The organism is Vibrio sp. 16, assembly GCF_963681195.1.
Taxonomy (GTDB): Bacteria; Pseudomonadota; Gammaproteobacteria; order Enterobacterales; family Vibrionaceae; genus Vibrio; species Vibrio sinaloensis_D.
Genome location: NZ_OY808997.1, coordinates 173,015 through 230,685, shown reverse-complemented (window position 1 = coordinate 230,685; position 57,671 = coordinate 173,015). Strand labels below are relative to the sequence as shown.

Below are 57,671 nucleotides of genomic sequence, written 5' to 3'. Positions count from 1 at the left end.
AGAAAGCTCGATTTTCGCTTTTTCTGCTGCTTCTTTAACACGCTGCATTGCTAGTGGATCGTTCTTAAGATCGATGCCTTGCTCTTTCTTGAACTCTTCAACTAGGTAGTTGATCATGCGGTTGTCGAAGTCTTCACCACCTAGGTGCGTGTCACCGTTAGTTGCTAGTACTTCGAACGTTTTCTCGCCTTCAACTTCATCGATTTCGATGATAGAGATATCGAATGTACCACCACCAAGGTCGTATACCGCGATAGTGCGGTCGCCGCCTGACTTGTCTAGACCGTAAGCTAGAGCAGCCGCAGTTGGTTCGTTGATGATACGTTTAACTTCTAGACCTGCAATACGACCAGCATCTTTAGTCGCTTGACGCTGAGCATCGTTAAAGTAAGCAGGAACTGTGATAACTGCACCCGTTACTTCCTCACCTAGGAAGTCTTCAGCAGTTTTCTTCATTTTCTTCAGTACTTCAGCAGAAACCTGAGGAGCTGCCATTTTTTGGCCTTTCGCTTCTACCCAAGCATCACCGTTGTCAGCCTTAACGATTTTGTAAGGCATGATTTCGATGTCACGTTGTACTTCTTCGTCTTCAAAGCGACGACCGATAAGACGCTTAATTGCAAATAGCGTGTTAGTTGGGTTTGTAACTGCTTGACGTTTCGCAGGTTGACCTACTAGCGTCTCACCATCTGTGTATGCAATTACCGATGCAGTTGTACGCTCACCCTCTGCGTTTTCAATAACGCGTGGTTTGTCGCCGTCTAGTACAGCAACACATGAGTTAGTAGTACCTAAGTCAATACCAATGATTTTACCCATCAGGCTATCTCCGAATAATTTTCTATTTTCGTTTTGCTATATCCCCTATGTGGGGATGTAGAATCGGGTTTCAACCCTTGCTCACAAACAAAAATAAGGTTGTTTGCTTCTTCTATGCCACATAGATAAGGGCGGCAAATGGCTTTTCAAGGGAAAGAGTAAAAAAAAGTGAAAAAAGATTTCCTCTGACAAAACAAAAGCGAGCCATGTGGCTCGCTTTTAGAATCAGGAAGTTTACAAATTAAGCATTTGCTTGAACTGGTTTCGCTTCCACTTCCTCTTCTTTGCCGATTTCACCTTCCGTTTTTGCAACGATAGTGTTTACTGCGGTATCGCCCACTACGTTCGATGAAGTACAGAACATATCGTTGATACGGTCTACAGCGGCGATGATTGCAAGACCTTCTGGTGGAAGACCTAGTTGGTGAAGAAGAACACCTACCATTACAACGCCACCGCCAGGAACACCACCAGCACCGATAGACAGTAGAAGGATAGTTAGACCTAGAGTGAATACGTCAGCAGTGTTGATTGGCTGACCAAAAGCGTTCGCCACGAAAATAGTTGCTAGTGCGATGTAGATAGATACACCAGACATGTTCATGGTTGCACCGAGTGGAACACCAAAACCTGCGACTGATTTAGAAACGTGTAGCTTCTCAGTCAAAGTGCGCATCGTTACAGGAATCGTTGCATTTGAGCTCGCCGTAGATAGAGAGAACAGAATCTGCTCACGTGTTGCTCGTAGGAACGTCTTCGGCGAAGTGCCTGTCGCGATGCCAACCGCCATCGGGTAGAAGAAGAAAATCCAAAATACTAGCATTGCTACAACAAGTGCTACGTAGCCTGCTACCGACATTAACGTGTTTGCGTCTAGTGTTGCACCTAGTTGAATCATCAGCGCAAATACACCGTATGGCGCTAGGCTCATGACAAGACCCACTAGCTTCATCATGATTTCATTCGCCATCTTGAACGTACGGATTGCTGGACCACCGCGTGAGTCAAGAGCTTGGATAGCAAGACCTGTCAGGATTGCCATAAAGATGATTTGTAACATGTCACCGTTAGCAAACGCCTGAACTGGGTTGCTAGGAACAATGTTAACGACAAGTGAGAAGATGTCCGGCGTTTCAGTTGTGGTGAGTTTAACGGTCTCTGAAATCGTGCCAGCTAGATTCGCGTCAGCGCCTGGCTGGAAAATCATACCTACCGTTAGAGCGGCTGTGATCGCGATAATGGTGTTGATAATGTAAAGAGCAAAAGTTTTACCACCAAGGCGACCAAATGCAGTGATGTCTTTCAGATCAACAATACCACATACAATAGAAACATAGACCAATGGGACAACAAGCAGTTTGATCAATGATACGAACATACCACCAGCGCCCTCTGCGGCACCAAGGAGGTAGGTATCAAAGATTGCAATTCCACTGAATAGGTACTGAATCGCAGTACCAATGAGCAGACCAGCAAACAAGCCTACAAATATCTTGCTTGAAAGCGATTTATCCATCTTTCATCTCCAGAATGTTGTGTTCTTAAATTATGATTTTATAGTTTATTCCGCCATTATTTCCGACGGAGTTCGCACATAATACACATCAAGGTTACAAAATAAAGACTTTGTTTAAGATAATGTTACAAGTTTCAAGCCGGAAATTAATTTTTGGTTAAATTTCATTCTGAGAATAATTCACTAAATCAATCAGTTATTAGAGGCAGGTAAGACTGGTCTTAGGGGATAAAAAAAGAGAGGCGAATGCCTCTCTTGTGTTTAAAACGTAGGGGATAGCTGAATTATTTCGCCACCATGACCATCGCTGGGCGAACCACACGACCATTCAGCTCGTAGCCTTTTTGCATTACAAACATCACGGTGTTTGACTCATGATCAGGGCTTTCTTGAATAGACATTGCCTGATGCAATTCAGGATTAAAGGCTTCACCTTCTGGGTTAATCTCTTTAAGACCGAACTTAGCCACCGTGTCAACAAACGTCTTGTGAGTCAGCTCTACACCTTCAAGCAGTGGCTTAACAACTTCTGCATCTGTATCAGCGGCTTGAATCGCACGTTCAAGGTTATCGATGACCGGCAATAGCTCTTCAGCAAATTTGTTTAGCGCGTATTTACGAGCTTTATCGATTTCCTGCTCAGTACGACGGCGCATGTTTTCTACTTCTGCTTTCGCACGTAGCACGCTGTCTTGCTGCTCTTGAACTTTTGCTTCGCTAGTCAGCAAAGCCGCTTCTAGTTGAGCAATCTTCGCGTCTTTCTCATCACCGATCTCTTCAAGCTCTGCTTCCGCTTCTTGCGCTGCTGCTTCTACTTTTTCCGCTTCTTCGATGATTTGATCTAGCTCTTCTTCTGTAACTTTGTTTTCTTCGTTGCTCATGTTATCTCCGAAATACATATCCATTGGTACCTAACGCTTCACGTTTATCGCGTTTAGATACACAAAAACTCGCATAAATAGCTAACTTGCCATTATTATGGGGATGAAGATTACCGAATCAAGCCTATTTAGTGCGGAAAACCTATGAAAAAACCTTTTCAAGTGATCGCCATCATCGGAAAACCCCGAAATCAGCAAGCCATTCAGACTCATCGCGAGCTCTATACCTGGCTTAAATCTGAAGGCTATCAAGTTTTTATCGACGATCGCTTAATTGAAATTCTTGACGACGTACCTAAAGAGGACTTTGCTAGCTTGATTCAACTGGGCAAAGCGGCGGATCTCGCGATCGTAGTTGGCGGTGATGGGAATATGCTTGGCGCGGCACGCGTTTTGTCTCGGTTTGATATTTCAGTGATTGGCGTCAACCGAGGGAATTTGGGGTTCCTGACCGACCTAAACCCTGAAGACTTCCAAACAGCCCTAAAAGCCGTCTTAGATGGCGAATTTATCCAAGAAGAACGTTTCTTACTTGAAGCGGAAGTACACCGTCACGGCCAAGTAAAAAGTCACAACGCCGCGTTGAACGAAGCGGTGCTTCACCCTGGTCAAGTGGCACATATGATTGAATTCGAAGTTTATATCGATGATAGCTTTGCGTTCTCTTTACGTGCGGATGGATTAATCGTATCCACCCCAACAGGATCGACAGCTTATTCCTTATCTGGCGGTGGCCCTATTCTCTCTCCAAGCCTCAATGCGATTTCACTTGTTCCTATGTTCCCACACACACTATCAAGCCGCCCTCTGGTGGTCGATGGTAACCGTCGAATCAAACTCGTGGTCTCGCCAGACAACCGAGGAACTCAAGAGGTCGGCTGTGATGGTCAAGTTTCTCTCCCCGTCTCGCCGGGGGATGAAGTGCACGTATACCAAAGCCCCAACGTACTCAAACTCATTCATCCTAAAAACTACAGTTATTACCACGTGTTAAGAAACAAGCTCGGTTGGTCAAGCCGGTTGTTTTAACCCAGTAAGGGCTAGTGGCAGTACTAGCCCTTTTCAAACAGACAAATTCTCTATATTCATAACCATTTCCTACATAAGAGCCTGCTAAATTACAAATTTTAAAACTTGATCCTGTGGGCAAATTCTACTTTTCATCTGTCGAGCGGATTGAATGAAAAGCACCCAGTGTTATTCTCGTGATGAATAGAACAATAACTCTATTTTCAATTCATCTATAAAGGACACACTATGAAAAAAACGATTATATTGTCCGCTCTCTCTACATTAGCGCTTGCTGGCTGCCAATCAGATGAGGCAAAGGTTACCGATACATCAAACGCTCGAGCGAATGACATAACTCAAACCAAGCGAGAGTTGGCGTTACAGCTTAGTAAAAACTATGTCGATATCGAGTCTACTTTACGAAAGGAAATTACCGCGCAGGACACGAGCATTGCGGTATCAGAATTTGTTGAGCAACAACCGCTTTCTAAGTTCAGTCAACGACTTGAAATCGCCGATGAACAAATTCGGAGCTGGAAAGGGATTACACAATACGCTGACCAAATACTGGAAGTTCGCCTAGCAAATGAACAAATGCTCGCAGCTTGGCAGCAAGGAAAAGTCGATCCTCTGTTTGCTTTCGAGCCAAGTGGTAACGATGAACAGTGGCAATACATCGAAGCGTATGATGTTTACGGCCAAATACACCAACTAGACGTTTATCAATTACCGGAAGTACCAGTACTTGTTGTTGACAGCAACAGCTCGGCAGAACTCAAAGCGGGCCTACAAGCAATGCGTTCCGAAATGCGTAAGCTTGGTCAAACCACTCAGGTGCAGCCATATGTACAAGATCGCAACGCACAAGAGGCGTTTTCAACTCGTGCATCCAATGTCACGACGTCACCTATCCATACCACCCAACTGAAGAAAATTCGCCTTGCTGATGATCAAGAACCTTGGATTTCCGGAAAAGCAGAAATTTATGCTTTGGTCACCGGAGTGAATCCAAGCCGAGATGAGCCCGCGCTTGATCTGGTTGAAATGCCGTACTTGGACTACGACAACCAAGATTACTACCCGAACCAAATCATTATCCATTGGTCCCGCTATCGTTGGGGAGCGGCTGACATCGTGCTAATGGAACAAGATGACGGCACTGACTATAAAAAGCTGGCGAAGCTGCTAGTTCAAGTCGCAGAAGAGGTATTGAAAGCCATCCCAGATCCTGAAGTGCAGGCTTACGCTATCATTCCTCAAATTACCAACAAAATCATCGACGCAATCCCAGATGGCGCTCTGACCAATGATGACGACTTTGTTGATGTCTATTACACCCTTATGCAAGACACATCCTACGTTGATCATCCAGGCGCGGGCGTCAATGCCGTCGTTACTCTTGAGCCTTTAACGATAAACCCAACCAGACCTTAACATCCACCCTTGCAACTAAACCGCAGCCTCGACTGCGGTTTTTTCATGCCTATCACAAAATTAGATTCTCAATAAAAAAATCCACACCACCCACTTTACTGTATAAAGAAACAGTATATACTGCACTTATATACAGTATTGTTCATTTAAACAGGTACAACTACATGCTGGCTCATCTAAGTGTTAATAATTTTGCGATTGTTAAGTCTCTACAGCTAGAGCTATCCAAAGGAATGACGACCATCACAGGCGAAACTGGCGCAGGTAAATCTATCGCGATTGATGCATTAGGTTTATGTTTAGGCGGACGCGCAGAAGCCAGCATGGTCCGACAAGGGGAAGAGAAAACCGAAGTCAGTGCCGCGTTTTCTCTTGAGAACAATATTCACGCAACTCGTTGGCTAGAGGATAACGATCTACTCGATGGTTCTGACTGCATTTTGCGTCGTATCATCAATAAAGAAGGTCGTTCTCGTGCGTTTATTAATGGCAGCCCCGTTCCCCTTTCTCAACTCAAGTCTCTGGGTCAATTATTGATTAATATTCACGGTCAACACGCGCACCATCAATTGATGAAGAGCGACTACCAGATGGCCATGCTTGACCAATATGCGGGGCATACTAATCTTTTAAAAAGCACCCGAAACGCGTACCAGACGTGGCGCCAGGCAGACAACAATTTAAAACAGCTAAAAGAAAACAGTGCAGCCAATTTGGCGCAGAAGCAACTGCTCGAATACCAAATCAAAGAACTTAACGAGCTGTCAATTGGTGAGGACGAATATGAAGAGCTTGAACAAGAGCACAAAAGACTGTCCAACAGCGGTGAACTTGCCTCTACCTGTCAGCAAGCCATCGAACTTATTTACGAAGGTGAAGAAGTTAATGCGCTTGGTATTCTCCAATCAGCCAATCACTCCCTGATTCAGCTCGCAGAGCTCGATGACAAGTTAGCTGAACTGCCAAATATGGTTGCGGAAGCGATCATCCAATTAGAAGAAGCAAACAGCGAACTGCGCAACTACCTCGATAATATTGACGTTGACCCTGGTCGAATGGCGTACGTCGAAGAGCGCTTTTCTAAAGTCATGTCGATTGCGCGTAAACACCACGTGATGCCAGAAGAGTTGTTCCAGCACCATCAAGATCTGCTTGCACAAATTGAAGCCCTTGACTGCTCAGATGAGAAGCTCGACGCCCTCGAACAAGAAGTAGAAGCTAAATACCAAGCCTTCTTAGTCGCCGCTGAAAAGTTACACAAATCCCGCGGTCGTTACGCAAAAGAGCTAAATAAACTCATTACAGCGAGCATGCATGAGTTGAGCATGGAAAAAGCCCAGTTCAGTATCGAAGTAAACAACGAAGGTACGCACCCTTCGCCATTAGGCATGGATAGTGTTTGCTTTGTGGTTTCAACCAACCCAGGGCAACCAATGCAGCCAATCGCAAAAGTGGCATCTGGTGGTGAGCTTTCTCGTATTTCGTTGGCTATCCAGGTCATTACCGCTCAGAAAGTTGATACCCCAAGTCTCATCTTTGATGAAGTCGATGTCGGCATTAGCGGACCAACTGCCGCAGTTGTTGGAAGAATGCTCAGAAAACTGGGGGAATCAACACAGGTTCTTTGTGTCACTCACTTGCCTCAAGTCGCAGGGTGTGGTCATCAACAACTGTTTGTGGCCAAACAAACCAAAGCTGGCAAAACAGAAACCCAAATGAACTCGCTCAATGATGACCAAAGAATCTCTGAGCTTGCTCGCCTGCTTGGTGGCAGCCAGATTACTGAATCCACCCTAGCCAATGCTCGCGAGTTATTGATCGCAGCCTAGATCCGCTTAGAAAGTCGAGTCAAAGTTCCCTAAAGCCACTTTTTTGGCTCGACTTTGCAACAAAACTCAAAAATCGCAGTCTGAAACAATTCAAAACCGCATGAGTTTTTTACATTAAGGCTCAGCTTGTTTATTATCGGCAAAGTTTAACCAATATCAGTAGCAAGAATTTAAGTATGCAATTCACAAAGTGGCTTATCGCTGTACCGCTCGCTGTGTCTACCCTGACAGGCTGCTCTTTATTAGAAAAATTGGTTTATCGTATTGATATCAACCAAGGTAACTACATTGAACAAGGCTCAGTAGAAAAACTGAAATTTGGCATGACAAAAGAGCAAGTTCGTTTTGTTATGGGCTCACCAATGCTAGTGGAAAATGGCTACCCTGATACTTGGTACTACATTTACCACCACACTGACGGCCACAATGACTCAATTCAAAAAGACTTAATTGTCAATTTCAATGGTCAAGGTCAGCTCGTTGAGATTCAGGGAGACTTCCCTGCAAGTAAAGATTTTTTCGAGAGTATTAACTGATCGAAGAGTAAGAATGATTTTAAAAGGTTGGCTGATGCCAACCTTTTTTATTTGCCCCTAACCCTCTTTGCGAAGTGGGTTCTTTTTTCCGCCAGTCACAGGGTCAGCAGCACCAGAGGCTTTCGCTTGTTCCGCTCGTTTACGGCGAATCTCCTTAGGGTCAGCGAGTAATGGGCGGTAAATCTCAATACGGTCCTTATCACGTACCGTTGAATCTAACTTCACATTGCGACTAAACACGCCGACTTTATTCTTACTCAAATCCACTTCTGGGTATTGCTCCAATACACCAGATTGTTTGATGATTTCTTCAACCGTCATCGCTTTGTTGACCACCAAGGTGTAAACACGCTGCTCTTGCGGTAAAGCGTACACCACCTCAACGTGGATCATATCAGACTCAATACTCATAAGCTGGGTATACCTGTTTTGCGCGCTGTGTAAAAGCGTTAACCATATTATTGGTTAACTCATTGAATACTTTACCAAAGGCCATTTCGATCATCTTACTAGAAAACTCGAATTCTAGTTTCAGTTCTACTTTGCACGCCTGCTCATCAAGAGGAGTAAAGAACCACCCTCCTTTGAGCGTCTTAAATGGTCCATCCACCAAATTCATCATGATCGCTTCGCCAGAAACTAGCGAGTTGGATGTGGTAAATGTTTTGCTAATCCCTGCCTTAGAAACATCAACTGAAGCCACCATTGCCTCTGAGCTCGATTCAATCACACGCGAACCCGAGCACCCTGGTAAAAACTCCGGATAACTGGCAACATCGTTCACTAGATTGAACATCTGTTCTGCACTAAACGAAACCAAAGCAGAACGGCTGACTTGCTTCATATTGACTCCTCGTATCAATTGCTTGAACTTCAAGCTTGTAAGTAATTTTACTTTTATTTGCACTCAGCGCAAATAAAGGGATTTCCTAACTTAAATCCTAACCGTATAATGCAGCCATTATGGCAAAGAAAAAATCTAAACAAAAAGCGGGTAGCAATACCATCGCGGTCAATAAGAAAGCTCGCCACGAATACTTCATTGATGATGAAATTGAAGCTGGCTTAGAGCTACAAGGCTGGGAAGTTAAGGCACTGCGTCAAGGCAAAGCAAACATCGCCGAAAGTTACGTATTTATGCGTGACGGAGAAGCTTTTGTCAGCGGTATGACCATCACTCCTCTTAATCAAGCATCAACTCACGTGGTGGCAAACCCAACGCGTGTACGTAAGCTCTTAATGAGCCGTCGTGAACTCGACAACCTACTCGGTCGCATCAACCGTGAAGGTATGACACTAGCAGCGCTTTCGCTCTACTGGTCTCGCTCATGGGTGAAGATGAAAATTGGTGTAGCAAAAGGTAAAAAGCTGCACGACAAACGTACTGATCTAAAAGAAAAAGATTGGGCTCGTGAAAAAGCGCGCGTGATGAAGAGCTCACTGCGCTAATATTGAGCACTTAAACGCACAAGGCTAGACAGGTTAGACTTTTCTGGTACTATGCGAAGAACACTTTGGGGCTGATTTAGGATTCGACAGGAATTTTGCAGTCTGAGGTGCATGCCGTGGGGCGGTTGGCCACGTAAAAAGCCGCAAAAAAATAGTCGCAAACGACGAAAACTACGCACTAGCAGCTTAATAACCTGCTCAGAGCTCTCTCGCCCTAGCTTCCGCACGTAAGACGGGGACCAACGAGAGATCAAACCCAAACGCGCTAGCCCGGATTCTCCCGCCTGAGAGATGAACGGCGAATTTTAATTCAGGATAGCCTTTGGCTGGCGTGTCGGTTCGCAGGTCACTGGTGAAATTAAAGATCGACTAAGCATGTAGTACCAATGATGAATGGTTTTTGGACGCGGGTTCAACTCCCGCCAGCTCCACCAAACGTTTGGGAAAGGCGCTAACTCTTTGAGTTAGCGCCTTTTTTGTATTTAACAACTTAACCTTATAGCGGTTGGTACTAAAAATAGGTACTAAACCTGCGTCTTCTCAAGCCGATGAAACTAAATCCAAGGCATCAATTATTCCAACACAAAAATGCCGAATGATTTGTTCCTTGATGTATGTGATTCTCTACTAGAATGCTTTCACCGTTTTGTAAGCACACATCGCTCTCGCTTTCTCTACCCCTTGCGCTTTGTTTTGCAGGTAGCACATTCGGTACGACTCGACATAACGGTTAAACAGTTTCGTCGCTTCAGGCTTAGGTTTGGAAACTAATTGGTTTACGAACTGCCTAGAGCCAACTTCAAAGTGCTGAGTATCGATGGGTGTGTTCCAATCCCCGCCCCAAATTAGAAAACCATGATGAGCAAAGAGATCCACCACCGCTTCCGCCATACCTGAGCGTTCTATTTCATCTCTTGCTCTAAACTGAGTTCGGTTGATGTACTTGGCCGCTGACTGAATCGGCTTAACCTTAATAGTGCCGTTATCACTAAACTCTAAGAATGGGTTTTGCACTGGGTTGATATCAATCGCGACACCATAGGCATGTTTTGACCAGCTAGAACCACCAGTTATTGGCCTCGCGTTGAAAGCACTGCTGTTATTAGCGTTCATTGAGGCATTATCATCGCCTTTGAACTCTCGCATTAAGCGAGCAGAGTGTAGAGGGAAATTTCGCTGCTTGAGATCAGAAAATATTTTCTCAACTGAAGGCGCAACGACATCAAGAACAATCACACTCCCCTGCTTTGACTGCCCTTGAAAATCGATAAACTCAAAGTCTACTTTAGATAATCGATCGCAGCTCACCGGCGCTCCCTGAGCTAACACGCTGGTCTTGAGCATCATGTCACATTGCCATTGTGAGATAGGAGCGACTTTAGCAAGGCTTGAAGCACTAAATATCGAAGCTGCGAGCACCATAGAAGCTCGCTTGAGGTTAAACATGGCATTCCCAAAAAAGATAGACTTATATCGAGGTAGTGTGCCTTGAATATCGATTTTTGCAACGCTCTCAATCCAAGTCGCGGACTACCCATCGTTATTTAATACGACGATGACATGCACACTAAATTGAGGTATTCATCGAATGAGTATTTCGCTGAATACAAAAAAAGAGCCCGCTTACATAGCAGGCTCTTTGGTTGAAATAGAAGCTATTTTTTACGCACTTCAGAAGTATTACTGTACCCTGAGACTTCACCAGATTTATACGCTTGAACACGATATGCATAGTTGCCGTTTGGCAATGAGCCAAATTCACTGTCCGTAAAGCTGGTTTCATTCGCACCGGCTTGACCTATTGGTGCAAAATCAATTTGACCTTTGCGTTTCAAGCCTCGCTCAATATAGAAACCTAACTCGTCGCCAGAATTATCTGACCAACTCAGGTTAACATTGCCACCGCTTGAAGACGCAACAAGATTGGTCGGCGCAGCTAAGCCACCAGGCTCAGGCTCTGGATCAGTATTGGAATCCACCGTTACTTTAATGGTATCCGAGGTTGCTTCATCGTTTGTGTTTCTCGCAGTGATACGATAGCTGAACTCCCCTGTATTTGGCACGGTATCAACATAACTGGTTGAATCCATGGGTAGCATGGCAACTTGTTCAAACCGGACTCGGCCACGATATTTAGCCCCGCGCTCGACCACATATTCATCTTCATTAGCGTTATTGTCTTGCCAGGAAAGTGTCACTGATAAGCCATCAACACTCGCGGTCAATCCTGTTGGAGCATTTACCACAAATGGATCGACTATCGTCACCATCACATCGGTACTATTTGCTGAGCCCGCATTATCTGTAACCGTTAAAGTCACGGTGTAAGTCCCTGCGGACGCGTAGGCATATTCGGGGTCCATGGATGAGCTGGTAGCACCATTGCCAAACTCCCATTGGTAGCTAACAATGTTGCCGTCAGGGTCGGTTGAGTTAGATCCAATGAAGAAAATACTCTCACCGATGTCATAGCTACTTGAAGCATTACTGATCTCAAGCACCGGCGTTGGCAGCATGTTCGTGACTTGAATATTAGTTAACGCAGAGTCACTAAGCCCATCATCATCAGTTACCGTTAAGCTCACTTGGAAGCTGCCTGCTTGATCATAGGTGTGCGTAGCCATCATACTCGCGGATGTGTTGCCATCACCAAAGTCCCATAGATACGACACAATAGTACCGTCTCCATCTGTTGAACCCGAGCCATCAAAATCTACCGAACTGCCAAATGGCACAGAGTTACTGCTCACCACAATATCAGCCACAGGTGCCTCTAAGTTATTGAGGTTCATTGCGTACATCACAGCAGCGTATGCATCAACAAGACCATGACCAAACACATTATCATCACCCGCTGAGCCAATATCGACCGCGGTAGAGAAAAGCCCTGTTTCAATTTCCGCTGGAGTAATCGCAGGGTTAGCGGCAACCATCAACGCAGCAATACCAGCCGTCAGCGGAGAAGAAAATGAGGTACCACTATAGTAGACGTACTGGTTATCTGGGTAGGTCGTTGCGATATCGACGCCAGGTGCAGTAATGTCAACGTAATTACCCCAGCTTGAAAAACTGGCTCTGCTGTCATCTCTGTCTGTTGCGCCAACGCCAATAAAACTGGTGAAATCAGGATAAACGTGCTCTTGGCCGCTATTACCAGCCGACATAAACAGTAAGCCATTTTTCGAACGCAGATACTGGGCTGCGGCATCTATGGTGTCATATTGAATACCGCCATAGCTCAGGTTAACCACGCGCGCGCCATTATCAGCGGCATACTCAATGCAAGTCGCCATAGTAGAAATATAAGCCGAACTGTTCTGATCGCTAATCGCTATACGAACGGGAATAATATCTACCTCCCAGTTCGCACCTGCAACGCCAATACCATTATTACCAACCGCACCTAGCGTACCCGCGCTCCCTGTACCATGGCCATTGGCATCAAAAATATTGGTCGAGCCATCATGGGCGTTAAAGGCAAGATCGGTACGTAGATTAGGACCTAAATCAGGGTGATTCACATCAAAGCCAGTATCACATACACCGACTAAAACGGTGTGGCTCCCAGTAGTAATATCCCACGCTTGCTGACTGTTAACGTTGTTGTGGTGCCACTGATTAGCAAAGAAAGTGTCATTTGGCTGTAGCGTAGGTTCGACCACATAATCCGGTTCAGCAAACTCAACATAACCACTCTTATCAATGATGTTGGCAATCGCTGTTTCTCGACCATGATGCCCAAAAGTCGCAATCACTATCTGGCTGCCTTCCAGTGTACGTTCTGAAACCAGCCCCTGACTTTTCAATAAGGCGTTAAGCCCTTTGAGATCACTGGGGGATGCGTTTGCGTCGATTTTGTATATTACCGTGCCCGGTCGAAGTTCTACTGACTCATCCTTTTGTGCTAGGACGTTTATCGAAATAGGAAGAAGCAGAAGGCACAACCACTGCTTCCAATTGAACATCCCATAGTCCACTTCAAGCATATCCCACTCCCCTCTAAGCATTTAGTACTATAGATAGTTTGGTCAATAGCCAGCGATATGTACAACGGCAATCGCAATAAAATGAAGGCCTTTTACTGTACATTTTCGCCTCTCTGAAGCCCCGTTCAAACAAACCTTAAAGAAGTCATCAACCTAGAGAGAAACTTCATTTATGCGGCGTTTTGGCTTCGCCATCTATTTACGAAAATAGTTTGAGAGAAACTTTAGGGTAAGTGACTATTTGGAGTAGCATTTCGATGCATAATGTCAAAGTCTGATCCTAGATAATCACGTCGCGCGTATATACTGATTTGTACTACGACTCGGAGTATTTTAATGACTGCTCATTCACCCATTTCGGTTCTTGCACTCGATCATGTCGTGCTACGCACCACTCAACTTGACGCCATGCTCCACTTCTATCAAAAAATTTTGGGGTGTCAGCTTGAGCGAGAACTGCCTGATCTAGGCTTAACGCAGCTGCGGGCAGGCAGTGCCTTGATTGATATTGTGACAGTAGAAAGTGAACTCGGAAAACTTGGCGGTGAGCCACCACGCCAAAACGGACGCAACATGGATCACTTTTGCCTTCAGGTCGCACCTTTTGACGAGCAACAATTGCGAGAATATCTCAATCGCCACAACATTGCCGTGGAAGACTTTGCAGAGCGCTACGGGGCTCAAGGGTTTGGTCGTTCAGTCTACCTCACCGATCCTGAGGGCAACATCGTTGAGATAAAGCCGTCCAAGCCCATAGATGAATGCTAGCAGAAGGCTAAGTCCCACTCTTCCAACTGGGCAGCTTCAATAATCAGAGCCTCATCAATGTCTGAGGTTTTGGCTCGGCGTATAGTCAAAACCTTATTGCTCTGATCCAGAACTAGGAACCGCCCATGCTAACCCATGCTCAACTGACTGACTTACGAAAGGAGCTTCATCAACACCCTGAGTTATCGTGTTGTGAGGCAAATACAGCTGCGCGCGTTGAATCACTATTCGAGCAATTTTCGCCGGATGAAACCTATCGAAACTTGGGCGGTCATGGTTTAGCCTTTGTGTTTAATGGTGCGCAGGCGGGCCCTACTACATTGATTCGTAGTGAACTCGATGCGTTGCCCATTCAAGAAATCAATCAGTTTGATCACCGCTCAGTCGTGGATGGGGTTTCCCATAAATGCGGCCACGATGGTCATATGGCGATTGTTTCCTCGCTAGGAGCAGCGTTAAGTGATCAAAGACCAAAAAAAGGGCGTGTTGTGCTTTGCTTTCAACCCGCAGAAGAAACCGGAACGGGTGCCATTGATGTAGTAAAAGATGCGCAATTTGCCAAGATTCAGCCAGACTACGCCTTTGCATTGCACAATTATCCGGGGCTAGAGCTCGGCAAGGTAGCAGTAAGAAGCGGCACCTTCAATTGCGCCTCTCGCGGGCTGATCATCAAATTGAGTGGAAAAACCTCACACGCGGCCCATCCAGAAGATGGCATTAGCCCAGCGATTGCCATGTGCCAAATTATTCAACAGCTCAACCAACTGCCAACACTACTTACACAGCAAGGGCTCAAGGGTAAAAGTTGGGTGACGGTTATCCACGCCAAACTTGGGGAAGTGGCGTTCGGCACCTCCCCAGGTGAAGCGGTGGTTATGGCAACGTTACGCAGTGAAACAAACTTGTGCATGCAAACCTTGGTTGAGCAAGCAGAAACTTGGGCTCGCTTGTATGCTAAGGAGTCTGGGCTTGAGGTGAGCTTTTCTTACGATGATGTCTTCCAAGCGAGTGTGAATAGCGATGAAGGATGCGAAAGAGTCTTGGCTGCATGTCGCCACACCAATACCGACTATGTATTGATGGACGAGCCAATGCGCTGGTCAGAAGATTTCGGCCAGTTTACCGCGGTCGCGAAACAAGGTGCCATGTTTGCCCTAGGCGCAGGAGAAACTAGCCCACAGCTTCACAACCCAGACTACGACTTCGATGACCAACTGATTCCGATTGGCAAAGCGCTGTTTTTAGATCTAATTAAGCAAATCAATGGATTAGACTGAATCTCCAAATAGAGCCCAAGTTTCGGCTCAGGCTCTATTGTTCAGCTTTTAACGAACGACAAACACAGAACATGGCGCATGACGCACCACTTTGGCGGCATTCGAACCCAACAAATAGGAACGTAACCTAGGTTTGGCAGACGCCATCACGATGGCATCCGCGTTTGAACGCTTGGCTTGAGCCACGACTTCATCAAACACAACGCCATTTCTGACGATACTTTTGCCCCGATGTGGCCGAGGAACAAGCTGTTCAAGCATGGTTTGCACGCGGTCAAAGGCACTAAGGTGGTGTTCAGAAAACGCGTTTCCTGTCGCCGTCGGAACCATACTGTGGTGCACTCTGGCATCATCCACATACAGCATGTCGATCACCCCATCTTCAGCAATCAATTTGAGTGCCATTTCAACCTCTAGCTTAACGACATCTGGGTAAGCCAAATCTACAGGCATTAAGATTCGTTGCAGGCTCATATCAATTTACTCCCATCACTTTATTAGGCAGCCACATCACCACCTCAGGGAACAGCATACAAAGCACCAATACACAGAGCTTAAGCAAGATAAATGGCAATATCGAACGGTAGATATCCATCATACTCACCCCCGGCGGCGCAATACCTTTGAGATAGAAAAGGGCAAACCCATATGGCGGTGTTTGGACCGCGATTTCGATGTTCAAAATCATCAAAATGCCAAACCATATCGGGTCATAGCCCAGTGATACCACAATCGGTGTGAAGAGTGGTGCACACATTAAAACAATGATCAGCTCATCAATGATGAAGCCCAGAAGCAGCATGATAACCTGCAGTAATATAATGACGCCAAGCGGAGGCAAGCCGAGATCTTGGGTAATTTGCGCCACCATGTTTTGCACGCCACTGAGCATGTGGAAATTACTAAACAAAGATGCGCCGAGAATGATCCACATCGACACGCTGACCAACATGGCCGTTTCAAACCCAGAAGACTTAAACATCTCAAAACGGAAGCGTTTAAAGATCACCGCAAGCAAAATGGCGCCAACCACACCAATTGCTCCTGACTCTGTGGGCGTCGCAATCCCTGTAATAATGCTGCCAAGTACAGCAACAATCAGCAGTAGTGAGAACAAACCATCACGAGCCGTTCGCACCTTCTCTTTGCCTGTCATGCTGCTTTCCACACCTGTGCCTAACGGCGCTTTTTTTGGGTTGAGCTTGCAACTAATAATGACATAAGCAATTAGCAAGCTGATCGAGATAAGCGCGGGGATGATGGCGGCAAGAAACATACGCCCAACCGAGTTTTGCGTCGTCGCGGCATACATTATCATTGGAATGCTCGGCGGGATCAGAATCCCCAAACCACCGCCCGCCATAATTACGCCCAGAGCCAGTCGCTTGTCATACCCTCTTTCAAGCATTGGCTTGAGCGCGATACTGCCTGAAGTCATGATGCCCGCACCGATGATGCCAACCATCGCCCCAATCATTGAGCAAACGCCGATCACGCTGATCGCCAGCGATCCTCGCAAACGGCCTATCACCATTTGGCTCGCGTTGAACATCGCATCCCCAATCCCAGAGCGAGTCAGCAATTGCCCCATGTAGATGTAAAGCGGAATAGCGAGCAAGATAAAACTGAAAAAGTTACTTTCTATCGTAGTAGGCACAAGGTTAAAAATTCCCTCTCCCCACGTCATGTACCCCATGCCCATAGCAATGCCGCCCAGAGCAAGGCCAACCGGCGCACCGAGTGCGAAACTAAATAAAATACAGCCGATTAACAGCAGGGTTAATACTTCAATACTCATACATCCCCCGCCTGTTCAAGTAAGCTTTCGCTTGGTTGTTGCTCTTCAACCTGCTGTTCAATCAGCGATTTTCCCGTCACCACGTAGTAAAGGTCTTGGATCATGTCACTGGTAAATTGAACAATAAATGCGCCGCATGCCACCATCATCATCACCCAGAAATGAGCCATAGACGGAGCCCACTCGGATTGGCGTCGATAGTTAAACTCAATAGCTTCTTCAAACTTGCCCAGTGCCATCATCAGCACAACCGACAAGAAGAAGATCGCCAGTGAATAAGAAACGAGATTAAACAGCGAGCGAACGCGCATAGAAACGGAAAGGTAGAACACATCCACATTGATGTGCGCTTTATTCTGCTGGGCTAACGCGCCACCCAAGGCAGCAATATAGCCAAACAGAAACAATGACACGTCATATGCCCAAATAGTGGGTTTACCAAGCACGTAACGAGAGAACACTTCAAAGGCAACGGTGAGTGCTAATATCGGCATCAATACCGATGCGGACACACCAATCCAATAAACCAAGCGATTAATACCAAGGCAATACGCTGCCAAAACCTTACTTAACATAGACGCTATCCCTGCCAGCAAATGAGAAAAGGGGGCAAGCCCCCTAGATTGACCACTTCGCCTGTAATTCGATATCTACCCCAAGATTTGAACAAAGCGAAGTGGGCAAATTATTAGGGTGTGTTAACCTTTAGCGGTTAAATTTTGTTCGAGATAAAAGCGTTTATTTGCTGAGAGAAGCGAACGACTAGTTGTTTTCCGCCTAGTTACACCAAGCAAAATACCTCTCAACAAAAAGTAAAACGCTTTTAGCCGAACCCTTCGGGCAGCATTTGTGGGCGCTTTCTACTGCGTTATCGGCTTATCAGGTAGAGTAACTACAGTTCAAAGCCTCTGCCTTGTATAAAACACCCACAAACAGCTGCAAAAGTCAGCTCAAAAGGTCAGCACACCCTAGTTATTTTGTACAATCTTAATTAGACGTTGGCTGTACTTGTCTGAATCGGCGTATTCGCTCCACAGTGAGCCTGCCGCTTCGTTCCATTTCGCCACATCTTCAGCACTTGGCTCTGGGCTCCACTTCATGCCTTTCACTTCCATATCTGCGATAGCTTGAGATTCCCACAGTCTCGACTTCGTCATCTGCTCACGAGCATGTACTGCGCTAGCCGCTCGAACGATCGCTTGTAGATCTTCAGGAAGTTTGTTCCACGCGCTTTTGTTCACCACGATTGGCAACGCTTGAGCGCCAGCAATCGGTAAGCGGTACATGTATTTCGCAACTTCGACGTGATTACCGTCTCGGTGGTCGATGAGGTTACTGCCAATTGAGCCATCAATAACCCCAGTGGCTAGGCTGGTGTAGATTTCACTCCAAGAAAGTGACGCAGGTGAAGCGCCTAGATTGCGAAGGAACTTACCGTATGCACCCGGCGCGCGGATCTTCAGCCCTTTAAACTCTTCAACGGAGTTAATCGGCTTTTTGGTTAATACGTAAACAGGCAACTGAATGTAAGGTTCTAGCCAAACAAGGTTTTGTTTGTCATAAGCCTCTTCTAAAACGTCACCCCAACCTTTTTCGTGGAATAGCGCGCTAAGTTCACCGACATCGTCCGTCATTCCCGGTAGACCGACTTCCACCACGCCGGCAGGAAACTCACCCGCATGCATTGGCTGAAAAGGCGCTCCCATGGTCATTAAGCCAGATTTCACCGAGCCAAGAACGCCAGTTTGTCCAACGCCTTCTCCGGCATACATAACTTGTACTGAGATTCGCCCGTTCGACATCGCTTCAATATTTTCCGCAAAGCTTTTATACACCTCACCATAAGCAGTACCACGTGAATAAAGGTTTACAAAACGCCAGTTATGCTCAGCGGCAAAGGCTTGCGACGCAGTAAAAAAGGTACTGGAAATGGCCAGTGCGTACCCTGCGACCATCTTGGTAATGCTTTTTGAGTGCAGCTTGCGTAAGGTTTTAAACATGAAGGTTCTCCTTGAATTATTCCTGTTTACTCTGACTGAGTCAGGCACAGTATTGACGTGACATTTCTCTTCCTCGTTGTCACCTTGTTAGAAATAATTACAATTCATTTACATTTATTAAATTCATATTTATCCACCTAAAGTTTTACCATCATCAAACCTTTTCATTTTTGGTGCTTAACTATGCACCTGTTACAAACTACAAAAACAAAAAAAGCAGCACCGAAGTGCTGCTAAAAGCATGAACCCCAGGGGGCCTGAACAAACTAACAATTATAGGGAAACTGTTTTAAACGAGCCGATTACAACCCGTGACAGAGGTATTTGATCTCTAAATAATCATCAATACCGTACTTAGAGCCTTCACGCCCGCAACCAGACTCTTTCACGCCACCAAACGGCGCAACTTCGGTTGAGATGATGCCTTCATTGATGCCGATAATGCCGTATTCCAGCGCCTCACTCACTCGCCACACACGGCTATGGTTTTGGGTATAAAAATAGGCAGCCAAACCAAATGGGGTGTCATTGGCTCGGCGGATCACATCTTCTTCATCATCGAAGCGGAATATCGTAGAGACCGGGCCAAACAACTCTTGGTGTGCAATATCCATCGCTTCGGTCACATTCGTTAAAATCGTCGGTTGGTAATAGTGCTCACCGACCGATGAGACCGCGCCGCCTAGCACTAACTGGGCACCTTGTTGCTGCGCCGTTGCCACCAGCTCGCCCACTTTGTCGATGGCTTTTTGATTAATCAGAGGCCCGATGTCCGTTCCCTCAGCGAGACCTTGGCCAACTTTCAGCTCACTCACGGCTTGGGTATAGCGCTGTACAAATTCATCGTAAATCGCATCATGGATGTACAAACGGTTGGTACAAACGCAGGTTTGACCGGCATTACGATACTTGGAAATCAACGCGCCCTGCACTGCTTTGTCTAGATCTGCGTCCTCAAAAACAATAAATGGCGCGTTACCACCTAGCTCAAGGGAGACCTTTTTCACCGTATCAGCCGCTTGACGCAAAATCAGTTTGCCAACGGGAGTGGACCCCGTAAATGACACCTTACGAACTAAAGGATGGCAGCACAGTACCTCGCCAACTTCGGCTGGGCGAGACGTAGTCACCAAGTTAATCACCCCTTTAGGAATGCCTGCTTGCTCGGCAAGAGAAGCCATCGCCAATGCACACAACGGCGTATCTTCGCCAGGTTTAACCACCACAGTACAGCCTGCCGCGAGCGCAGGGCCGACTTTGCGGGTGATCATCGCAACCGGAAAGTTCCACGGCGTAATGGCACTCACAACACCGACGGGTTGTTTTATGGTCATGTAGCGATTATTAGGGTTGGCAGCAGGAATCACATCGCCGTACATTCGCTTCGCTTCTTCAGCGAACCATTCGATAAACGACGCGCCATACATCACTTCTCCGTAGGCTTCCTTATAAGGTTTGCCTTGCTCACTGGTCAGCAACTTAGCGAGCCCATCCGCGTTTTCAACAATCAAGTCAAACCAACGTTTGAGTAATCCCGCGCGATGCTTCGCTGTGGTTTTACGCCACTCTTGGAATGCGGTATGTGCTGCGTTAACCGCGGCTTCCGACTCCACTTTTCCCATATCTGGCACAGTGGTAATGACATCTCCGGTTGCGGGATTGAGTACCTCGACTCGCTTACCATCGTTAGCATCGACCCATTCTCCGTTTATCCAACCTTGGGATAGAACCAAATCTCTCATCACTTAGATTCCTACTGTTATAAATATTATCAACGTCAAAGATTAATCAATCTAAATCGCGCATAATCACCAAAACACATAACAAAATAATAACAAACAGCCGAGGGATATAAATGCCCTTGGCTAAACATGAAGTTTTATGAGCCTAAAACTATGACTAAAAACCCTTCGCCTGTCGGTCAAATTGGTGACTACGAAATCAAACAACTCAAAATCTTTAAAGTTGTCGCAGATTGCGGTGGCTTTTCTGCGGCGGAAACCGAGCTGAATATCAGCCGCTCCACCATCAGTATCCACATTTCAAACTTGGAGTCTCGACTTAACCTCATCCTCTGCCGCCGCGGCCGTTCTGGCTTTGCGCTAACCGAAGAAGGTGTGGTTGTCTATGAAGCGACAGTCAAACTACTCGGCGAACTGGAGGATTTTCGAAACACGATCAATCACCTAGACATACAGCTGTCAGGCAGCCTGACAGTTCTGTTTAGTGACACCATCAGTTTAGATCAACGAGCCTGCATTCCTGAGGTGGTTGGTAAGTTTTCAAAATTGGCACAAGAGGTCTATCTCACCGCCGAAGTCGCTCGGATGACAGAAATTGAGCGCATGGTGATGCAAGAAGAGGCTGATATTGGCTTTATTCCTTTTCACCGTGAGTTGGATGGATTGGAATACGAACATATCTATACCGACATTTGCTACCTTTATGCGAGTAAAGAGAATCCGTTGGCGGCGCTGTCTGATGACGAACTGACTGATGAGATCATTGATGGCTTCCCTGTCGCCTATGCCGGAATGAAAACCCAAGAGCGCATTAACGGTCATCTTGCCAATATGAACCTCAAAGCCACTGCGTACAACTATGAGTCTCGCATGGCGCTGTTGCTCTCTTCGCGCTTTATTGGTTACTTGCCAGAACACTACGCCAAACCTTACGTTGACTCTGGTGAGCTGGTAACAATCGCACCAGAGCGTCGCTACTATCACCTTGAGATCATGGCCATTACCAAAAAGACCAATGCGCTAAACAAGGTGCGCTCACTGTTTATTAAGACCATGCGCGATTATTACCGCAAGCATAATAAATAGCGGTGCGCTGTGTGCGCCGAAAAGCAAAAAGCCTGAAGTGATATTCAGGCTTTTGACTCAATGGGTATTTAATGGTTATGCGACCTCTGAGATAGGCTCATTTGAATCTTGCTGAGGATTGCCTATCCCCTGTTTGGTGGCAATTTTGTCACAAATATAACCCCCGATAGGAATGGCGGAGGTGGCCGCAGGCGATGGCGCATTGCACACATGTAAGCTGCGCTCACTTTCCGCAAACAAAAAGTCATGCACTAAGGTGCCATCTTTTAGCACGGCTTGTGCGCGAATACCCGCTGGGTAGGGCTGCAGGTCCTCGACGGTTATCTGCGGGCAATATTTATTAACCAGCTTTAAATAGCCCGGTTTCCACCACGAGTTTTTTGTTTCAATTAAGCCTGTTTTAAGGTGTTTGGCGCTCACTTTCCAAAATCCGCTGAAACTCACCATGTCGAGCACATCACGCACGTTGAAATTGATTTTGCCGTAACCTTCGCGCTTCCAGCCTTGAACCGCGTTGGGGCCAACCGTCACAGAACCATCGATCATCCGTGTTAAGTGAACACCCAAAAACGGCAAATCAGGATCAGGGATCGGGTAGATCAGGTGATTAACAATATTGTTGTATTTCTCAGGCAAGCGGTAGTACTCGCCGCGATAAGGCACAATTTGGAAGTCGGTTTCGAGGCCCAGCATACGGGTTAATCTGTCGGCCATCAGCCCAGAGCAAACAACCAAGAACTGGCCATGAAAATCGACGCTGTGCTGCTGGTACTCACCTTGAACCGTGATCTGCTTGGGCGTTTCCATCAATCCCGTCACTTGAGTGTTGAGCTGCACTTCGCCACCCGCGGCAACGAACTCCTGTGCCATTTTTTCCGTCACTTGGCGATAGTTGACAATACTGGTGGTCGATACTGCAATCGCACCTAAGCCCACGATGTTCGGTTCGCGCCTTTTCAGCTCAGCTTGATCGATCAGTTCTACGTCTAAGCCATTTTGATGGCAACGTTCGTACAGCGCTTGCATCCGCTCGACTTCTTGCTCTGAGGTAGCCACCAGTAACTTGCCACAGTTCTCCACTGGAATATCGTGTTTGGCGCAGAACTCCGTTGTCGCTGCCACGCCTGCTTTACAAAACTCTGCCTTTAAACTGCCCGGAGCATAGTAAACGCCCGCATGAATCACGCCGCTATTGTGACCAGTTTGATGGTGCGAAAAGCCCGATTCTTTTTCGATCAGCAATATCGTTTTCTCTGGATAGCGACTTTGCAACTGCCACGCTGTCGAGACACCCACAATGCCACCACCAATTACGATGTAGTCATACATTTTTTCCACGCTTACCTACTCCTTCACTGCCGTTGTTATTGTTGTTTATAGCGAAACGGCTTCACCACTCCCCAGCAAAGCCGTTTGACTATACGCCCCATTTCTGAGGCTAGCCGCTAACGCGTAAAGTGACCGCGTTGGCGCAACAGTTCACGCTTCAACCCTTCGTGTGCGACGAACTTATCGCGACCGTGCAGCCAACAGTGGTTTTGTACCACCAGCATGCTGCCAACGTTGACGCGAACATTGAAACAGTTGCTGTCACTCTCTAGTGACTCGCTCATCTGATGCAAATACAAACCTTGCTGCATGTTCTGTGGTTGAGCAAACTGGTCAATGAACAACATGTGCGGTTTACCGTTTTTGTCCTCTTCAAAGAACACTGGATGCTCGATGGTGTAGCCAACGTTTTTACTCGGTGGCGCACCCCAAACAATGTTTTGCTTCGCCATTGGGTGATGATAAAAATGCTCAAGGTCTTGCCAATCATCCACATGAAGCAGCAGCGAGTCTCCCATCTGCATGTTCTTCTCATCCATTTTCATCATCAGGACAAAATCGGTACGCTCATTCACGTAAGTGCCATCATTGTGCAGCTCCATACGACGATGCGCTTGTCGCAAGTAACTATCACTGTTGTCGTCATTTTTTACTGTGAAGCGCGCGTAATATTTGCCATACATGGCATCGAAGTTAGGGATACCGATCAGGTGAGAGATGGCAGTGGATAAGATGACAAAGAAGTCGCGCTGCTCATCGCTGTCGTCAAATGCCGCTTTCGCCTCTTCAGACGGCTCGAGTAAAAACGCGCCGGTTTCACGATCTTCCATCGTTTCAACTAAGAACTTACCAAGTTGATAATCACACGCTTTATCCAATGCATCAGCCACTGCAAAGCGAAGGAATGGCTTGTATTCCAACGATTGCAAATTGTAGTTTTGGATTAAATCGCCAAAGGCATCCAAGGTTTCTTTGGCTAACGTCACCACTTGTAAACGTGGGCTTTCTGGGTGCAAAGAGATGGTAAACCCGCTACGTTCTTCGACGTTTTGATTAAAAACCTTCGCAATGTTCATTGTTTCACTTCCTTATTTGGCTGAGCAGCAAATCTGCCGTTGTCGTCATTGGTTGTTTTGGCTAAGCGTCGACACTTGAGTTAACAAAACTATAACGATTGCGAGATCATATTAACAATATATGGTATGTATAGTTTTCATATACAAAATAGATAGTGAGTTACTAATGGATCTCAAACGCTTGCACTATTTCAATCAACTGGCCAAGACCGGTAACTTCACCAAGGCGGCGGATCAGCTAGGGATTGCCCAGTCCGCTTTAAGTACTAGTATCAAAAAACTTGAGCAGCAGCTCGGTCTAAAACTGGTGAACCGCACCGAACGACAAATGAGCCTGACCGCAGAAGGCCAAGTACTACTGCGCCACGCCAAAATCATTTTGGAAGATGTAGAACAAGCAGAAAAAGAACTCCAAGAGCTCAAAGGTCTGACAAGCGGAGTGATCAAGTTTGGTGCCCCAGCGATGCTCGCCTCTTACTTTCTGCCCGATGCGTTAGAGCAGTTCAAAAAAGCCTACCCTGGTATTCAAATCAACATTCACGAGGCAGGGACCGCAACATTGGCACAAATGCTGGTTAACGGTGAGCTTGACTTAGCCCTTATTCGTGGCGATCGCGAGCACGAACAAATCCGCCAAAGTTTGCTCGCTCAAGATCAAATCGCCGCTTGTGTACCTATCTCTCACCCTTTCGCAAAGCGCAGCGCCATCACCCTTGATGAGTTTTGCCAACAACCTTTAGTGCTGTTTAAAAACGGCTACTTTTTGCGTGAAACGGTGAACAGCTACTGCCAGCAAAACAAACTCACCCCACAAGTGCATTTTGAGACCAACCTCCCTGAACTGCTCAAATCCATGGTTAGGCGACAAGTCGGAATTGGCACCTGCCTGCCCATTTTGGTCGCCGATGATCCCGAGCTAAAAGCGATCCCATTTGACCCGCCGATCCCTTTGCAACTGGGCATTGGTTGGAAGTCGAGCCACTATCTATCGACCGCCGCAAAAGCCTTTGTCGATTTTCTCCAAGGCACGCTAAAGCAAAGCGACACAGAGAAAGTTTGATGCCTCTAAACCTTTATATTTATCGCGCGTGATTTTACCGCCCCACTGGCATCGATAACATCTCTGCAACATTAACAACCGCAGAGCTTGTCGAACATGGAAAGAAAAGTCAGTTACGATGCCTTCTGGATGCCATTTACCGCGAACCGCGATTTCAAACAGAACCCTCGTATCATTAATCGTGCTGAAGGCATGTATTGCTACTCAGACCAAAATACCCAACTGCTTGACGCTACCGCCGGCCTTTGGTGTGTCAACGCTGGTCATGGACGCAAAGAAATTGGCGAGGCGATGGCAAAACAAGTGGCCGAGTTGGATTACAGCTCGCCGTTTAACTTTGGTCACGACATTGGGTTTGAGTTCGCCGAGCGATTGGTTAAATACACACCGCCGGGGCTAAACAAAGTCTTCTTTACTAACTCTGGTTCTGAAGCCGTCGAAAGCGCACTAAAAATCGCACTGGCTTACCAACAAGCCAAAGGCAACACTGGAAAGTTCAAATTGATTGGTCGCGAGCTTGGCTACCATGGCGTGAACTTTGGCGGCATTTCTGTGGGAGGTTTAACACCAAACCGCAAAGGCTTTGGCCCACTGCTGCCAACCGACCATCTGGATCATACGCTCGATATTGAACGTAACGCCTTTAGCCGCGGCCTGCCTGAACATGGGGTAGAAAAAGCCGAGCAACTAGAAAAACTCATTCAGTTCCATGGCGCAGACTCCATCGCAGCCGTGATTGTTGAACCTATCTCAGGAGCGGGCGGTGTTATCCTCCCGCCAAAGGGATACCTACGCCGTTTGCGCGAAATCTGTACTCAACACGATATTGTTTTGATTTTCGATGAAGTGATTACCGGATGGGGACGCCTTGGCTCTGCATTTGCGGCCGAAGAGTTTGATGTGATTCCTGATTTGATCACCTCAGCGAAAGGCATCAGCAGTGGCGTTGTGCCACTCGGCGCGGTGTTCGCTCAAGACGAGATCTATCAAACGGTCGTCAACAGTGCCCCAGAAGGCAGCGTTGAGTTCTTCCATGGTTACACCTATTCCGGTCACCCAGTGGCTTGTGCGGCGGGTTTGGCGACGCTCGATATCTACGAACAGGAAGGGCTACTTAATAGAGCCAGTGGTGAAATCGGCCAATACTTTGAGCAGGGTCTGCACTCACTTAAAGGGGTCGGCTCTATCGTCGACATTCGTAATTATGGCTTGATTGGCGCAGTACAGTTTGCCCAGCCAGCTCATGGTAAGCCGATTGGTTTCGATATTTTGAAGCGTTGTTATAACAAGGGCGTTATGGTGCGCAGCATGGGCAATACCATCGCCTTGTCGCCGCCGCTTATCATCGAAAAACAGCACATCGATGTTATCGTCGACACCCTTGGTCAAGTCGCCAAAGAACTGCCAAGCGAATAGCAAGCTACAAAAAACGCCCCAAACGGGGCGTTTTGCTTATTGAGAGTACAAACTGCGAATGGGCTCGGGCTCAATGTAATCAATGAACTCACTACTGATGAGTTGATCGAGCTTATCTTTGCTCCCCTTCACCACAAACACCTCTTGCTTGCTCAGAGTTTCCACAATCTCCAGTTGATGTTGCTGAAGAAGCGCACGCGCTTGCCCTTCTTTTTCTGGATAATACTTCACAAAGAAACGAGGCATTTGCTGCTCAGCCTCTGCGACGCGGTCATCCACCGGAGGAAACGCCGAGTTGCCCGCGACAACCAATGTCGTTACACCACCAGCAAGCACCATAAACAGCGCACTTGCCACGATTTGCTTCTTCATATTGACTCCTTACTGAAAGGATAGTGTCCAACTGTTGATCGTACCGGTATCTTGGCGAGCACTGTCGACCGCTTTAAGCTCCCACTTACCTTTGGACTCAAAACCAGTGAAGTCCACTTGGTAGCTGGTGTTAATATCGTTTGCCGAACCACCCGTATTTTCGTGCAGCACCACTTGACCGCCAGTTGGCGACGTCAGTGTCACTTTAAGATCACCAATGTAGCTGTGGCTAATATCAACATCAATCGAAACCGTGCCTGAATCGCCCGAGCGCAGAACATCAATATCGCTAACAACACCTAACGCACTGTTATCTGGAATGCTCACCGCGTTAGTATTGCTGTAGCTTGATGGCGCTTCACCACCAGAATTGCCACCGCCCGTACTGCCATTGTGAGTTGCCGTCAACGTCGCGCCAGAATAGGCAGAGTAACCATCAATCAGAACTTGATAAGTGCCTGCTGACGTCACATTCAGCGTACAGCTCTCGTTGTTACCACTTTCCCATGAACGACAGTCGTAAGTGCGCGTTGTTGGCGTGCCTTCAAAGCGTACGTACATGTCTGCATCACCACTGCCGCCTGCTAGCGTAAAGCTGGCTTGCGTGGCATCGGCTGGAACGTCAAAGGTAAATAAGATGCCTGATTTAGATGCGCCTGATAGCGGACCTTTGGCAACACCGTTTTCCAAAACATTGTCCGTTTGACCACCATCTGGACCATTACAGCCCGCGTCTAAATAGGTCTTGGCGGCATCAGCATTCACTAGACCATAACCAGTGCGGTTATCACGACCTGCGACATCAATATCCGTCGCACTCGCGGTTAGCGCTTTACGTACTTGCTGCGCCGTACAGGTTGGGTGGTAGCTCCATACCAAGCCAGCAACACCCGCCACGTGCGGCGTTGCCATTGATGTACCGTTGTAGTACTCGTAATCTTCCCCTGTCGTCGTCGATACCGTCACCTCTTGACCTACTTGGCCAGCAAGCTCAAGACCAAACGCTCGGTCAACCGTAACCGACACCAAGCGGTAGCGATCGTAATCATCTAGTACAAATGGGTTCTGTAGACCTGGCAAGTCAGCGTTACTGTAAACAATCGCCGCTTTCGCCCCCGCGTTGTAACACGCTTTGACAGGATCGATTTCCGGGCGCACGCCGCTACGTTGGTTTTCGATACGTTCAGTCAAACAGACTTTGTCGCTCATATCACCACAGTTGTAACTGCCCGATGAGATATCACAACTTGCCAGCGCGCCAGTCACGCTGCCAGCAACAGGATCCGACACGTAGCTGCCCGATGTTTTGCTCTTACGGTTATGTGGCACCACACCGCGATCAAAGTTGCTCACACCGCCGATGGTAATGTCAGAAAGTACACCCTCGCCTACCGTAACTGTCGACAGTACCGCAACACCCGGAGCTGCGATGTCGACTTGGTCAGTCGCTTGAGAGAACGCCGCGTGATCGTTATTAGTATCGACCGCTGCAACTGACATCACCGCATCGTAAGACGCAGGATAGCTGTGTGCGGTATTACCAGAGTTACCCGCCGCCGCGATTAGCAACACACCTTGGTCATACAGATCTTGCAACGCGTTTTGTTCCGTGCGGCTCGACTGACTGCCCCCTAGGCTCATGTTGACCACATCGGCATTGTTGTCTGCACAGGTTTGAATCGCTTTAACAAGGCTTGACGAGTAGCCCCAACCCGATTCGTTGAACACTTTTACAATGTGCAGATTAACGTTTTGATTTGGCATCACGCCTTTCACACCTTCCGTGTTAGCGATAGCCGCGATGGTGCCCGCAACGTGAGTGCCGTGCGCATTGTTGTTACCTGGAGAACTCCAAGAGCCCGTGCCGCTGTCGTTAGTTCCAGTCACACGGTTACCGCTCAAATCGTTGTGGCTAAGATCGTAGCCCGAGTCGATAATACACACAGTGCGATTCCCCGCATTGGCGTCACTAAGAAGCTGCGCGTTCACCGCGTTAAAACCCCATGGCGTTGTCTCGCTCAGTAGGTAGCGCGGCGGATCCACCTCGACATACTCAACTTGTGCATTACCACGTAAGGTAGACACTTCACTGTCGTCCATCTCGACACTGTAAATTGTGTCTGAGCCTAGCCTTTCGACCTGACGTGCTTGCACCGCTTGCAGTACATTTTCACGCACCTCTGTTGGAGCCATTAAAGCCTCACCAGAGCGTGAAAATGGCACTGGCGCATCTTCCTTGAATTTAACGATGTATTTGGTTGGCAAGTCTGCCTCATTGAACCCCATCAGTGGTGCTGCGTTGACTGCTGATGTACTGGCCAAAGCCACTGCGATTGTTGAAAGGGCAAATAAGCCCTTGGTTTTATTATTAATGTTGTGCATCTGCTCGTTTCCTTATTGAGCTATTTTTATTCACTTTTTTGCTATGTCTAGTCATTAAAGCTGACTATGCATAAGCGCTTTAGCTATAAGGTAGATTGATAAAATTACCAAAAATTTATAGAGCAAATGCACTATATCCAGACTGAATATCACCAAATAAATAAAAAGAGTGAACACTCAATAGAAAAATAAGGCTTTAAAAAGCAATTACTTAGTAACGCTAAAAGTGGGTAAATATGAACAAAGTGGGCTCAGGAGAGACGTTTATTACCACTCATTGACGAGTAAGCGGCTTTTCACGCCGCGGATTTGAAGTCCCATCGCATCAAAGACTTCCTCGAAGTCGCGACACTGAGGTGGAATATTGGGTAGAGACAAGGAGGCCTCTGAGAAAAATCGCGTTTTCTCGTTCGGAGAATCCCAAGCCGTTTGCCACCAGCTGACAATACGATGCTTAGAGTCCGACAAACGTTTCTTGGCAGGCAGTCGATCTTTTTTATCTAGGTTTTCTTTTGCTGTGGTTGGAACAAGGTTCCATCTGTCATTATTTGGCCAATGGGCGAACGGCAAGCAATGATCAACGTGATACCCTTTTGCCAGACTCGAACCACTCCATACACTGCGAACATCGATATCGGCAACTCGCAGCTCATCAACCCTGCTTCTGACATCTTTAGTATCGTGGACTTTATCCAGCCATACCAAGCAGTCATGGTAGGTTTGCAGCGTGATGTTTCGCTCTTGATTGCGACTAAATCGCTGCATCTCCATGATCCATTGATTGACTACCAGAGGTTCAATCCACGCGTGGTAAAGTCGGAAACAGTCCCAAAGACTCTCATCTAGGGTAAGTACGCCATAGCTTTGCAAAAACTGACTATCAATTAGGCAAGAATCGGATTTCTTGGGCGTTTTTCGATGGATGTGGAAGTAAGGATTGGAAATATCGCCGCGGTAGGTGAATTTAACAGGCCCACTCTTTAATGTGTTGATGGTGTCACGAATTGCTTTATCTAATGCTTTAGCCTCGTCATCGATAAAAAGCGCCCCAATCGCCAAATCATCCGCCGACAAGTGTGCGAGTTTCCCCCAACCATCAGGCTTCACAAAACCCAAACCTTTCGACACATCGGAGCTTTGCTGAAGGTTTTCTTTATCGATCAGGCGTTTAAACTGGCGAATCCAATACAAGGCCACTAACCCCAACGGAATGGCTACTTTCCCTTCAGAGCGGTCAACCACCGCACCAGAATGCGCATCTGCAATCCGTAAAATTGTCCTTAACAGTGCTAACTTATACGTCGCCGATTTGCTGTCATTGACGATAATGTGGCGCACTTTGTTCAAATCACCAGAACCATCATCAGGCAGTGTTAAAACAACCGTCTGCCACCAGACATCTTGGCGGCGCATTTGGTCATCACTGTCTGAAATCTCTCGCACGAGTAAGGCGCTGTTTTTCGCGAGCCTTTCTAACTCCTCAACAGAAACAGGAAAGCTTTTACGCGTATCATCAAACTCACCATGACGAAGTGAAACCACCAACTTACCATTTGGTGCCAGCAAATTAGACAGTTTTCGAAACGCGCGCTCTCTGTGGCTGGGGGCCAAGTGCATCCAAACGGCACTGACCAAAATCAGATCAAAACGCATCCCGAGGTTTTGTGTCGCCGTCAACTCTGGCAAGGCGTCATCCAACCATGTCACAGAGTGCCCCGTAAACTGATTGCCCAACTCTCTCAATGAATGGCAAGGCTCAATCGCAATGACCTCACAACCTTGCTCTGCCATCCACTTCGCATCTCTTCCGCTTCCAGCGCCAACATCAAGCACCTTGTCGCCTGTCAATGGCCAGAAAGACTGCCAACTTTGATGCACGCGTTCAAACGCCACCGATTGGTATTGCTCCATCAGTTGGTTGGCATTTTGTTCGTAAAAAGAGAGAGTTGAAGACATAAATCAACATTGGTGATTAAACTCGTTGCATCATAAATCGCTTCAAAAGTGATTACCACCGACAGCTCTCAGAAAAATTGTTGCAATTTCGTTAAATAGAATTAAAACTCTAATCTTATTCCAACCCATGCGTTCTACTCGCCTAGAGCCCAGAAGGAGTTAGCTGTGCTTGCTGTTCTACGTTTAATCTTGGCTGCGGTTTTTGTGGTGTTTACCACCCTATTCGCCCTGATCTATTGTTTGTTTAGTCCAAGGAACCCAAAACACGTCTATTTCTTTTGCCGCTGGTTCAATCAACTGCACAAGTTCGTGGGCTTAACGCTCATCCAAAGAGGATTAGAGAACGCGCCAACGCCAAAAAACAGCGTTTATATTTCCAACCACCAAAGCGTGTTTGATTTTGTTACGGATCCCGGAATGCTAAGACCTCGGGCGGTCTCTCTGGGTAAGCGCGATCTGCTGTTGATTCCTTTTTTTGGACAGCTTTATTGGATTACCGGCAATATTTTGATCAACCGAGAAGACAAATCCAAAGCGCGGGACACCATCAAGCAAGTCGCCGAGGCAATTCACCAACGTGACTTATCGGTGTGGGTCTATCCGGAAGGGACGCGCAGTAAAGGGCGAGGTTTGCTTCCGTTTAAAACGGGGGCGTTTCGTATGGCCATCGAAGCTGGCGTGCCAATTACCCCTATGTGCACCAGCACCACGCATAACAAGATCCAGCTTAATCGCGCTAACAACGGCATTGTCATCACCGAAATGTTAGCGCCCATTGATATCTCAAACTATGAGCTACAAGATGCTCGTGCACTCGCCGACCACTGCCATCAACTTATGGCTGAAAAGATCGCGCAACTGGATGCAGAAGTCGCGCAATTAGAGGCTCAGGCGGCTACTCATAAAGAGAGCCCAAACCGCTTCGTTTGAGGGAGCCTAAGGTTAGCTCACACGTAACAAATGAATGTTCAGTCAGTGGACTCGCCGCTGACTGAACATAGAGTACCCGTTACCAACTCGCTTCTTTCATGTGAACTTTAGCGCCAAGCTCTAGGCTAAAATCGGAACCGAACTGAGGGTAATGCTTTACCATCGCGTCGATCACCTCTGCGCTATTGTCACTGCGCTTCTTCGCCGCTTCAAAACGTTCAATCCACGTATGAGTAAACGAAATCGTGCTTGCATCAAGCTTGCCGTCTTCCATCATATGACCCGGAACCACCAGCTTAGGTTTAAGGGCTTGCATCTCTTCAAGCTGAATTAGCCAAGCATCCACTTCTTGCTGAGATTGGGTGTCTGCCATCCATACGTGCATGCCTTGCACAATGCCCACGTTACCTAAGATGGCTTTCTCGCTCGGTACCCATAAATAAGGGCGGTGAGCAAGCACACCTTCGGCATCGCGAATCTCGATAATTTTGTTGTCTACCGTAATCTGACGGGCATTAATCGCAGTTGGTAGCTTAGGATTCTCTGGCGCATTTAACCCCATTTTTGGCCCCCAGAAGCTCACTTTGGTTTCGAGCTTTTTGGCAATCGCCTCTCGAACCGCCGGAGTGGTGATCACGTTCGCTTCAGGGAATATCTCAAGCAGCTGAGACGCGCCAAAATAGTAGTCAGGATCCGCTTGGCTGATGAATATTGTTTTCAATGGTTTGCCCGCATCCATCACTTTGGCCGCAATACGCAATGCATCGGCGCGAGTAAAGCCAGTATCAATCAGCAGCGTTTCCGTCTCACCGATAACGAGCGTCGATGTCACGTTAAAGCTGTTCTCGTCGGCGTTGTAGACGTCAAACGTGAGATCGCCTTTCGCCATGGCCGCCTGAGAGGTCGCAAGAAGTAGTGCTAGAGTGGTGATGTTTTTCATAGTCTGTGTCCTAATTCGAAGGTTTTCTGTTCAGTCGCCGTCATAGTAGCGACTGGTTTTATTTCGAAATAGAGCCTATTCTTTGCATCATTATTTCTTAATTCGAGCAAGTAAATGGATAAACTGACCGCCGCTAAAGTGATGCTAGACGTCGCTCAAACAGAAAGTTTTACTGCCACAGCCGAAAGACTAGAGATGTCTCGGCCTATGGTGACTCGCTACGTGGAAGCAGCTGAGAACTGGTTGGGAGCCCGCTTGCTACAGCGCACTACAAGAAAAGTCTCTTTAACCAGCGCAGGAGAGCAGTTGCTACCGAACTTGCAGCACTGGGTTGAGCAAGCGCAGCAAATGGAAGAGAGCTTAATGCCCACGCAAGCCATCACAGGTTACGTGCGCTTGTCGGTGAGTATGTCTTTTGGGTTTTCCCAATTGATGCCTGCACTGCAAGCATTTCGCCAACGCTACCCCGGAATCAAGCTAGACATTGACGCCCAAGATCGCGCGGTAGATATGGTGGCAGAGCGCATTGATTTGGCCATTCGCACCACCAATGAGCCTAACCCTGCTTTGATTGGTCGTCCGTTTTCAGTGTGCTATTCAAAGCTGGTGGCCGCGCCTGAGTATTTGGCCTGCCATGATCCAATTACTCACCCTCAAGACTTAACGCGTCACGCTTGTTTGGGCTATAAGAATTTTGGTCGTCAGATCTGGCAGCTCACACAAGGAGAACAGCAGCACGATGTCGAGGTAAGCTGTGACGTGACCGCCAATGAAGCAACGGTGTTACTGCATGGCTCTTTGGCGGGCTTGGGCATCTCGATGCAGCCTGACTACTTGGCTCAAGAGTGGATTGACCAAGGTAAACTGGTTTGGGTATTGCCTGAATGGCAGTTGATGACGTTGCAAATGTACTTACTTTATCCGTCACGCAAACATCTCTCACCGCCGGTACGAGCGCTGATCGACTTTATCATCGACCACTTTAAAACACGCCCCTCACGCTAATCGAATTCGAGCGCTTCTCTGGGTCTCACAGAATCAATATGACAAACAACGCAATTACCTAAAGATATTGTCTGGTTTCCAATATTTGTGACAGCAGGATTACCACGACACCTTCCACAATTAAGCTGTGAAAAACCAACAATAAAGGTGTGGCTATGAGTGATATGAGCAGCAATTTTGTTATCTGCGTTCGCAACGTAAAAGGCAAAGGGGAGCAGGCAAAGTTTGGTAATGAGCCGGGGACAACCCGTTATTTAGAAGTACCTGATGGGCAGTCCCCTCACCCTCAACAGCACAGGCTGACACGAACCGAGTGGCTAGAACGCTTGTTAGTGAGGGCCCGCACAGGCAAGCACGACACCATTGAGAAATCGCCCGTTTCAGGCTACACCATTGGCGATATTCTTATCTTTGTTCACGGGTACAACAATTCGATTACCGCCATTATGCATCGCCATGACTTGCTGCAAAAAAGGTTGCGAGAGGTTGGATATAAAGGCGCCATCGTGAGCTTCGATTGGCCAAGTGCGCAATGCACCCTTAACTACGCTGAAGATCGCTGTGACGCCAAGCAGACCGCACTAAAGTTAGTCAAAGACGGAATTGTAGTGTTAGCGAAAAACCAACTGGAGCAAGACAGAAACCACTGCGATATTGATGTCCACCTGCTTGGTCATTCCACTGGCGCCTACGTCATTCGTGAGGCCTTTTATGAAGCCAAGTTCGATCGCTATTTGCAACGCATTAAATGGAACGTCAGCCAAATCGCTTTGATTGGTGGCGATATCGCACGTAAATCCACGCACCGAAAAGATGGCAAGTCTCAAGCCCTCTTTGAACACGCCATTCGTATCACTAACTACCAAAATCCGCACGACAACGCACTGAAAATTTCGAACATTAAACGGCTCGGTGCCGCCCCGAGAGTCGGCCGCGTGGGTCTTGATGACAGCGCGCCCGACAACTTGGTCAATGTCCGAGTGGATCGTCACTGGAAGCAACTCGACGAAGATAAAAGCGCCGTTCACCCTGATGCCAATTGGACACATTCTTGGCATTTTGACGACAAACAGTTTGCTCGCGATCTGCTGTTTACTCTGCAAGGGGATGTTGACCGAGCCAGTATCGAGACTCGTGAAAAGATCGATGGTGAGTTGCACCTCAAAGTGAGCGAGCAATAAATTAAGTTCGACCTGCCGACCACAAGGCAGGTCGAAACTTGGCTCAAACTTTCAATCAGAATATCCTATCGTCACCGTAAAAATATTTAGCGTTATCGTGGACTTATTGCCTATCTTTTATAGGTTGCTCTCGTTATCCTGACGACGTGTTTATTACTGGAACAATCAATGGATATTTTCATACTGGTGGGGCTTATCACCCTTAACGGCATTTTTGCCATGTCAGAACTGGCGCTCGTCGCAGCAAAATCGAGCCGCTTGAAAAAGCTCGCTGAAACGCAACCCTCCGCACAACTCGCATTAGAGCTAAAGAACAACCCAACCCGATTCCTCTCTACAATTCAAATCGGTATTACCGCGATCGGTATTTTGAGCGGTATTTTCGGTGAGGCGACCTTATCTGCCCCGTTTGCAATTTGGTTGACATCACAAGGGCTTGAAGCCGAACTCGCTGCTATTGTTGCGACCGCGAGTGTGGTTATTTTGATCACCTACTTCGCCATTGTGGTCGGTGAGTTGGTACCGAAACGCTTCGCACAAAGGAACGCCGAATACATCGCGGTGATCGTGGCTTACCCTATCCACTGGCTGGCGATTTTGACCACTCCGTTTGTGGTACTGCTAAGCCGCTCGACCGACGCTCTGTTAACGCTGCTACGTCAAAACGGAGATGACAGCGATCAAGTCACTGAAGAAGACATAGTCGCCTTGGTGACAGAAGGGTCAGAGTCTGGAGCGATTGAACCGCAAGAGCAACAAATGATCAGCAATCTGCTCCACCTAAATGACCGCTTAGCGACGTCACTAATGACGCCGCGCTGCGATATTGAATATCTGGATGTCAGCCAGCCGATTGAACAGGTTCTCAAACAGATGCGTCAGACTCAGCATTCCGTTTGGCCTTTGGTCCACGGCAGTTTAGATAACATCATAGGAACGATTTCATCCAAGGTGCTGCTCGATCAATATGACGAGCTCTCCATCACCATCTTAGTAAAACAAGCTCGCCGACCGCGTTATGTACCAGAGTCAATCAAAGGCTTACCACTGCTGAACGACATGCAAAAAAGCAACAGCGAGATGGCATTTATCGTCGATGAATACGGCGACGTTCAAGGCTTAGTCACCCACTACGATTTGCTCGAATCGATTGCTGGCGAACTGGGCATGACTCCGCTTCACTCGTGGGCGAAACAGCAACATGATGGCAGTTGGTGGATGGATGCCTTGATTCCACTCAATGAGCTTAAGCATCGCTTAGAAATTAGTGTCATTGAGGGTGAAGAGACAGAAGGCTTCCAAACACTGAACGGATTGTTGACTTGGATGATCGGTCGAGTACCAGACGTTGGCGAGTGCATTCGCTATCAAGAATGGCAGTTTGAGATCATCAAGGTCGATAACAACCGGATTCTTCAGGTCAAGGCGACGCGAGCCGATACCCTCCCAGAGTAACGCCTTTCCCTCATTCAGGCTCATTAAGCATTGAGCCTGAATGTGTTAGGCTTATGTTAATGCTGTAAAAAATGGAACACTGTTATGGACAACACGACGCCAAAACTTTCTCTGCGAACCATCGAGAAAGAGGACTACCCAGAAATTGCCGAGCTCATGGATCTGGTCTTCCCAGATGTTGGAGGCGCTTGGCCACGCAGTACCATCATGGAATTGATTCACCAATTCCCTGATGGGCAAGTGTGTATCGAGGATAATGGAAAAATCGTTGGCGCCGCTCTGACTATCAAAGTCGACTACAATCGCTTCTCTTTGCCGCACGTTTACACCGATATCATTGATGAAAACAATGTCATCCAAAACAACCCGAAAGGCGATGCCATGTATGGTTTGGATGTCTTCGTTCACCCAGATTATCGCGGGCTCAGATTAGGACGCCGTCTCTACGACGCACGTAAAGAGTTATGCCGCAGTAAAAACTTTAAAGCGATTCTCACAGGCGGCCGAATTCCTAATTATCAGGAGCACGCTGATTCACTGACGGTGCCAGAATACATCGACAAAATAAAACGTCGTGAGCTGCATGATCCTATCTTGTCGTTCCAACTGGCGAACGATTTCGACGTCAAACGCTTGATGCGCAACTACCTGCCCGAAGACGACGCCTCGCAAGGTTACGCGACCTTGCTTGAGTGGGATAACTTCTTTTATGAAGAAGACATTCAGTCTGTACACGATATCGAAAAGACGTTAGTTCGTATTGGGGTGGTGCAATGGCAAATGCGCGCCATGCGAGACTTAGATGACTTGATGGATCAAGCGGAGTTCTTTGTGACCTCGCTATCTAACTACAAAGCGGACTTCGCTCTCTTCCCCGAATTTTTTAATGCACCGCTGATGGGGATGCAAAAAGGTCAAAACTCTGTAGAGGCGATTCGCTTCCTTGCCCAATTTAGTGAAGAGATCAAAAACCGATTTTCACAAATGGCAGTGACCTACAACATCAACATCATCGCGGGTAGTGTGCCAGTACTGGAAAATGACAAGCTCTACAATGTCTCTTACTTGTTGCAGCGTGATGGGCACATCGAGGCGCAATATAAAATCCACATTACCCCTCATGAAGAGAAAGATTGGGTTATTGATGGTGGAGACAACGTCAAAGTGTTCGAAACCGACGCGGGTCGAATTGGTATTTTGATTTGTTACGACAGCGAATTTCCGGAACTTGGCCGCATGATGGCAGAGCAAGGCGTGCAGATCATTTTTGTCCCCTTCTGGACAGACACCAAAAATGGTTATCAACGAGTCAGAATCTGTTCTCAAGCAAGGGCGATTGAAAACGAATGCTATGTGGCGATTGGTGGTAGTGTGGGCAACCTACCGCGCGTGGACAACGTTGATATTCAGTACGCGCAATCGGCGGTCTTCTCACCTTCTGATATCTACTTCCCCCACGATGCCACGCTCACAGAGGCCAGTGCCAACACCGAGATGATCATCTTTGCCGATGTCGATCTTACTAAGCTCAAGCAGCTCAATACCGAAGGCTCGGTCACCAACCTGAAACACCGACGTCATGATATTTATGGCTCTTTCATCAAGCCAACCAACGAGTAACCCAAAGGTCACTAGGGTGAAATAAAAAACGGCGCTGACAATTTCAGCGCCGTTTGCTGTTTATGACCGTTAAGCGTTTAAGGCTTGCTCTAGGTCGGCGATGATGTCATCTATGTGCTCAATGCCCACTGACAGGCGAATCATCTCTGGCGAGACACCCGCTTGTTTTTGCTCCGCCTCACTCAATTGACGGTGCGTGGTAGACGCAGGGTGGCAAGCCAATGATTTTGCATCACCAATGTTGACCAAACGCTTGAAGATCTGCAGCGCATCATAGAAGCTGACGCCAGCGTTATAGCCACCTTTCAAACCAAACGAGAGAATCGCAGACGGCTTGCCCTTCATATATTTTTCCGCCAATGGGTAGAACTCGGAGCTCGGTAATCCCGCGTAGCTCACCCAGCTGACTTTGTCGTGCTGCTCAAGGTACTGCGCCACTTTCAAGGCGTTTTCTGTGTGTCGTTCCATGCGCAAAGATAAGGTCTCTAAACCTTGCATCAACATGAACGCATTCATTGGCGACAACGCCGCACCGGTATTTCTTAACGGAACCGTGCGAGCACGACCAATAAACGCCGCCTCACCGAATGCCTCAGTGTAGACCACACCATGATACGAAGGCTCTGGTTGATTGAAGACTGGGAATCGCTCTTTGTGATCTGCCCATGGGAACTTGCCGGAATCGATAATAATGCCGCCTAGCGTTGTGCCATGGCCGCCAACGTATTTAGTCAATGAATGAACAACAATATCCGCACCAAACTCTATCGGTTTGCACAGCGCAGGAGTGGCGACGGTATTATCAACTATCACAGGAACGCCTTGTGCGTGCGCCAACTCCGCCACTCGCTCTAGATCAATGATATTGCCAGCGGGGTTGCCGATACTTTCACAGTAGACCGCTTTGGTATTCTCATCGATAAGTTCAGCCAAACTTTCCGGCTTATCGTCTTTGGCAAATTTCACCTTGATACCTTGGTTTGGCAGCATGTGGGCAAACAACGTATAGGTACCACCATAAAGCTGCGGCGTTGAGACGATATTATCCCCCGCTTGTGCCAACGTAAGAATGGCATAGTTAATCGCGGCGCTGCCTGCACTAACAACCAAACCTGCAATTCCGCCTTCTAGGGCCGCCATGCGTTTTTCCAACACGTCGTTGGTTGGGTTCATGATTCGGGTGTAGATATTGCCAGGGACTTCGAGGTTAAATAGGTCAGCACCATGCTGTGCATTGTCAAACTCGTAGGCAACCGTTTGATAGATGGGCGTCGCTACTGATTTGGTGGTTGGGTCTGTCTCGTAGCCAAAATGGATAGATAGCGTTTCGTCTTTCATGCGCTTTCCTTGCTTGTTATCGGTGAAATAGTGTCCAACCAATTAACCCGATAAAAACCAAGCATGCTGATTATTAATGCAAATATGGGCGGTGAATCACATTCATTTTTTTATGCACCTTGAGACTGTGCTCATAAATCCTGCAAACGGTCGACAGAACAATTACACCGCGACTCGGGTCACTTTACATTTAGGGTATTCACACTACCATTCCTTTGATATTCATAACCAGAATGCTTCTTAGATGAAAAAGCTAACAACTCCTTTGGCTCTCGCCATTAGTGCTACACTGCTAACTGGCTGCGGCGCTATGACCACCCAAACGACCGAGTCCCCAATGACTGAAGTAACCATCGCGACTTACAACCTCTCTTTCGACCGAGCGACCTTCGAAGACTTAGTGAAAGAGATGCAGATCGAACCTAAACAACAAACGGCTTTAGTTACTCGCTACCTTGATGGCTCGATCAGTGAGGAAGACAAGCAAACGGCTGAGAAAGTCATTCAGATTCGCAACGTCGCGGCTATCATCCAGAAAAACCGCCCTGATGTGATCATGATGGCTGAATTCAACAACGACGGTACCGGCGAAGATAAAGCCGCGCTTATTGGTTTTCAAACCAACTACCTGTCAGTTCCGCAAAGCAGTGAGGGTGCGGGCGGCCAACCTAACCTAACCGCTATTGAGTACCCGTTTTTTGAATCTTACGCGACCAACACGGGGTTATTAAGCGATCTTGACTTGGACAACAATGGCAAGAAAGGTCAACTGCCAGGCGATGCATGGGGCTTTGGTTTTTACCATGGACAATACGCGTTCGCTTTAATGTCCAAGTATGAAATTGACACCGAAAACACGCGTACTTTCCAAGAGTTCAAATGGAAAGATCTCGCGGGTGCAACGATCCCAACCATTACCAAATGCAATGATAAGTACAATAAGATCCCGCAAGGCATGAAATGTGGTGACCCTTGGTACAGCGACGAAGAGTGGCAACAGGTTCGTCTATCGTCGAAAAACCACGTCGATGCGCCAATCATTATCCCGACAGACAAGGGCGACCAAGTGGTTCACCTATTGATGTCACACCCAACACCACCGGTGTTCGATACTGGCAAAAACCAGATGCAAAACGCGGCTGAAGTCGCCTTCTGGCATCAATACATTCAAGGTAAGCCATACTTCTATGACGATGCGGGTAACACGGGCGGTCTGGAACAGGGCAAACACTTTGTGATCATGGGTGACCTAAACCTCGACCCTGTAGCTGGCGATGGCGTAAGCTCGGTGATGCAAGCGCTGCATAATGACCCATTGCTCAATCAAAAAGTGATGAATGGTGAGCTCTACCCATCAAGCCAAGGCGCGGTCAAACACATCGAATCAAGTGGTAAGCGCCATCCTAAGCCTGAACATGTGACGTCAACCTTCGGGTTAGGAGTGGATTACGCAATGCCATCCGCAACGCTAAACGTGATCGACTCGGGCGTGTACTGGTCAACGCCAACGGAAGAAAGCTACCGCCTGTTTAACGACAAACGTGTCGGCAAATATGGCAATGGAAAAGATGTTTCTTCAGATCACCGTATGATTTGGGTGAAGGCCAAGTTTTAATCTGAACAAGCCCTACTGCAGTAAGTAGGGCTTACTTTTACTGACAAGTAAGCAAAAGTAAGTGATTTAAATATCAATTATAAATTCCGCTATAGTCCGTTCCTGATTTTTGACCAACAACCATCGGGAAAGCACTATGATTACCTTCACGAATGACTCTCTGCTGACTATGTGTCGTTACCTGCAGGATGAAACCTTTCCATCTGAAACGACCTATCTGTTCAACGATGGTATCCAACTAAGAACCGTGGCTAACTTCAAAGCGATTGAACAGTACTTTGAAGGGGCTGGAATGCTCAGTTCTATCACGACAGGCTATACGCTGACGTTTGAATCAGGCGAAGAGATCCAATTCAAAATAAAAAATAACCAGCTGGTGTTGGCTCAAACTAACTTACCTGCGAAAACAAAAACCGATCATGGTGTGCACCACTCGGTATCTCAATACATGTTCTAAAGACGTGTATCTGGCTTTTAGGCGCATTTTGCAACCGGCCTCGTCGCACTCTTGCTTTGCGCCTTTTATACTAGGGCTTTGATTTAGCCAGACCATCAACACAATGAGCCCACAATTCTCGATTCCTTTGTTTGACTTTTGTCATGCCGCCAGCACGCCTTTACTCACTCAAGATTCAGCCAACTCCACAGTTGCAAAACACAGCCAAGACATCGAACTACTGAAAACGTCACTGAACGAACTTCCCCACTTAGCCGGACACCTTTTCTTGTCAGTTCCAGTGCCAAACTCTTCTGAAAACGTGGATTGCGTGGTTCTCTATCGCGGTTTGATTTTCGTGCTGTCAATTGATCACGTCAGTCACGATTACGATTGTGCCAAAGCCGACCAAGTCCATCACTTTGCACGCCAGTTCAAAGAGCAGCATCAACCAAGTCGAGACAAGTTCATCATTCCAGTTCTGGTAACACCAAAAGCTCAGCCCCAAGCCAGCCCGATTCATGTGTCTGAAGATTTAGTCGCCAACACGCTTTGCGATACGGGTGAACATCTGGCGGCGCTATTAGAGCATTTCTCAAATCAATATAAAGATGATGAGATCTTGGCTGATATTTGGCTTTCGGAGCGGTAATTTGCTCAGTTTTCACAAACCTTAGCTCTCGCGTGCTGGGAGCCGATAACGACGGTAAAACATCAAGCCCAGCCCAATCATGGTTAACCACCCGTTGCTGCCACCACTGCTTGAGCCCGAATCGCAACCAAGCTGCGCCGTCCCACTGCCCACGCCGATATTGGCACTGCCCGAACAGTTGGGCGAGGTTTCAGGTGTGGTGCTGCCTTCTTCTGCCTCTTCATCGGGGGTATCGCCGGGAGCAGGAGTCGTGGTTGAGGTTAAAAATGTCGGCTTGATGACAGTTTGAGTGGGTGGTGTTGGCGCACTTGTGTATGTCGATATCCAAGTCAGATAGTGATTGAGATTGGTGTGCCAAGCTGGAATAGTCGCAGAACTGCATATCGTGTTGCTCACAGGGCTAGCGCTAATAATGCCAACTTGGTAAGTGTTAGAGTCAGCAGCAACAAAGGTCAAAGGGCCGCCAGGATCACCCTCACAGGCTCCGTTTCCATACGCTTCATCTTGGTCATTTGTCACGACCAATGTCGACATCGTGCATAGCTTGGTAGGATCGGTTGTCGACGCAATGTATCTGGGCGTATCACGTCCGCTCTCTAGACGAGCATAACAATCGGCGATAGGGTTAAAAGCAACGTCGACTTCATCCAATATGGTATCACTACCACCAAAAGCGGGATCCGGCTCCGAGGTGTCACCATCTCCCCAACCTGCTACTTTCACATTAGGCTGCGGGTTAGCAGGATCCCATAGAGGTTCTAGCGCGAGCAATTCACTATATCTTGTCGAATCAACTAAAGAGATTGGGGTACCAGAGAAAGTGCGCTCAACATAAAGTAGCGCAATATCATTTTGATAAGCTGTTGTGGTTGCGCTGACAGTCGGATAATAATCTGGGTGTATGACAACATGCGTAACGCGATACAAATTGCCAATGGCGGTATCACTCAAATCAGCCACACCTGCTGTCACCGACAACTCTATTGGTTTCGCAACATCGTATTGCGTTATGTTCTCTGGGTTCTCTTCCGAGTCTTCTTGGCTAGAGCTTGATGCAACTAAACAGTGCGCCGCAGTCAATACCCATTGCGGAGCGATGATGGTACCACCACAAAAGTGGTCTTCAGCCTTAACACTCGCTCCCACTGATACCACATGACTGTAATCACTTGTGTACTCAATTTGGCTTACGGCATTACCTGAAACTATCGCATAAACAGAAAGCGGCCAAAGAGAGAAAGCCACCCAGATTAGGTGAAGTCGTGACATGTCACCTCCTTGTCCAAACTTAACGTTAGAATGACACTGTTACTAAACTAATCACTTATCTTAGTATTGACCAGTTGTGCAAATATCGCACAAAAATATTATTTTCAATATTCACTGCAGCTTCTCATCTGGATAGACCATTTGATTGACTGCCTTCATGTATACTTCGCTCCAGTTATAGCCACATGAATTCAACTATGTTTCTGACACCGTATTTTTCGCAAAATAGCGACCAATTTCAGTTTACTCGTCAACAAGCGAGCCATTTCGCTAAGAAAGTGGCGGGTGATTTCAACCCAATCCATGACGAAGACAGCAAACGCTTCTGTGTACCTGGCGATCTCCTCTTTGCCGTTTTGCTTAGCAAAGAAGGCATCAGCCAGAAAATGCGTTTTGATTTCTCAGGAATGGTGAATGATGGCGTCGCGTTATCAGTGGATAATAAATGCGAAAAAGAGAGTGCAGTTGTCGATGCCAACGGTAAAGAATACCTACACATGTCTCATGAAGGTGAAGTAAACCGCAACCCAGAGTTCATCGAACACGTCGTAACAAGCTACGTGCAGTTTTCTGGTATGAACTTCCCGCACATCATGGTACCGCTGATGGAAGAGCAACAGGCGATGATCAATTGCCAGCGTCCTTTGGTTATCTATGAAAGCATGGAAGTGGAGTTTGACCGCTTAGATTTGACTCACCCTGAAGTCGACTTTACTGGCGCGACCTTCGACGTGGATGGCAAGCGTGGTGTGGTGACGTTGAACTTTGCCTTTAAAGAAGATGGCGAAGTGGTTGGCAAAGGCATCAAGCGTATGGTGGCAAGTGGTCTAAAACCTTACGACCAAGCCTCTGTAGATGATTTGGTCGAACGTTTTAACGCTCGTAAAGATGCCTTCCTAGCGCAATTTGCTAACGCGGCATAATCGACAAAGGCTACCTCGGGTAGCCTTTTTTGTTTTCCGCTCGACAACACTCTATTAGCCACTTTGGCGCGCTTTTGTTTTACGCAGTTGGGTTAGATATTTCACCCAACTCTCAGCTTGAGCTGAAGGCTCAATCGCATTGGCTCGTTTTGCACTTACCAGTGCATCCTCAAAGCGTTGCAACTTGTAGTAGGCTCGGGCTTTCATCAGCGCAACTTCGGCCTTTCGTCCAGACACCTTATTTAGCGCGACCAATGTTTGCTCATAATGACCTTCCTGAACCAATAACTGAGACAAGTTCCAATAGTACTGACGATCGATTTTGGCGGCGACTCGCCAGCTTTCAATCGACTTATCCCACTCCTTTGCCATTTGCCAAAACGTCGCTTGTTGCGCTTTAAGCTTACCATCTGAATTTAGGTCTTTTAGCTCACCTAGCACCTTGGCAGCACGTTCTGGAATTCCCCTTTGGCCGTACAACTGAGCCAGCAACTTAACATCATCTTGAGTGAACGCCGCACCTTGCAGTTTGGCTAAGGCGAGCGTATCCAAAGCCCGTTTACTGTCATTAATCCGCAGGTACAAAGCGACAAGCTGTCGCCACCATTCCATACGCTCAGGTTCAATGACAATTAAACGCTTAATCGTCCCTATGGCAGACGCCCATTGCTTAAGCTCATGTTCTGCGGAGAGTTTAATCGACAATGGCGGCAACGCATCGGGTAAGCCAAATTGCTCATAACGTGCCATCGAAGAGAGCACCTCTCGCCATTGACTCAACCGGTAATGAGACTGAACGATACGTAGCCACACTTCATGCGCTTTCTGGTTATCAGGCACCGACTGGCTTAGCTCATAGTAATGAGGCAACGCTTGTGAAAATCGCTGTTCATTAAGCAATAAATCCGCCAGCATCTTACGCGTTTGCCAAGCTTGATCGTCATTTAAGAGCCCACTTGTGACCGCTGTATCAAGCTGTTTTATCGCCGAACTTACTTGCTCGCTCTGCCAATAAAGTATCCCCAGCATACGAGCGATGAATGCCCGATCGTAATCACGAGACGTTTCCAGTGCTTCCAGTGCTGAGATGGCGTCTTGTAGCTTGCCTTCTTGAGCCAAGTTATGCGCACGTTGAACACGCACCGCGGTATATTCACTGAGCTCATTGGCGAGGGTAGCGAAGGTGCTCATACTCAGCAGCACCCCGATTAAGAGCGTTTTCATCATTTGGCTAATTTGAACTCCACTTTTGCGGTTTGCCCAAACTGCTCAACCGATATGCCCTCTTCAACTTTTGGCTGATACTTCCATTTTTTCAAGGCGTTAACCGCTTCTTTCTCAAACACACGCTTTGGCTTTGCTTCAATCACCTGAATGTCTTTAGGGCGCCCAGCAGCATCAATCGTGAACTGCATGATCACATACCCTTCCACTCGCCTTTTCAATGCTTTGCTTGGGTAACGAGGTTCTACACGATACAAAGGCAGAGCACGCTGGTTTCCCACCGTCCCTGTTAGATTTGGAGCGCTGATGGCAATGGCGTCAAGGGTAGTGTTAAGTCCCAAACCACTGATGGGTGTCACAGGACTCATCGGCTTAATCTGCATATCCATTTGCGCGAGGCTCATCGGTTCGGGAGACGAAGGCGGCTTTGGCTGCTCTGGCACTGAGCGTTGGCGACGTTGCACATCCGCATCGTTTTCTAACATCACCATATCAAACCGCACGGCTTCAGAAGCCTGAGGTGCCCCTTGATGACTTTTATCCACCATCCAGGCCATCAAGCTAAACAAGCTCAGCGAAATCAGCACTGATAGAGGCAACGCAAGGAAGAGTCTTGCCATTAAGGCTTCTCCGCCGCCAATGCAATGCGTTTAACGCCAGCGCCTTTTGCTGCATCCATCACTTTCACCACCGTGCCATTGTAAGCATGTTGGTCCGCTTGAATCACCAGTGACGCCTCAGGTTGATCAAGTAATAGATGCTCGATAGTGGCTTCAACACGTTCAATATCAACCATACGTTTATCAATAAACACATCGTTCGCGGCGTTAATGGCAATAAAGATCCCTGCGTCTTTCTGGCTCACCACATTCGACGCTTGTGGGCGGTTCACCTCTACGCCTGACTCACGCACAAATGAACTCGTCACAATGAAGAAGATAAGCATGATGAACACGATATCGAGCATTGAGGTTAAGTCGATTTGCGCTTCCTCTTGACGGCGGTCTCTACGTCCGAGTCTCACTTCTGACTCCTTAAAGATTGTTCTAACTGGAGGGCTTTGCGCTGACACACTTTGCTTAAACGAGCGTGAGCAAACATACCAGCAAGTGCGGCAACCATACCTGCCATTGTGGGCAATGTTGCCAGTGAAATGCCGGAAGCCATTAATTTAGGATTGCTGCTGCCTTGTGTCGCCATTACGTCAAAGACCGCGATCATGCCGGTGACAGTACCCAACAAACCGAGCATTGGGCAAATCGCGACCAGCACTTTGATGGTTGATAGGTTTTGGCGCAGTTCAATTTGCGCCTTTGCAATCCATCCGTTACGGATTTGATGCGCGTACCAAGAGTGGTGTTCCGCTCTTGCAGACCACTGCTCACAAAGCCGATTCTTCACTTTAGGGAAAGTCACCACAAGGTAGAGAATGCGCTCCATAACCAGCAGCCAGCATAGTGTCACAACCGCCGCCAACCACCATAAAACAGGGCCGCCTTGGTGCATAAAACGCACTAAGGTTGAGGCCCAATCTTCGCTGATCAAACCCAATGTGTTGAGTAGGATCGGCTCCATTATGCTGCGCTCTCCGCGACCGTATGCGACACATTACCACCTGTTAGCGTATCGCGTTCCGCTTGCTCTGCCACAAGGCCAATCCCCTGTTTTTCTAGAATATGGCGAATGTTCTCAGATTGAGAACTCAGTAGGTTGTGCGCCAGAAGCAACGGCATTGCCGCCACAAGACCCAGAACCGTCGTGACAAGTGCCATCGAGATCCCGCCCGCCATAACTTTTGGATCGCTATTGCCAAACTGAGTGATCACTTGGAAAGTTTCAATCATCCCCGTTACCGTACCAAGCAGACCCAACATAGGGGCAAGGGCGGCAAGTAACTTCAGCATCGACAAGCCTTTCTCAAGGTGAGTTTGCTCATCAACCACCACTTCTAATAAACGCAGCTCCAGCGCTTCAACACTGCGATGTTTGTCTTTTTGGTATACCGAAAGAATGCGCCCCAGTGGATTGTCACTTGGCTGACTTGGACTCTTTAATTGCTTAACAATCTTTTGCCGTGCGATGAACAATGAGACACCACGGACCAGCGCGATAATCAAACCAATGGCGAGCAAACCAAGGATAATTTTACCCACGACACCACCAGCATTCAGTCGTTCGGTCATGGTTGGAGAGTTTGCCAATTGCTCTAGCAAAATGCCTCTGGATGGGTCAACCACCAGTGAGTCAATGTCACCTGAGCTCAGGCTGCTTGCCGTGGGACCATTTTCTGGCTGGCGTAGATAACTCACGGCATCGCCGCGCTGACCATTCCACTTCACGTAGCCCGCATCATTCAATAGCGCCATAGCCCCAAGACGAACACCGTTAGCAGTTTGTTCGCGGCCCTCACCATCTAGCAAAGCAAATTGCACATTGGCGATTTCACCACTGGCTTTAATTTGCTCTTCCATACTGCGCCACATTGCGCGTAATTGAGGCAATGTCGGCAATGATTTCGCAGCAACGATATCATCGATGTTTTGTTGAAATGAGTTGGCATCAACCCCTGTGACAGAGAACTTAAGCTCTGACTGCAGCTCTTTGGCATTTTGACGCACGACGCCAAAAAGCTCACCTAAGCTGCCAGTTTCTAGGCGAAGTTTCTCTTCAAGCTGGGAAAGCTGCGATTCGTTATCGCTGAAGGTCACACTCAAAGAATCGGCTTCTGCTTGCAACGCTGCACGCTCGGCAACAAGCTGGTTCTTCAAGGCTTGTAATTCTTGCTGAGTTTTCTTAAACCCCGCTTCACGAGTCACATTGTGCGACTGCTGCTGACGATTTTCTTGTTGCGCTTTGTCCAGTAACGCATCACTCGCCACAGTGAAATGAGGGAAAAGAGCCGCAGTAGAAATCAACGCAACCGATAGCCATTTTTTCATCACTAATTTCCCTCCCTAACATTCAGGGAGACAGGCAGAGTCAGCATGCTCGGGGCAATCTGCTTGTTCGCGACGGCAAACGCTTTATCTAGTACCGCTTTTTGCTCACTGCCAACCGCTTGCCATGATTGTTGCGGCTGTGACCAACTCCAGAAGCGTTCGCCTGACAAACTGCGCGCTACAAGTGATATCCGCCCTAAGTAAAAAATATCGGCTTCTATTTGGTCATCACCATCCAATGCAATCTTGCCTTGGTAGACGCCCATCTTCGTGCCGTAGTCCATCTCAATTTGGTACGCCTCTAAAATACGACGAAATTTTTCCGCGTCAGCGACATCAGCACGCGTCATCATTGCCTCTAGCTTGGCTATGCGTTCTTCACGTTGTGTTTTTCGAATAGGTTTGTCATTGGCCACGATGCGCTTGAGGCCATCAATCATGTGATACATCAATGGCACCACACCCTGTCGAGTTTGCGCAATTTGCTCGATTTGCTCATTGAGACTCGCCACCTCTTCATTTTGGCTGTTGACCAAACTAGAAAGGTGGTTGCGATAGATCGTTAAGTTGCTGACTTCTTCTTGCAACAGTTCAATTTCTGCTTCGAGCGTCAATGCCTTTTCAGCACTTGCGTCGATGCGTTTCTGGCTCACGGCTGAGGCTTGATTGGTTTTACTCTGAACCGCTTGCGCATCACTAAGAGCATCCGCGTAGGCGGGAATCAAAGTCGATGAGATCAACAAAGCGATACTGGGTTTAATTAGATTCATACAAGCTACATTTTGATTTCTAAAAACTACTAAAGGGGAAGAGATCTCCTCCCCTTTAAACGAACTGATTGTATTCAGTGTTTGAACCGAATTGTCGCCAAGTAGTTTCGGTCTGAGCCTAATGTTACACCACTCGCCCTTTTTTGCTTAATGCTTGTTCCACCAACTCCGACCAGAGCCTGATTATCCAATACATTCTCAACTCTTTAACGGGTCATTTTCTTCACGAAGACCACCACAAACAGCGCCATGGTAAAGCTGCCTAAAAAGGCCTCAAACGCCGCTATAAACCTAGCGACTCCCACTGGGGATATGTCGCCGTAACCCAAGGTTGTGAATGTCACCACACTAAAGTAAAGCGAGTTAAAGAACTCAAGCAGATAAAACTGCCATCCAGTTACGCCTTCATAGATGGGGTGTGCCCCTGTGGTATCTAAAAAGAAGTACGCCATCGCACAGACAAAAATTAAGAAGATAGAGAACAGGACGACCCTAAGCGGATCCTCACCGTATCCACAGAACATGTCGACTGATTTGGATATCCAGCGCTTCATGCTCAGTCTCGGCATTTGGTAACGCCGAAAGCGCATCTCTCGTTTAAAGAAATCGCCTGCAGTTTCAAATAATCCCTGCTTCTCGCATTGCTTACGGATGTTACGGCACACCTCTTCCGCTTCTTGATAGAGTGAAGCCGCCATTGAGGAGTCTCGCCGCTTCAACGCTTGTTTAGCCTGCACTTCTTGTTTAAGCCGCTTGCCCCACTCTACGTTTTCTAACTTAGCTCGCCCAAGCTCTGCCCCAAGCAAGTTGCAGTTGTCTAACTTGGCACAATGTAGATTTGCGCCAAGCATTTTTGACTTCATCAACGAAGAACCACGTAGATCTAAGCCAAAAAAGTGAGCATCAGATAAATCGGCACGGTAAAAATCCGCATCCCGACAAGAAAAGCCTGTTTTGCACCCTCGGTTGACCAAATCGATGTCAACCAAGTTTGTTTTTGCCAACTGAAATCCGTCGAGAGGTTTACCCGCTGCGGCCCATTGCTCAACCTTATTTTTTACGTCATCGTTGCTTTTATCTATATCGGGATCGTGCCAGTAACAAAGCCCGGACTCTCCACTCGGTTGATCGCAGCACCAGCCATCAGGGTTTCGATAGCTGCATTGGCCATGTTCAGATTTCATAGTTGCTGCCCTAAAGTGTACAAACGTCGCGTTATCGCTTGTTCACCCTAAAGTGTAGTGGGTGCATATGAAGATGTAAGACTATTTTATGATTTATCAATAACACTCTGCTGACGAAGCCACTGTTTGAACAGTCGTGTTGGTGGGTTGTCGACATGAGTGATAATGAAATAGCCAGTATTGGCTTTGATTGGTTCAAAGGGAGCCACCAGCCGCCCCTGAGCGATTTCATCACCAAGCAGTGCGGTTCGTGCCAACGCGACGCCAACCCCGGCTTCGGCGGCCGACATTGCCATATCTGTACGGTTAAAAAAATGCCCTTGCTGGGTATTAAAATCGAGTTGTTGCTGTGACGCCCAATAAAGCCACTCGTAATCTTTCGGCGCTCCCTGCCACGGCATAGCATCATGCAAAAGCGTCACACTCAGCCAAAACTGCCCCGCTTCGAGCGTCGCGTGGTGCTTCGACAGATAGCTTGGGCTCATCACTGGAACTAAACACTCTTCCATCAACAATTCCGCCTCCGTCAGCTTGTACGGAATCGGTCCGTAATCAATGGCAACGTCAAAGTTTCGATTATCACTGTCAACTAAGGCACCTTCGGCAAAGGTGTGTATTTGGATCTCAGGATACTGCTTTTGAAAATCTTCTAGCCTTGGCACCAACCATTTAAAAGCGAGTGATGGCGTGAGTTTCAAACGGATCTGCTGACTGTCTGACACTCGGGTGAGTTGATAGACGTTTTCTTCGATCGCCAACAGGTGATGAGAAACAGAATCGACCAACTTTTGCCCCAAGTCAGTCAGCCGAATCCCACGAGCATGGCGTTCAAACACACTAAAACCCAAGCGCTCCTCGATTGCTTGCAATTGCTGACTCACCGCTCCCGTTGTCAAATTCAGCTCGCGAGCGGCGCTGGTCAAGCTCGCATGGCGAGACACAATGCAAATCAGATGAACACCATGTAATAAAGCAGACTTCATAAGTATTTAGTTTTTCTAAAGGGTGATATTAATTCTTATCGATTGTTAACCAGATGTAAACACCCCATTCTTGGCAAAATTGTTCTTCAGGAGTAAACAGTGAAGGTCGTTGTATTAGGAAGTGGTGTCGTAGGTTTAACCACGGCGTGGTATTTATCTCAAGCAGGGTGTGAGGTCACGGTTATTGATCGTCAACCGCGAGCCGCAGAGGAGACCAGCTTTGCCAATGCGGGTCAAATCTCTTATGGCTATTCGTCACCTTGGGCAGCGCCTGGCATACCAATGAAAGCCCTCAAGTGGCTATTTGAAGAGCACGCACCATTGAAAGTAAAGCCTTCCCTTAGCCCTGAACTAATGAGCTGGGCAAGTAAAATGCTGCTCAATTGTCAGCTTGATCGATACCGAATCAACAAAGCACGAATGTTGACGATCGCTAATCGCAGCCGAGAATGTTTAGCTGAGTTAAACAAGCAATACGCAATTGAATACCAAGGTCGACGCCAAGGTACTTTGCAGATATTTCGCTCTGCCGCGCAGCTCAAAGCGGTTGAAAAAGACATCGCTTTGCTCGAAGAGAGTGGTACACGCTACCAACTTATGGATAGCCACCAATGCTTGGCCCAAGAGCCCGGGCTGACCCATATGCGCGGCAATTTGGTCGGAGGCTTGTATCTACCAGACGATGAAACAGGTGATTGCTACCTATTTTGCCAGCAGCTTCAGAAAATGGCGCAGCAAGCAGGTGTCACCTTCCTCTACAACACCGATATCGATAGCTTGATTCAGCAAGATAGTGAGATAAAGGCCGTCAAAACCCGTCATGTGGAGATAACGGCGGATCGCTTTGTCGTGGCGCTAGGTAGCTACTCTAAGCATTTGCTGGAATCTGTCGGCGTGGATTTGCCCATCTACCCTGTCAAAGGTTATTCGCTGACCTTGCCAGTGATTGATGAGCTCAGCGCCCCTCAGTCGACGATTATGGATGAGACCTATAAAGTCGCGGTGACACGCTTTGAGCAACGTATTCGTGTCGCTGGCACCGCCGAGTTGGCAGGCTTTGATCCGGCACTGCCCGACAAGCGACTCGCGACACTTAATCATGTGGTTTCCAACTTGTTCCCGCAGGGTACCGATTTAGCGAAAGCAGAGTATTGGACTGGCTTTCGCCCCATGACGCCAGATGGCACACCGATCATAGGGCAGACTCCGATTCGCAACCTTTACACCAACACCGGACATGGCACCTTAGGTTGGACAATGGCCTGTGGCTCTGCGGAAATTCTCACTCAAATAATGACGGGCGATGCTGCCCAATATCGCGAGTTGAGCTGCGATCGATACCAATAATAGAAGCTATCGCCAAGCATTTATCAATTTACAGAATATATAAACACCCCACACACCTAGCCGATAATGATTAAGTTATCGGCTTTTCGTGCATTTTCACCCACAAAACCTTATCAAATCCGCACATTTTAAGAATTAGCTTCAATTTTTAACATTTATTTAGCATTTTGTGCCTAAGTTCACGCAAATCAACTTTAAAGAACAAATTCATTAACAAATAAGTTACAGAAAGGGTAATATTCTGCTCAGAAAACAACCATTACAAACTAATAACAGGGAAATACTTATGCAGTCACTTGTTGATTTTTTGAATGGAATCATCTGGAGCCCGGTACTGATCTATCTGTGTCTAGGCGCTGGTTTGTTCTACTCAATCATGACTCGTTTTGTTCAAGTTCGTCACTTTGGGGAAATGTGGCGCTTACTTCTATCAGGAAAAAGTTCTTCGAAAGGCATTTCATCGTTCCAAGCTTTAGCCGTATCACTTTCAGGCCGTGTGGGTACCGGTAACATCGCAGGTGTTGCAGCAGCCATTGGTTTTGGTGGCCCAGGTGCGGTATTTTGGATGTGGGTGGTTGCTTTCTTCGGCGCTGCAACGGCATACGCAGAATCGACACTCGCGCAAATTTATAAAGAGGAAGACAACGGCGAATTCCGTGGCGGTCCAGCTTACTACATTGAAAAAGCGATGGGACAAAAATGGTACGCTTGGATCTTTGCGATCGCGACCATCTTTGCATGTGGCTTCTTACTTCCAGGCGTGCAATCTAACAGTATTGGTAACGCGGTAGAAGCAGCATTCGGCTCAGGTGAAATGATTGAAACCGCGATTGGTACATTCAGTTTTGCGAAAATTTTCACTGGTACGCTGATTTCTGTCATTCTTGCCTTCATCATTTTCGGTGGCGTTAAGCGTATTGCTAACTTCACGCAGATCGTCGTGCCGTTTATGGCTCTGGCTTACATCATCACCGCGTTTGTCATCATTCTACTCAACATCGGTGAAGTACCACGCGTATTTGCGATGATTGTTGGTGATGCCTTCACCCCTATGGCAGGTGTTGGTGCGGCAATCGGTTGGGGCGTGAAACGCGGCGTTTACTCAAACGAAGCAGGCCAAGGTACAGGTCCTCACGCAGCAGCAGCAGCAAGTGTTGATCACCCAGCTCAGCAAGGTCTTGTTCAATCATTCTCAATTTACATTGATACCCTGCTGGTTTGTTCTGCAACAGCGTTTATGATCATCATTACTGGTGCTTACAACGTACATGGCGCAGAAGGCTTCCTAGTGCAAAACGTTGCGGCAGACATCGCAGCCAACGGCCCTGTGTTCACCCAGATGGCTATCGAAAGTGCGCTACCAGGCATTGGTAAGCCCTTCATTGCGATTGCACTGTTCTTCTTTGCTTTCACCACCATTCTGGCTTACTACTACATCGCGGAAACAAACATCGCTTACATCCGTCGCACATTCAAAGTGAGCGGTTTGATGTTCATGCTAAAAGTCGCACTTATCGCGGTTGTCTTCTACGGCACAGTGAAAACGGCTAACTTAGCTTGGGCTATGGGTGATGTGGGCGTAGGTCTCATGGCTTGGCTCAACATTGTGGGTATTTTGATTATCTTCTTTATGTCTAAGCCAGCACTTAAAGCGCTGCACGATTACGAAGAACAACAAAAGAAAGGCGTTGAAGAGTACACCTTTAACCCTGTAAAACTTGGTATCAAAGGCGCGGACTACTGGGAAGATAAGTACCGCCGCAAAACGGGTAAAGAGCCAAGTGAAGAGGTTGAAGCAACGCCAGTCGAGCAGCCATCAACCTAATTTATTCAATAAGAAATGCAGTGGTAAAAAAAGGGGTTAGCTAATCGGCTAACCCCTTTCATTTACTGTTCCCGTATATGTCCATCACGATGCTTCAGGCAAGCAGCGTAACATCATATTCATTTCATTACGCAGCAACTTGCTCAAGCTCTACGTGCTGCTCTGCCTTCTTTTCACCGATAGGCAAAATGGTACGGCCGTACTCATTGTTAAGCACCTGTGCCATCGCAAAGTAAATTGCGCTCGCGCCACAGAAAATACCTTCAAATCCAGCAATCGTGCCAATAAGCTCACTACCTGTAAAGTCACGCGCCGCCAATAGGAAAAATAGAATGGTCAAAGAACCAAAGACAATTTGCTTAGCAACTGGGTAGCATAGTGAGCCGATAAACATGAAGCCTGTGAACACACCCCATAGCAATAGGTACCAACCCATAAAGCTCGCTGGGCTTGCTGGCAGACCCATGTATGGCATAACAATCAGACCAACCAGTGTCAGCCAGAATAGACCGTAAGAAGTGAACGCCGTAGTACCAAATGTGTCACCGCGTTTGAAACACATCATGCCCACCAAAACTTGGCTAAGACCACCATAGAAAATACCCATCGCTAGGATCATCGAGTCAATCGGGAAAAAACCTGCATTGTGGATGTTAAGTAAGATGGTTGTCATACCGAAACCCATTAGACCCAATGGGGCTGGGTTCGCCAATTTAGTTGACATTTTGCGCGCCTTTAAAAAAAGTTAATAAAAATTACGCGCAAAGTTTAATCCGAACGCCGTAAAAAGATAGATAGCTAAATCGCAATCTTAGATTGCACCGTTAGCGAGTTCTGCTTGGGTCATAATTTCGAGCGTTTCACCCACTAACTTAGCTTTCTGTTCAACCAATGTTGCCTTTACTTCCGGTGTCACACACGCCAACCATTCTGTCATTGGTTCATGATTAAACTTGTCCATTGGTCCCATCTCTGGGCTCCATTTACCTGAAATATTGACCGTCTCTTTTTGACCATCCGTTGTTGAGTAGTACTGAAAGGCAAACTCAATAGATTTAGTCGGAGTTATGGTGCCAGAGGCTCCCCATGGGGCTGACAATTCAAGCATTGGGCCAATTGGGTAACTCTGTCCTTCAATTTCAACAGTGGTCGCCTCTCCAATTGCAATCTCTGCGTTGTTTGCTGACTCATTCACGCTAAAATCTTGTGCAGATGTCATAGTTCGAGGACCCTGTGGCCTCCCCTGCTCTAAGAAAAACCGAACAACAGAGGGTTGAGCTTGTACCGCGATTCCGATCTCGCCGATCTGCTCCATACACTCTTCATGTGACAGTACACCTGACAGACCAACACCTTTGAGTAACTCATTTTGCTGTGTTCCAATCATGTGAAACTGGCCATCTGGTCCTGTAATTGACATAACCTGACCAACTGGTGCTTTGTGGATTTGATACTTTTGCGTGGCAACGCCGCTGGTGCTCGCTTCAAAGCTTAGGCTACCGAAACTGTTCCAGCTATGCGGATTACTCCCTTCATTGTTAACGGTTAGCCAGCTTGGCGTTTCTACTGGTTCTGCCGTATCAGCGTTAGCACAACCGACCACACTGGCAACCACTATTGTTAATAACGAAATCTTTACTTTCATCTTTATTACCTCTAAACCCTATAACTGATGCCGCAATTGTATAGAGATTCAGCAGAAGGTACTGTAATGAAACGTAAGGGGAGTGTCGTGGGATTGTCACAGAGAAAGCAAGCCTCTAGGAGACTTGCTTATATAGGGGTTAAAAGAGGTTAACTACTGGCAGCTGATCTCATCCCAGAACCAGTTAGATTGTGTCGGGCTTTCCCACACTCCAGGTCCATTCTTGGCAATAAAGCATTTACCGTTGAACGTCACTTTCTCACCATTGGCAACTTGTGTTACACCTGGCTCCCACTGAATAAAAGTATCTGGAACCGGAGTGGGCTCTGGAGTAGGCTCTGGGTCGGGTGTTGGGGTCGGCTCAGGATCTGGAGTAGGTGTTGGAGCGGGATCCGGAGTAGGCTCAGTTGGAGTGCCGGCAATCAGTTCCCATGGTCCACCTAAGCTTGGATCATCCCCTTGAGTCCACCACTTCGCTTTGTACGTCGCGCCTTTGTAAGTCACCTGCTCACCGCCGGTATAAACTTTGTTTGCATCCCAATCAGTCCCCGTACCTGGGCCTGTGCCGGGATCAACAGGGTCAAGTTTTTCAACCACTCGAACCTCAGGCCAGCTTGAGTGAGAGCCGTAGAAGTTCGTTACACACTTCTCGTAATCGCCCGGAACC

52 protein-coding genes and 1 other RNA gene (2 of these 53 running past the window's edge) are annotated in these 57,671 nt (G+C 47.5%); 22 read left to right on the top strand and 31 right to left on the bottom strand.

What is annotated here, in order from left to right; genetic code table 11:
* The 3 genes from dnaK to grpE all read right to left on the bottom strand — a co-directional run.
* On the bottom strand, window positions 1-819 hold the beginning of the coding sequence (gene dnaK / locus U9J37_RS01020; RefSeq protein ID WP_038215401.1) for a molecular chaperone DnaK. Its footprint begins 1,092 nt before the window's first position; 819 of the gene's 1,911 nt are visible here — the first part of the coding sequence; the start codon lies at window positions 817-819; the stop codon falls past the left edge of the window.
* A gap of 241 nt (window positions 820-1,060) precedes the next feature.
* Window positions 1,061-2,335 (bottom strand): dicarboxylate/amino acid:cation symporter, encoded by a 1,275-nt coding sequence (locus U9J37_RS01015; protein WP_038140036.1) that lies wholly within the window; start codon window positions 2,333-2,335, stop codon window positions 1,061-1,063.
* Window positions 2,336-2,619: 284 nt separating this feature from the next.
* Window positions 2,620-3,216 (bottom strand): nucleotide exchange factor GrpE, encoded by a 597-nt coding sequence (gene grpE, locus U9J37_RS01010; protein WP_038140035.1) that lies wholly within the window; start codon window positions 3,214-3,216, stop codon window positions 2,620-2,622.
* A 144-nt stretch (window positions 3,217-3,360) separates the two neighbouring features.
* Between grpE and nadK the strand changes: the two genes are divergently transcribed.
* The 4 genes from nadK (at window position 3,361) to bamE (ending at window position 8,026) form a co-directional block, all read left to right on the top strand.
* On the top strand, window positions 3,361-4,245 hold the full coding sequence (gene nadK, locus U9J37_RS01005; RefSeq protein WP_005471457.1) for an NAD(+) kinase: 885 nt from the start codon (window positions 3,361-3,363) through the stop codon (window positions 4,243-4,245).
* Window positions 4,246-4,473: 228 nt separating this feature from the next.
* Entirely contained in the window at window positions 4,474-5,661 is a 1,188-nt protein-coding gene (locus tag U9J37_RS01000) for a DUF3103 domain-containing protein (RefSeq protein ID WP_005471440.1), read from the top strand.
* Window positions 5,662-5,825: 164 nt separating this feature from the next.
* Window positions 5,826-7,490: a DNA repair protein RecN gene (gene recN, locus U9J37_RS00995; protein ID WP_005471568.1), complete on the top strand. Its 1,665-nt coding sequence runs from the start codon at window positions 5,826-5,828 to the stop codon at window positions 7,488-7,490.
* A gap of 176 nt (window positions 7,491-7,666) precedes the next feature.
* Window positions 7,667-8,026: an outer membrane protein assembly factor BamE gene (bamE, locus tag U9J37_RS00990; RefSeq protein ID WP_005471536.1), complete on the top strand. Its 360-nt coding sequence runs from the start codon at window positions 7,667-7,669 to the stop codon at window positions 8,024-8,026.
* Between the two features lie 57 nt (window positions 8,027-8,083).
* On the opposite strand, the gene U9J37_RS00985 is transcribed toward bamE, so the two are convergent.
* The gene (locus U9J37_RS00985; RefSeq protein WP_005471572.1) at window positions 8,084-8,437 is read right to left on the bottom strand and encodes an RnfH family protein; all 354 of its coding nucleotides are present in this window, start codon (window positions 8,435-8,437) and stop codon (window positions 8,084-8,086) included.
* Window positions 8,427-8,870: an SRPBCC family protein gene (locus tag U9J37_RS00980; RefSeq protein ID WP_005471451.1), complete on the bottom strand. Its 444-nt coding sequence runs from the start codon at window positions 8,868-8,870 to the stop codon at window positions 8,427-8,429. Before U9J37_RS00980 ends, U9J37_RS00985 begins: the two co-directional genes overlap by 11 nt.
* Before the next feature lie 119 nt (window positions 8,871-8,989).
* On the opposite strand from U9J37_RS00980, the gene smpB reads away from it, so the two are divergent.
* Entirely contained in the window at window positions 8,990-9,475 is a 486-nt protein-coding gene (gene smpB, locus U9J37_RS00975) for an SsrA-binding protein SmpB (protein ID WP_005471475.1), read from the top strand.
* 67 nt (window positions 9,476-9,542) lie between these two features.
* Window positions 9,543-9,909: a transfer-messenger RNA gene (gene ssrA, locus U9J37_RS00970) on the top strand.
* A gap of 193 nt (window positions 9,910-10,102) precedes the next feature.
* On the opposite strand, the gene U9J37_RS00965 is transcribed toward ssrA, so the two are convergent.
* Both U9J37_RS00965 and U9J37_RS00960 read right to left on the bottom strand, forming a co-directional pair.
* Window positions 10,103-10,897 (bottom strand): M15 family metallopeptidase, encoded by a 795-nt coding sequence (locus U9J37_RS00965; RefSeq protein WP_416200451.1) that lies wholly within the window; start codon window positions 10,895-10,897, stop codon window positions 10,103-10,105.
* Between the two features lie 233 nt (window positions 10,898-11,130).
* Window positions 11,131-13,461, bottom strand: a complete 2,331-nt coding sequence (locus U9J37_RS00960; RefSeq protein ID WP_157607823.1) for a S8 family serine peptidase — start codon at window positions 13,459-13,461, stop codon at window positions 11,131-11,133.
* 336 nt (window positions 13,462-13,797) lie between these two features.
* Between U9J37_RS00960 and U9J37_RS00955 the strand changes: the two genes are divergently transcribed.
* The gene (locus tag U9J37_RS00955) at window positions 13,798-14,229 is read left to right on the top strand and encodes a VOC family protein (RefSeq protein ID WP_005471472.1); all 432 of its coding nucleotides are present in this window, start codon (window positions 13,798-13,800) and stop codon (window positions 14,227-14,229) included.
* Window positions 14,230-14,354: 125 nt separating this feature from the next.
* A complete protein-coding gene (locus U9J37_RS00950; protein WP_005471550.1) occupies window positions 14,355-15,506 on the top strand; it encodes an amidohydrolase in 1,152 nt (383 codons plus the stop codon).
* Between the two features lie 48 nt (window positions 15,507-15,554).
* On the opposite strand, the gene U9J37_RS00945 is transcribed toward U9J37_RS00950, so the two are convergent.
* The 5 genes from U9J37_RS00945 to U9J37_RS00925 form a co-directional block, all read right to left on the bottom strand.
* Window positions 15,555-15,980, bottom strand: coding sequence for a universal stress protein (locus tag U9J37_RS00945; protein ID WP_005471434.1), 426 nt, complete (start codon window positions 15,978-15,980; stop codon window positions 15,555-15,557).
* Between the two features lies 1 nt (window position 15,981).
* On the bottom strand, window positions 15,982-17,304 hold the full coding sequence (locus U9J37_RS00940; protein ID WP_005471561.1) for a TRAP transporter large permease: 1,323 nt from the start codon (window positions 17,302-17,304) through the stop codon (window positions 15,982-15,984).
* Entirely contained in the window at window positions 17,301-17,879 is a 579-nt protein-coding gene (locus U9J37_RS00935; protein WP_005471461.1) for a TRAP transporter small permease subunit, read from the bottom strand. The genes U9J37_RS00940 and U9J37_RS00935 overlap by 4 nt, the downstream gene beginning before the upstream one ends.
* Window positions 17,880-18,272: 393 nt before the next feature.
* Entirely contained in the window at window positions 18,273-19,304 is a 1,032-nt protein-coding gene (locus U9J37_RS00930; RefSeq protein ID WP_005471485.1) for a TRAP transporter substrate-binding protein, read from the bottom strand.
* A gap of 302 nt (window positions 19,305-19,606) precedes the next feature.
* Complete coding sequence (locus U9J37_RS00925) at window positions 19,607-21,046, bottom strand: NAD-dependent succinate-semialdehyde dehydrogenase (RefSeq protein WP_005471565.1); 1,440 nt, start codon at window positions 21,044-21,046, stop codon at window positions 19,607-19,609.
* Between the two features lie 153 nt (window positions 21,047-21,199).
* Between U9J37_RS00925 and U9J37_RS00920 the strand changes: the two genes are divergently transcribed.
* Complete coding sequence (locus U9J37_RS00920) at window positions 21,200-22,132, top strand: LysR family transcriptional regulator (protein WP_038215375.1); 933 nt, start codon at window positions 21,200-21,202, stop codon at window positions 22,130-22,132.
* Between the two features lie 75 nt (window positions 22,133-22,207).
* Here U9J37_RS00920 and lhgO read toward each other — a convergent pair whose 3' ends face one another.
* Together lhgO and glaH are read right to left on the bottom strand one after the other, a co-directional pair.
* Entirely contained in the window at window positions 22,208-23,470 is a 1,263-nt protein-coding gene (gene lhgO / locus U9J37_RS00915) for an L-2-hydroxyglutarate dehydrogenase (RefSeq protein ID WP_005471563.1), read from the bottom strand.
* A gap of 107 nt (window positions 23,471-23,577) precedes the next feature.
* Window positions 23,578-24,537: a glutarate dioxygenase GlaH gene (gene glaH, locus U9J37_RS00910; protein ID WP_005471587.1), complete on the bottom strand. Its 960-nt coding sequence runs from the start codon at window positions 24,535-24,537 to the stop codon at window positions 23,578-23,580.
* Window positions 24,538-24,703: 166 nt separating this feature from the next.
* Here glaH and U9J37_RS00905 point away from each other — a divergent pair, with 166 nt between their 5' ends.
* Both U9J37_RS00905 and U9J37_RS00900 read left to right on the top strand, forming a co-directional pair.
* A complete protein-coding gene (locus tag U9J37_RS00905) occupies window positions 24,704-25,597 on the top strand; it encodes a LysR family transcriptional regulator (RefSeq protein WP_005471500.1) in 894 nt (297 codons plus the stop codon).
* A 96-nt stretch (window positions 25,598-25,693) separates the two neighbouring features.
* Complete coding sequence (locus tag U9J37_RS00900) at window positions 25,694-27,013, top strand: omega-aminotransferase AptA (RefSeq protein WP_005471548.1); 1,320 nt, start codon at window positions 25,694-25,696, stop codon at window positions 27,011-27,013.
* Between the two features lie 36 nt (window positions 27,014-27,049).
* Here U9J37_RS00900 and U9J37_RS00895 read toward each other — a convergent pair whose 3' ends face one another.
* From U9J37_RS00895 to U9J37_RS00885, 3 genes are all read right to left on the bottom strand, one after another.
* Window positions 27,050-27,385, bottom strand: a complete 336-nt coding sequence (locus U9J37_RS00895; RefSeq protein ID WP_005471488.1) for an ATPase AAA — start codon at window positions 27,383-27,385, stop codon at window positions 27,050-27,052.
* A gap of 9 nt (window positions 27,386-27,394) precedes the next feature.
* Window positions 27,395-29,767: a S8 family serine peptidase gene (locus tag U9J37_RS00890; RefSeq protein WP_005471583.1), complete on the bottom strand. Its 2,373-nt coding sequence runs from the start codon at window positions 29,765-29,767 to the stop codon at window positions 27,395-27,397.
* Window positions 29,768-30,034: 267 nt separating this feature from the next.
* Window positions 30,035-31,723 (bottom strand): class I SAM-dependent methyltransferase, encoded by a 1,689-nt coding sequence (locus tag U9J37_RS00885; protein ID WP_005471569.1) that lies wholly within the window; start codon window positions 31,721-31,723, stop codon window positions 30,035-30,037.
* 165 nt (window positions 31,724-31,888) lie between these two features.
* On the opposite strand from U9J37_RS00885, the gene U9J37_RS00880 reads away from it, so the two are divergent.
* Window positions 31,889-32,653, top strand: coding sequence for a 1-acylglycerol-3-phosphate O-acyltransferase (locus U9J37_RS00880; protein ID WP_005471571.1), 765 nt, complete (start codon window positions 31,889-31,891; stop codon window positions 32,651-32,653).
* Window positions 32,654-32,732: 79 nt separating this feature from the next.
* On the opposite strand, the gene U9J37_RS00875 is transcribed toward U9J37_RS00880, so the two are convergent.
* Window positions 32,733-33,593: an MBL fold metallo-hydrolase gene (locus tag U9J37_RS00875; RefSeq protein ID WP_005471578.1), complete on the bottom strand. Its 861-nt coding sequence runs from the start codon at window positions 33,591-33,593 to the stop codon at window positions 32,733-32,735.
* 114 nt (window positions 33,594-33,707) lie between these two features.
* On the opposite strand from U9J37_RS00875, the gene U9J37_RS00870 reads away from it, so the two are divergent.
* The 4 genes from U9J37_RS00870 (at window position 33,708) to U9J37_RS00855 (ending at window position 38,854) form a co-directional block, all read left to right on the top strand.
* Complete coding sequence (locus tag U9J37_RS00870) at window positions 33,708-34,598, top strand: LysR family transcriptional regulator (RefSeq protein ID WP_005471466.1); 891 nt, start codon at window positions 33,708-33,710, stop codon at window positions 34,596-34,598.
* A gap of 155 nt (window positions 34,599-34,753) precedes the next feature.
* Window positions 34,754-35,779, top strand: coding sequence for an alpha/beta hydrolase (locus tag U9J37_RS00865; RefSeq protein WP_005471560.1), 1,026 nt, complete (start codon window positions 34,754-34,756; stop codon window positions 35,777-35,779).
* Window positions 35,780-35,947: 168 nt separating this feature from the next.
* The gene (locus tag U9J37_RS00860) at window positions 35,948-37,234 is read left to right on the top strand and encodes a hemolysin family protein (protein WP_005471518.1); all 1,287 of its coding nucleotides are present in this window, start codon (window positions 35,948-35,950) and stop codon (window positions 37,232-37,234) included.
* A gap of 84 nt (window positions 37,235-37,318) precedes the next feature.
* Entirely contained in the window at window positions 37,319-38,854 is a 1,536-nt protein-coding gene (locus tag U9J37_RS00855; protein WP_005471462.1) for a bifunctional GNAT family N-acetyltransferase/carbon-nitrogen hydrolase family protein, read from the top strand.
* Between the two features lie 69 nt (window positions 38,855-38,923).
* Here U9J37_RS00855 and U9J37_RS00850 read toward each other — a convergent pair whose 3' ends face one another.
* Window positions 38,924-40,192: an O-acetylhomoserine aminocarboxypropyltransferase/cysteine synthase family protein gene (locus tag U9J37_RS00850; RefSeq protein ID WP_043886826.1), complete on the bottom strand. Its 1,269-nt coding sequence runs from the start codon at window positions 40,190-40,192 to the stop codon at window positions 38,924-38,926.
* A 244-nt stretch (window positions 40,193-40,436) separates the two neighbouring features.
* On the opposite strand from U9J37_RS00850, the gene U9J37_RS00845 reads away from it, so the two are divergent.
* The 3 genes from U9J37_RS00845 to U9J37_RS00835 all read left to right on the top strand — a co-directional run bounded on the left by U9J37_RS00845 (window position 40,437) and on the right by U9J37_RS00835 (window position 42,895).
* Entirely contained in the window at window positions 40,437-41,807 is a 1,371-nt protein-coding gene (locus U9J37_RS00845; RefSeq protein WP_005471479.1) for an endonuclease/exonuclease/phosphatase family protein, read from the top strand.
* 136 nt (window positions 41,808-41,943) lie between these two features.
* Entirely contained in the window at window positions 41,944-42,264 is a 321-nt protein-coding gene (locus U9J37_RS00840; RefSeq protein WP_005471476.1) for a hypothetical protein, read from the top strand.
* 103 nt (window positions 42,265-42,367) lie between these two features.
* Window positions 42,368-42,895: a hypothetical protein gene (locus U9J37_RS00835; protein WP_005471577.1), complete on the top strand. Its 528-nt coding sequence runs from the start codon at window positions 42,368-42,370 to the stop codon at window positions 42,893-42,895.
* 21 nt (window positions 42,896-42,916) lie between these two features.
* Here U9J37_RS00835 and U9J37_RS00830 read toward each other — a convergent pair whose 3' ends face one another.
* Complete coding sequence (locus U9J37_RS00830; protein ID WP_322413852.1) at window positions 42,917-44,164, bottom strand: S1 family peptidase; 1,248 nt, start codon at window positions 44,162-44,164, stop codon at window positions 42,917-42,919.
* 197 nt (window positions 44,165-44,361) lie between these two features.
* Here U9J37_RS00830 and U9J37_RS00825 point away from each other — a divergent pair, with 197 nt between their 5' ends.
* Window positions 44,362-45,087, top strand: coding sequence for a DUF3581 domain-containing protein (locus U9J37_RS00825; protein ID WP_005471564.1), 726 nt, complete (start codon window positions 44,362-44,364; stop codon window positions 45,085-45,087).
* A 54-nt stretch (window positions 45,088-45,141) separates the two neighbouring features.
* On the opposite strand, the gene U9J37_RS00820 is transcribed toward U9J37_RS00825, so the two are convergent.
* The 8 genes from U9J37_RS00820 to U9J37_RS00785 form a co-directional block, all read right to left on the bottom strand.
* Window positions 45,142-46,314: a tetratricopeptide repeat protein gene (locus U9J37_RS00820; protein WP_005471567.1), complete on the bottom strand. Its 1,173-nt coding sequence runs from the start codon at window positions 46,312-46,314 to the stop codon at window positions 45,142-45,144.
* Window positions 46,311-46,931 (bottom strand): energy transducer TonB, encoded by a 621-nt coding sequence (locus tag U9J37_RS00815; protein ID WP_005471447.1) that lies wholly within the window; start codon window positions 46,929-46,931, stop codon window positions 46,311-46,313. The genes U9J37_RS00820 and U9J37_RS00815 overlap by 4 nt, the downstream gene beginning before the upstream one ends.
* Complete coding sequence (locus tag U9J37_RS00810) at window positions 46,931-47,335, bottom strand: ExbD/TolR family protein (protein ID WP_005471465.1); 405 nt, start codon at window positions 47,333-47,335, stop codon at window positions 46,931-46,933. Before U9J37_RS00810 ends, U9J37_RS00815 begins: the two co-directional genes overlap by 1 nt.
* On the bottom strand, window positions 47,332-47,886 hold the full coding sequence (locus U9J37_RS00805) for a MotA/TolQ/ExbB proton channel family protein (protein WP_005471558.1): 555 nt from the start codon (window positions 47,884-47,886) through the stop codon (window positions 47,332-47,334). The genes U9J37_RS00810 and U9J37_RS00805 overlap by 4 nt, the downstream gene beginning before the upstream one ends.
* Window positions 47,886-49,250 carry a MotA/TolQ/ExbB proton channel family protein gene (locus tag U9J37_RS00800; RefSeq protein WP_005471454.1) on the bottom strand — a complete coding sequence of 455 codons (1,365 nt, stop codon included), beginning with the start codon at window positions 49,248-49,250 and terminating at the stop codon, window positions 47,886-47,888. Before U9J37_RS00800 ends, U9J37_RS00805 begins: the two co-directional genes overlap by 1 nt.
* Before the next feature lie 2 nt (window positions 49,251-49,252).
* Window positions 49,253-50,020 carry a DUF3450 domain-containing protein gene (locus U9J37_RS00795; protein ID WP_005471533.1) on the bottom strand — a complete coding sequence of 256 codons (768 nt, stop codon included), beginning with the start codon at window positions 50,018-50,020 and terminating at the stop codon, window positions 49,253-49,255.
* Window positions 50,021-50,226: 206 nt separating this feature from the next.
* Entirely contained in the window at window positions 50,227-51,204 is a 978-nt protein-coding gene (locus U9J37_RS00790; protein ID WP_005471484.1) for an ion channel, read from the bottom strand.
* 86 nt (window positions 51,205-51,290) lie between these two features.
* A complete protein-coding gene (locus U9J37_RS00785) occupies window positions 51,291-52,187 on the bottom strand; it encodes a LysR substrate-binding domain-containing protein (RefSeq protein ID WP_005471552.1) in 897 nt (298 codons plus the stop codon).
* 99 nt (window positions 52,188-52,286) lie between these two features.
* Here U9J37_RS00785 and U9J37_RS00780 point away from each other — a divergent pair, with 99 nt between their 5' ends.
* Together U9J37_RS00780 and U9J37_RS00775 are read left to right on the top strand one after the other, a co-directional pair.
* On the top strand, window positions 52,287-53,534 hold the full coding sequence (locus U9J37_RS00780) for a D-amino acid dehydrogenase (RefSeq protein WP_005471585.1): 1,248 nt from the start codon (window positions 52,287-52,289) through the stop codon (window positions 53,532-53,534).
* Window positions 53,535-53,820: 286 nt separating this feature from the next.
* Window positions 53,821-55,359 carry an alanine/glycine:cation symporter family protein gene (locus U9J37_RS00775; protein ID WP_005471470.1) on the top strand — a complete coding sequence of 513 codons (1,539 nt, stop codon included), beginning with the start codon at window positions 53,821-53,823 and terminating at the stop codon, window positions 55,357-55,359.
* A gap of 127 nt (window positions 55,360-55,486) precedes the next feature.
* On the opposite strand, the gene U9J37_RS00770 is transcribed toward U9J37_RS00775, so the two are convergent.
* The 3 genes from U9J37_RS00770 to U9J37_RS00760 all read right to left on the bottom strand — a co-directional run.
* Window positions 55,487-56,083: an acetate uptake transporter gene (locus tag U9J37_RS00770; RefSeq protein WP_005471594.1), complete on the bottom strand. Its 597-nt coding sequence runs from the start codon at window positions 56,081-56,083 to the stop codon at window positions 55,487-55,489.
* A gap of 87 nt (window positions 56,084-56,170) precedes the next feature.
* Window positions 56,171-57,004 carry a hypothetical protein gene (locus U9J37_RS00765; protein WP_005471516.1) on the bottom strand — a complete coding sequence of 278 codons (834 nt, stop codon included), beginning with the start codon at window positions 57,002-57,004 and terminating at the stop codon, window positions 56,171-56,173.
* Between the two features lie 153 nt (window positions 57,005-57,157).
* Window positions 57,158-57,671: the final stretch of a chitinase gene (locus tag U9J37_RS00760; protein ID WP_005471493.1), read on the bottom strand. It continues 1,184 nt past the right edge of the window; 514 of the gene's 1,698 nt are visible here — the last part of the coding sequence; the start codon falls outside the window, past its right edge — the gene reads right to left on this strand; the stop codon is at window positions 57,158-57,160.

What these genes read in the sequence shown, in the direction of transcription:
- U9J37_RS01015 (WP_038140036.1), bottom strand. Translation starts at nt 2,335, where the DNA reads ATGGATAAATCGCTTTCAAGCAAGATATTTGTAGGCTTGTTTGCTGGT.
- grpE (WP_038140035.1), bottom strand. Translation starts at nt 3,216, where the DNA reads ATGAGCAACGAAGAAAACAAAGTTACAGAAGAAGAGCTAGATCAAATC.
- nadK (WP_005471457.1), top strand. Translation starts at nt 3,361, where the DNA reads ATGAAAAAACCTTTTCAAGTGATCGCCATCATCGGAAAACCCCGAAAT.
- U9J37_RS01000 (WP_005471440.1), top strand. Translation starts at nt 4,474, where the DNA reads ATGAAAAAAACGATTATATTGTCCGCTCTCTCTACATTAGCGCTTGCT.
- recN (WP_005471568.1), top strand. Translation starts at nt 5,826, where the DNA reads ATGCTGGCTCATCTAAGTGTTAATAATTTTGCGATTGTTAAGTCTCTA.
- bamE (WP_005471536.1), top strand. Translation starts at nt 7,667, where the DNA reads ATGCAATTCACAAAGTGGCTTATCGCTGTACCGCTCGCTGTGTCTACC.
- U9J37_RS00985 (WP_005471572.1), bottom strand. Translation starts at nt 8,437, where the DNA reads ATGAGTATTGAGTCTGATATGATCCACGTTGAGGTGGTGTACGCTTTA.
- U9J37_RS00980 (WP_005471451.1), bottom strand. Translation starts at nt 8,870, where the DNA reads ATGAAGCAAGTCAGCCGTTCTGCTTTGGTTTCGTTTAGTGCAGAACAG.
- smpB (WP_005471475.1), top strand. Translation starts at nt 8,990, where the DNA reads ATGGCAAAGAAAAAATCTAAACAAAAAGCGGGTAGCAATACCATCGCG.
- U9J37_RS00965 (WP_416200451.1), bottom strand. Translation starts at nt 10,897, where the DNA reads ATGGTGCTCGCAGCTTCGATATTTAGTGCTTCAAGCCTTGCTAAAGTC.
- U9J37_RS00960 (WP_157607823.1), bottom strand. Translation starts at nt 13,461, where the DNA reads ATGCTTGAAGTGGACTATGGGATGTTCAATTGGAAGCAGTGGTTGTGC.
- U9J37_RS00955 (WP_005471472.1), top strand. Translation starts at nt 13,798, where the DNA reads ATGACTGCTCATTCACCCATTTCGGTTCTTGCACTCGATCATGTCGTG.
- U9J37_RS00950 (WP_005471550.1), top strand. Translation starts at nt 14,355, where the DNA reads ATGCTAACCCATGCTCAACTGACTGACTTACGAAAGGAGCTTCATCAA.
- U9J37_RS00945 (WP_005471434.1), bottom strand. Translation starts at nt 15,980, where the DNA reads ATGAGCCTGCAACGAATCTTAATGCCTGTAGATTTGGCTTACCCAGAT.
- U9J37_RS00940 (WP_005471561.1), bottom strand. Translation starts at nt 17,304, where the DNA reads ATGAGTATTGAAGTATTAACCCTGCTGTTAATCGGCTGTATTTTATTT.
- U9J37_RS00935 (WP_005471461.1), bottom strand. Translation starts at nt 17,879, where the DNA reads ATGTTAAGTAAGGTTTTGGCAGCGTATTGCCTTGGTATTAATCGCTTG.
- U9J37_RS00930 (WP_005471485.1), bottom strand. Translation starts at nt 19,304, where the DNA reads ATGTTTAAAACCTTACGCAAGCTGCACTCAAAAAGCATTACCAAGATG.
- U9J37_RS00925 (WP_005471565.1), bottom strand. Translation starts at nt 21,046, where the DNA reads ATGAGAGATTTGGTTCTATCCCAAGGTTGGATAAACGGAGAATGGGTC.
- U9J37_RS00920 (WP_038215375.1), top strand. Translation starts at nt 21,200, where the DNA reads ATGACTAAAAACCCTTCGCCTGTCGGTCAAATTGGTGACTACGAAATC.
- glaH (WP_005471587.1), bottom strand. Translation starts at nt 24,537, where the DNA reads ATGAACATTGCGAAGGTTTTTAATCAAAACGTCGAAGAACGTAGCGGG.
- U9J37_RS00905 (WP_005471500.1), top strand. Translation starts at nt 24,704, where the DNA reads ATGGATCTCAAACGCTTGCACTATTTCAATCAACTGGCCAAGACCGGT.
- U9J37_RS00900 (WP_005471548.1), top strand. Translation starts at nt 25,694, where the DNA reads ATGGAAAGAAAAGTCAGTTACGATGCCTTCTGGATGCCATTTACCGCG.
- U9J37_RS00895 (WP_005471488.1), bottom strand. Translation starts at nt 27,385, where the DNA reads ATGAAGAAGCAAATCGTGGCAAGTGCGCTGTTTATGGTGCTTGCTGGT.
- U9J37_RS00890 (WP_005471583.1), bottom strand. Translation starts at nt 29,767, where the DNA reads ATGCACAACATTAATAATAAAACCAAGGGCTTATTTGCCCTTTCAACA.
- U9J37_RS00885 (WP_005471569.1), bottom strand. Translation starts at nt 31,723, where the DNA reads ATGTCTTCAACTCTCTCTTTTTACGAACAAAATGCCAACCAACTGATG.
- U9J37_RS00875 (WP_005471578.1), bottom strand. Translation starts at nt 33,593, where the DNA reads ATGAAAAACATCACCACTCTAGCACTACTTCTTGCGACCTCTCAGGCG.
- U9J37_RS00870 (WP_005471466.1), top strand. Translation starts at nt 33,708, where the DNA reads ATGGATAAACTGACCGCCGCTAAAGTGATGCTAGACGTCGCTCAAACA.
- U9J37_RS00865 (WP_005471560.1), top strand. Translation starts at nt 34,754, where the DNA reads ATGAGTGATATGAGCAGCAATTTTGTTATCTGCGTTCGCAACGTAAAA.
- U9J37_RS00860 (WP_005471518.1), top strand. Translation starts at nt 35,948, where the DNA reads ATGGATATTTTCATACTGGTGGGGCTTATCACCCTTAACGGCATTTTT.
- U9J37_RS00855 (WP_005471462.1), top strand. Translation starts at nt 37,319, where the DNA reads ATGGACAACACGACGCCAAAACTTTCTCTGCGAACCATCGAGAAAGAG.
- U9J37_RS00850 (WP_043886826.1), bottom strand. Translation starts at nt 40,192, where the DNA reads ATGAAAGACGAAACGCTATCTATCCATTTTGGCTACGAGACAGACCCA.
- U9J37_RS00845 (WP_005471479.1), top strand. Translation starts at nt 40,437, where the DNA reads ATGAAAAAGCTAACAACTCCTTTGGCTCTCGCCATTAGTGCTACACTG.
- U9J37_RS00840 (WP_005471476.1), top strand. Translation starts at nt 41,944, where the DNA reads ATGATTACCTTCACGAATGACTCTCTGCTGACTATGTGTCGTTACCTG.
- U9J37_RS00835 (WP_005471577.1), top strand. Translation starts at nt 42,368, where the DNA reads ATGAGCCCACAATTCTCGATTCCTTTGTTTGACTTTTGTCATGCCGCC.
- U9J37_RS00830 (WP_322413852.1), bottom strand. Translation starts at nt 44,164, where the DNA reads ATGTCACGACTTCACCTAATCTGGGTGGCTTTCTCTCTTTGGCCGCTT.
- U9J37_RS00825 (WP_005471564.1), top strand. Translation starts at nt 44,362, where the DNA reads ATGTTTCTGACACCGTATTTTTCGCAAAATAGCGACCAATTTCAGTTT.
- U9J37_RS00820 (WP_005471567.1), bottom strand. Translation starts at nt 46,314, where the DNA reads ATGATGAAAACGCTCTTAATCGGGGTGCTGCTGAGTATGAGCACCTTC.
- U9J37_RS00815 (WP_005471447.1), bottom strand. Translation starts at nt 46,931, where the DNA reads ATGGCAAGACTCTTCCTTGCGTTGCCTCTATCAGTGCTGATTTCGCTG.
- U9J37_RS00805 (WP_005471558.1), bottom strand. Translation starts at nt 47,886, where the DNA reads ATGGAGCCGATCCTACTCAACACATTGGGTTTGATCAGCGAAGATTGG.
- U9J37_RS00800 (WP_005471454.1), bottom strand. Translation starts at nt 49,250, where the DNA reads ATGAAAAAATGGCTATCGGTTGCGTTGATTTCTACTGCGGCTCTTTTC.
- U9J37_RS00795 (WP_005471533.1), bottom strand. Translation starts at nt 50,020, where the DNA reads ATGAATCTAATTAAACCCAGTATCGCTTTGTTGATCTCATCGACTTTG.
- U9J37_RS00790 (WP_005471484.1), bottom strand. Translation starts at nt 51,204, where the DNA reads ATGAAATCTGAACATGGCCAATGCAGCTATCGAAACCCTGATGGCTGG.
- U9J37_RS00785 (WP_005471552.1), bottom strand. Translation starts at nt 52,187, where the DNA reads ATGAAGTCTGCTTTATTACATGGTGTTCATCTGATTTGCATTGTGTCT.
- U9J37_RS00775 (WP_005471470.1), top strand. Translation starts at nt 53,821, where the DNA reads ATGCAGTCACTTGTTGATTTTTTGAATGGAATCATCTGGAGCCCGGTA.
- U9J37_RS00770 (WP_005471594.1), bottom strand. Translation starts at nt 56,083, where the DNA reads ATGTCAACTAAATTGGCGAACCCAGCCCCATTGGGTCTAATGGGTTTC.
- U9J37_RS00765 (WP_005471516.1), bottom strand. Translation starts at nt 57,004, where the DNA reads ATGAAAGTAAAGATTTCGTTATTAACAATAGTGGTTGCCAGTGTGGTC.